The following is a 52,866-nucleotide window of genomic DNA, read 5'->3' on the forward strand; positions in this document are numbered from 1 at the left end:
AAATGCCTTGCGTTTCTCTAGTGGTTGGTTGATGTGTACCCCCACAGTGGACTTTCACCACCTAGATAGTCGCCATGCCTGGCGCACTATAAAAAGACCTATATAATATATATATAGGTCTCGTCTTCAAATACCGCCTTTGAAACGTTCGAGTTGTTGTTTTGTCGGTCGAGTATTAAACACTAAGTTATTTGCCCCTTGGATTGATAAAAGGACTTGTCCTTGACTTAATTGAGGGATTAAATCATATTCACTTTCTTTAATGATGTCACCTAAAGTATTTTTCATTTTTTCATTCACGGACTGATCGAGCCGTAACAGAAATTTGTACTGTGTCAATTCAAAGATCTGTTTCAGTTTTGAAATGACTTGTGAATCATTACCATCCGGCAAAATTTCTTGAGGTGACTGTGTAGCAAATACAATGCCTGCAAAGAACTTTCTCATTTCTCTCTGAAACGTTGTAATATACTCAACTAATCGTGGATTGTTACCGTTTATTACGTTTTGACATTCATCAATCAAAATTAAAAAGCGTTCGATTTCATCGACTGTTATTTCTTGATTATAATATTTCCTATTCATTTTTCGGCCATTAGCGAGTGCCTGTGACCAAAACAAGTTGAGTGCGGTATATAATTGACAGCTTGATACATTTTCGGATAAGTTGACAAGCCCATCAATATTAAAGAAAACAACTTGTTCTTCTTCGATATGGTTGATGGAAGTATGACCATTGAACATTCTGCCGTTTGATGTGATTAAATCTTCAATCAATGTAAGAACTTTCTCTTTCGTTCTTTTTAACTCTCTTGAAGCACTTTTGCCTAATGGCAAACCTTTTAGATAATCTCTAAAATCACTTAATATTGGATACTCGTTTGAATCTAAACCGAGTATATCGTTTTCTTCATCAATCTCTGGATTCCACAAGCCCCAATCGATATAGAAATTTGTGAACCATATTCTCAAGTTATTTTTATCATCCTCTTTCAACTCTGGATTGAGTAATGAAAATTGCATCGTCAACTTTGCAATTTGCTGTTGAAAACTACCTACCTGTGAGGGCGTTAAATCTTTAGCAGACATCGTTGCTGTAGCATAGACTTCAAACATATTGAGTTTGCCATCTGAACCATCCAGTGCAAGGTATTGACCGCCCTGCTCCATAATCATGTCATAAAACTCACCGGATTTATCAAACCCTCGAATGTAGTTCCCTTTCGCAAACTGTTCTTCTGCAATCATTTTGAGTAATGTGGATTTCCCCATTCCCATCGTGCCGAATACAATTGCATTGAAAGACTTCCGAATTTTATCTGAATGAAATATGTCAAATATGACTGGCCCACCAGTTAATGTCTGGCCGAAATAAGCACCTGTTGGGTCTGTGAGTTGTGCATGATCAAAGTAATAGCCACCGCCTAGCGTTCGAGCAGGCATTTGTTGACCAATGCGTTTTACTTTTAATTGTTTTTCTTGCTTTTTAGGTGTCAGGAACAGCGCTTTATAATGATCACTGGATTCAAACAGCATGTTATAAGCACGAAATCCCATCGCATCTAAGTCTTTACGAATAAGTGCAACTTCTCTTTCTAACTCTACTTCAGTTGGTTTTGAAATATACAATCTCACCTGTACTGCTTTTGTGACTTCACCATATCTATTAATATCTTCTGCGACTTCATTTAATGATTGGTATTTATTTATTGCTTCGTTTCTTGAGATAGCACTTGTATTATCTTCCTGTATACGAGAGGACTGTTCTGCAACAGATCGTTTCACATTTTTGAGTACAGCGTTTCTATCCATCGTTTTGACATCCACCATGCCGATGATACCATCTCGATTGATGACCCGTGTCAGCCAATTGTCATGAATGGTTTCTGGAAAATCTGTGATGTACAACATTGCAACATAGCCATCCCCCATCCGAATATTTCTATCTGGGAACTTGATGCCGCCCTGCGGTGCAACGCGTGAAAGAAACCCCAAATCATAGCCCTCTGCTTCATAATGTGCAATGGCTTTCGCTGGATTTGTGCCGAAAAGCGCCATATACTTCATCATCCTTTCATGTGATATTGTTATAATGCTAATAAGTTAAAATGTTATTGTGTTAGCGTGTGGTGTTTTGATTGTTTAAACGGAATATCAACTGTTCTTTTTTCTGAACACTCAATCCTTGAGGTTCTATCATACCGTTGTGCGATCGATACAGCGTTTCAACTAGATTCCGCATGTTCTCCTTCGATTTTGCATTAATGACAAGAAAATGTTCTTGATTCTTCTGCGATGGATCATCTTCGACACGATTTAAGACTAAAAGCTGTTCCATTGCATATTTTCTTTGTTGTGCATTTTTTGCCTGATTCACTTTCTGTGTCCAATATTGTTTCTGCGGAGAATTATCGATATGAAAGAGCGTGGATATAATTTTATAGTCTGAATCCATTAAACGATTAAAATTCGCAAACCGCATCATCAATCTGTTTTTTTCCTCTTGATTGGACAAGTTCAATGCGTGAGTAATCACTTTAAAAATTTGATAGTAGGAATTGTCCGTACCAACAATGAGTGCTGAATCGTCATCTAATATCTCTTTATAAGGCAATATATCTAAAACAGTATGGTCGTACTGTACTGCCTTTCGTTTTTTAGATTTTATTTGTGATTTCTTCTGTTTAACTTTCTTTTCATCAATTAAAGCCATCTTCATCCTCCAATCGCTTTTGATTGTAATAATGTTTATCAATTGCTTTATACTCATTTTTATCCTGATCTTTCAAGACGGTGATTAATACTGCAATAAATCTTCTGTCCGGATTAGTAATCGGCCGATGAATACAGATCACACCGAGAACAAAATGAAATAGCATGACAACAATTGTCAGCAATATGCCTTCAACCTGCATCACATTCGTTACAATGATGCCGACTAACATAAAACCTGCTAGATAAGCTATATCCATCAAAGTGATTGAACCGAAGAATTGCATCGATGCGATCATGTCTTTTGGAATGATATAGACATTTGCACTTTCTTCTTTTTCTTTCGCCACTGTATCGTTCTCCTTTCAAAAAATTAAGAGGACAATACGCCCCCCTTTATTGATTATTATTTCCATCGACTGTTCATTTCTTGTTGTTGACGTTTGAGGTCTGCCATCCGATTGCTGTCTGTATTAAAGTTGGTTTTCATATTCCGTACAATATCTTCTGTTTGAGTGACCTGCCTGTTACCTGATGACTGTTGAGGTGCTTCATTTGTTGAATGATTTTTTACAACCGTTTCTATCGCTGTTCTTTCCTGCGCTGTTAAGTTGTTGTTATTCGAGACCACATTTTCAAGCACCTGCCGATCAGACTGTGAAATATTGTGTGGTGCTTCCATCACTTTTTCAAAGACTTGTCGTTCCTGCGCCCCAATATTAGCAGACTGAGTGACGACATTTTCAATTGATGTCCGATCTTGACCTTCCAGATTAGGGTGATTAGTGAGTACATTTTCTACGACTTGTCTTTGTTCAGTAGTTGCTGATGACGGAGAATGCAATGTATTGATGACCGCATCTGCTTCCTGCGCCCCAATCGCACCAGCATTCATCATTCTGACGACATTCTGTTGAATGTCGGGTGCAGTCATATTGCCTTCATTACTTAAAGTTTGAATCATCTGTTGTGTCATTGGTTCTAAAGAAGCTTGATTGCCGATCACTTGCTCGACGTTTTGTTGACTTTGTGTGTGCTGTCCACCACTCGACACGACATTTTCAACTGCTTGTCGCTCTTGTGCGCCCACATTATTATTTGAAATGATGTTTTCAAGCACTTGTTTCTCACCTTGTGAGATAACGTTTGTATCATTTGAAACCAAGTTCTCAAGCACCTGTTTTTCGCCTTGTGACATGTTCTCACTACCGTTTGAAATAATGTTTTCAAGCACCTGCTTTTCATTCGATGAAATATTTCCGTTATCATTCGAAATGATGTTTTCTAACACGTTCTTATTTTGACTTGCTTGACTGCTGTCACTTGCAATTAAACTTTCAAGCACCTGTTTCTCTCCTTGAGACATATTGCTCGTATCACTCGAAATCAAGTTCTCAAGCACCTGTTTTTCGCCTTGTGACATGTTCTCACTACCGTTTGATATTAAATTCTCAAGCACTTGTTTTTCTTCTGATGAAATATTTGCGTTATCGCTCGAAATGATGTTTTCTAACACGTTCTTGTTTTGGTTTTCTTGACTGCTGTCACTGCCAATCAAGCTTTCAAGCACTTGTTTCTCTCCTTGAGACATATTGTTTGTATCATTTGAAATCAAGTTCTCAAGCACTTGTTTTTCATCGTCGGAGATATTACTACTATCATTGGAAATCAAGTTCTCAAGCACCTGTTTCTCACCTTGAGACATATTGTTTGTATCATTTGAAATCAAGTTCTCAAGCACTTGTTTTTCATCGTCGGAGATATTACTGCTGTCACTCGACACGACATTTTCAAGCACCTGCTTTTCATCTGTACCAATCGCATCACTTGTCGCAATACCGTTGAGTGTTTGCCTTTCATCCGCATCTAGTGAAGCACTGCCCTCATTCATAACTTTTTCTAACACGTTTCTTTCTTTATCATCCAAATCATTGTCTGTGTTCTGTACAATGTTTTCTAATGCCTGCTGTTGTGTGCCACTTGCAGAAGAATCAGCAGAAGATTCATTTGCAGGTGCAGATGAATCATTTGTAGATACAGACGACTGACCATCTGTTTGTTTATCTGTGCTTGTGCTATCTGTATTTGTATTGCCATGATTATTTTTACTATTCATATAACCATTGCTGTTCATCGCATTATTCAAGTCACTATCGATTGAATAAGCATTGCTGTCATTACTGTTTGCACCACTGCCTGAAAGTCGATCTGCCTTGCTTTCTTTATCTTCTTTTTTATCTTGTTGTTGTTGCATCAGTTTATCTTTCTCATTACCGATGTGACTGCGGACACCGCTTGTTGCTTTTGATGCGACTGTGCCTACCGCTAAACCGGCCATCAGCTGTCTATAACCATCTTTGACACCGATATCGATGCCGAGTAATTTTTTCGCTTGATCTGGGCCATCGATGGTTGCCAAACCGAGCGCAAACATGATGATGGTAAATACTATCGGATTCAAATCTAACGTATTTAAATAATTCATCATCAACATGAATAACTTGAATACTAACATCACTAACCCAACGACAGAGAAGTTGATGACAAGGTCTTTGAGTAATTGTTTGGTACGTTGACCTGTGCTTAAATCCGTCGTTGCCACAAATGGTGCAATGATATTTGCGAATGCGATTTCAAAAAACAACCGAATGACTTTGAAACTGGTGAATAACATTACTGCAATTAAGATACCGAGCTGTGCAAACATATTGATGAAATTGCCAGTATATCGATAGTAGTATTCATTTAAAATTGGAATTTCACCGATGATGCTTAACTCAAACGGTTCTATTTCTTCCGTCGTTTCATCCCCCTCATTATCATCGACGATTTTATTTGTGAAAACATCCATTCCATTTATATCTTCGCCACCGTCACTTTCTCCATAATCACGGTCACCGCTGTCATCCGGATTCGGATGCACAACTTCTGTAAAATCAATACTTCGGATATTATTGTCTGTGATTGTATTATTGATATTGTCGTCAGATTCAGTGAAATCATTACGGGCAAGATAAACGACATCACGTGTATTTTTCTGAACAATTTGAGTCGATAAAGCACTAACTTCTATATTATCTTCAACACCTGCACTTTGACTGACTTCAATAAAGTCATCACTCAATTCACCGAGTTGCATCACCATCCACGGCAATAACAAAATAACGGCCACCGCAAGCACGACATTAAGAAGTATATTCGTCTTTTGCACTGTCTTACCGATAATTAATTGAAACGCAATGCCGATGATTGCGACTGTCAAAAACACAAAAGCGAGGGGTGTGAGATATTGGTACAACTCTTGCATCGCTTCACTTTGCATCACACCACCGAACGACAAGACGGAATCGAGTACCCCCTCCATACGGACAGCGATATCATAAAAACCATCAATCAGTATCGACCAGATTAATGGATAGAGTACAAGCCAGATCACGGACATTTGCATGAAGAACTCTTCAAATTCCTGTAGAATTTCTATAACATCCAAAAAATATCACCGCCTTTCGTTTAATGATTTCGAAAATCTTCAACAATCTTTTTATAAATATGGGATTGGTTTGTATTATTCATATGATTTTCAAACGTACTGACTGTGTATGCTTTAAATTCTTCAATTTCTTCTAAACTGAAATTTTCTGCGAGATAGTCTAAGCAGCGTTCATACAAGTTAGATGAAAATTTTTTTGGATTAAGGAACACTTCTTCATTATCAGAATCCAGTTCCTCATTTTCCACTACTGTTTCTTCTTCCTCTGCTTCGCCACTGATGATGCGTTCAACGGATTTTATTATCTGTGCTTTCGCTTTGTCTTTATCATCCATTTTCAAGTTTGCTGAAAAATTGACTAATGAAGCTTCAAAGTCTGCTTTTGTCTCTTTCCGTTTTAACAATTCAAATGCATCATTCCCGCCTGCAATACTTTTGATGTAAGCTTTTAACTGCTCTAATTGTTGGGGTGATAATTGTAGTGTCGCCAAATAGGACTGCTTTTTTTGCTCTAAACGACCTGACCAATCGATCATGATGTCTTTAATCTGCAACATCCGATGATCAGAGGGAATGTCGAAGTCGCTTAATGATTGATTCGTGTCAAAAGTGTCGCCTAAAAACTGATGTGCATATGGCATAGACAAAAGATTTTTATTATATAATGGATAGCTGGTCACTTTATTGCCTTTCAAATCTTTTCTTTTTAAAAACCGTAAGACAACAGTGTCGCCCTCTTTCATTTGTAACAAGTCTTGCGGTAAAATGATGGGTTCACTATCAACTGAATCTGTTAAGGAGATATCGCCCCCCACTTCTTTACCGGAACGGTTCGTGGATTGTACCGTTTTCTTTCCGCATAAAGCTGAAATTTCTTCGGCTGTCTCTTTTTCTGTGGACATGATATACACATGATTTTGACAGTTATTTTTAATCGTGCGAGCCGTATCTTTGCCGTACACTGCATCCAACTGTGAATACCCTTGTACATAGAGTTCCCATAATATATTCCTGCCGAGGGAAACAGTGATGTTTGTATCCATATCGTGTATGGCAGGCAGGTTACCGAATTCGTCCAACCGGAACTTCACTCTTTGATGACACTTATTTCCACGTGTCAACGAAGCACTGCGTGCAAGGTTTGTGTACACTTGTGAAATGAATATTGAAGCAATGGTATTTCGAGAGCTATCATAATCCGGAATGATCATGAAAATGGCAATCGGTTTATTGCTGTAGTACATTTTCGCTTGCTTTAAAAATGGTTCACCTTGAGATTCAACAAATTCCAGTTGACTTTCTTCTTCATAATCCATTTCTTTTGTATATGGATTAATGCCTTTCTCAACCCGATGAAAGATATATGTTGCATATTGTTTATCATTCATATAAATATCAATCATATCGCCATCTTCAAGCTGTTCATCAAAGTTCAGTGATGCAAAACCGAAGGCATCCACTTGAAATGTTTCTTTCACTGGATTGTCACTTTCTGCACGTAAAATAATTTCGCCACGTTTGAAAGCGTAATCCTCTTTAAAGTAAATATACATGCGCTTATTAAATCCTATACGATTGAAATCTATTGAATTTTTTGATGTCATTTTGTCAATTTGTATACGACTGAAAATCTCAAGCTTTCCGGTAGTGACAGCATAAATTGAACTCCGTGTGTTGTTTTTAGAAAATTTTAGCTGTGCAAAAGACGGCTTCGCAATATGATCTGGTGGTAATTTCTCAAAGTATTCATCGAGTGGACTGGTTTCATTACCTTCATCATCTTCTTCAACCTGTCCGAGCTCAAGCAGCATGCGATACACATTGCCCATCGTAATTTTTTCTGGTGTTTTTTCTCTAAAACACTTCTCGACTGTTGCGAGTATCAAAGCATTCGTTAAATTTGCACCAGAAGCATCCCAAAATGGGTCACCTTTGTTACCTTTGCCCATGAAAAGCGAGTTGGTCAGTGTCGAACAATCGGCTTGTGCTTGTGCATAGTCGCCTTTTTCATACGATTGTTTGATGATTTCAAGTGGGTTATAACTCATGCCGTTATCAGGGTCGAGCAGGTTTAACGCATAAACGTCATACCCTCTTTTATTCAACGGCTCAAAACTGCCTGAATACAGCTCCCCTTTTGGGTCACCGTTAAGCATACAAGGCTGTTTTTCGGCTCTGGAATCAAGATCGATGGCAGGAAAAACAGTGGTTTGCCCTTTACCAGAACGGGAAGTACCGATAATGCACGTATTTGATGTTGAATCATCGATAAAATAATGATCGTGGTAATGCGAAACAGGAAACCCACTTTCACCGTCATAAAGTTTATCTTTATGTGGCACTAATCGATACAGTTCCTTCATTTCTTTTAAGCTTGTAAATCGACTATCACCTTTCTGTCCGACATTCATTTTTCTGTAACGCCTGTGTACGCCATATAATTTATATGTGATAACAAGTATGATCACGACGAGTGCAATCAGCAGGAGCATTGTATATTCAGTAATCTGTGTCAGATGTACGGTGGTGAGAATCGTGGACTGCATTTGTTCTGTATTCGCTTGAAATGATTGATTGAAATCAATATTTTGAACTGCTGTAAACGTTGAGGTGAATAAATTAATCAGTGCGTTGACAATGAACATGCCGACAATTGTCATCATTAACCCGACACCGAGTAATAGATACGGATTTGCGACAATTGACCGGATGTTCAACTGCTCTTTCTCTTTTGAATCTTTCTTTTCAACTTGTTTTTTAATATCATAGTTTAGCTTAAACGGAAATGCCCTCAATATTTACACCCCCTTTTGATTAAAAGGCAAAGTCATCATAATCTTTATCTGTCACTCGTTTCTGTTTTACAGTAATAAATTCGTCAATATCTGTGTCTGTTTCAAGAGATTCATGATGCTCAACATCGGTTTCTTTCACTTTGTCTTTTTCGGCAAAACGTTCAATCCGTGCTTTCACACTGTTTTTTGATTCCAGTGATTCGATTGCAGTTGCCGTCAATCGGATGATCGATTGTACTTTATCTAAGATGTTCACTTTTTGCATATCCATTCTGAAATCAATGATTACATGCTGATGTTTTTCTAAGTGTTTATCGATAAATTCTGCTGTTTTAGAGAAAGCTATGAATGGGAAGTGTTGTGTATTGTTTTCATATTCTCCTGTTTCATGATTTTTATACTTCCTCGGTTCGGCTATATTAAAAAGGATGTACGTTGCGTGCTCTGACTTTTTAAGCGCTGTTTTTGAAGCAATAAACCCCTTCATATAGTTATGTTTATTTAGCATGTTCAACAGTCTCCTTTGGGATTTCAAGATTTTTAAAGCACTGGAATATATCAGATTCTTCAACATTTAATTCTGTCTTTGTTGCAACCAATGTTTTGAAAAATTCCTCTCTGACATCACTGTCTGCATCATTCATAGCCGTTTTGATGTTCTCCGTTTGGTTCAAATCAAACCACTTCATTAAGTGTTCAAAGGAAATATCCTGTTTTAAAGCATATCCAATCGATTTTCTGATTAACGTTTCAGTGCCTGTTTTGACTGACTGCCCATTTTTCATGTTTGCTAAAGCATTCAAGTATAAATAAATTGTTTCTACATTTTCTTTCACTGCTTCTGTCATGCGCTCATACGTGTATTCAAATGCATTGTAATAATGTTCATACATCGCTTCATCAAATGTACTGGTATCTGAATTTAAATAATGATTTACACGTGATACATTGCCTGCATCATTCTTTAACAGCGATTCATTGTTAAGAATGATGTCATTGCGCTTGTGATCATCAAAATGTTCTTCAAGTACAATGATTTCATCTCCGACTTGCACCTTTTCTAAAACGATATTTTTCTCTCTTTCACTGACGATGAATTTATACATTTTAGAATCATTTTCGCTTTCTTTTACTTCAACGACAATATGAAAAGTCTGATCACTAGATTCAAACAATGAAGATGCGATGGGTAGGCAATCCACTAACGATGCTTGGTGGATGTACGCTGTATATGCAGTATATTTTGTCATTCTGTGTCCTCCTGATTATTAAAAATGGCATCAATCTGTGCAAGAGTGTTTTCTGCATTTTCAACTTCTTCGTCATCATCACTTTCTTCAATGACTTGCTCAAGCTCTTCTTTGATATTCATATAGTTCTCCACTTCTGCTATCCTTTCTGAATAGTTAGGATCATTCATATATGCACTCACCGCTTGAGCTTGTTGAATGTTTTGTTGACTTAAATATTGATTCGCAACAATCATTAATATATCGTCATCTAATTGTTCTGGATTGCCAATATTCTGATAGGCTCGCATAATCGCCTGTGATTGTCCCTGAATGATGGCCTGATAGAGTTCTGCTGTCGTATTCTCTGGTGATTGTTCAGCTAGATAATTGATTGTCTCTGAATCTCCGTTATCATAAGCTGTTTGCAACAAGTCATCAAAACGGTTTGGATAACGTTCATAAGCTTCAACATATTCTTCTTCATCAATCAGTTCAGCATATGTTGATTCATCATTAAAGAATAATTGAAAAGCAAACATGATAAGAACGAACAAGACGAGTACTGCCCCTGCAACGATACCGCCAATTTTTCTAACACTCATAGGAATCATGCGTTCTGCTTCCCGCTTTTTTGCTTCTGCTGTTTTTTGTTTTGCATCCACTTCAATTGCTTTCAATCGCTGTTCTTCCTGTTGATATGCCATTTCATTTTGCTTTTGTTCTAATTCCTGTGCCTGCAAGCGTTGCGCATTTGCTTCCAGTTCACGTTCTTTTTCTCTTATAGACAAGATATCTGACTGTGCTTTTTCTTTTTCAGCTTCATATTTTGCCTGCGCTAAACCTTCTTCCTGTATCATTTTTTCTTGTTGTTGCTTATTTTCAAGCTCTGTCTGCCACACTTTAATTTTTTCATCAAGCTGTCTGTATGTTTCTTCATCATACTCAAATACTTCATTATTTAATTTCTGAATCTGTGTTTGTTGACCTAAGAGAACATAATTGTAAACATCCGCTTTCACTTTTTCTGTCAGTTCTTTTTTCAAATCTTCTTTCTTTTCTTCAAACTTTTGATTTGCTTTTTCTTTCTCCGCGATGATTTCATTTTGAAAGCGCACTTTATATTCATTTATTTTTTCTTCTTCTTCACTGTTCTGTTGTTCTTCAAAACGATGCAATGCCTGCTTTTGTTGTGCAACAAAATCATCATGTTCAGATTTTTTCTGTTGCTCAATTGTTTGCTTTGTCTTTTCCAATTTTTCATTCATTTTTTCTTTAAAAGGATATATAAATTGTTCAACAAAAGTTTCTCTCGTCTGCTCGTATTCTTCCAGTTTTGCATCGATATCCTGCTCATTTGCAAACAGATAGTTATGATACTTATCGACAAGATCATGATAAATCTCAACTAAAGATTGTTCTTTATAAGATGCTAAACGTGTCTCTCTATCAAATAAAAACGATAACCGTTTATTTTCAACAGGGTCATCGCTTTGCTTGAGAAACAAATCCCTCGATTTCACTTTTGGTAATTTAAAATCAGGAATATCAATGAGATTATCGAAAGAAATATCTTCAAAATATGGACGGGTTTCCGGCTTTTCCTGCGTTTTTTCTTCTACTGCTTCAATTGATTTATCATCTTCTGTGACTTCATTGTTTTCTGTGTCTGCTTCACTGATTTCTCGTTCTTTTTTATCGTCATCATCTGCTTCGATATCTTCTGAAACAGTCTCGTCACTGTTTTTCGATTCACTGTATTCTCTTGTTTCATCCTCTGTTTGTGTATCTGGCACTTCTTCGCTTTTATCAAAGAGTTCTGGTTCTTTATTTTCATCCTCCAAATCCTCAAATAGATTCTCGCTACGTTCTTCCGGTTCTGAAACATCTGTTTTTTTCTTTAAAAATGTATTAACGATTGTTTCTTTTATCCTGAACTTTTTTTGCGGTTTAGAACGACTGCTTTCATTTTGTTCAGACATGATTGTCTTTGACTGCTCAATATTTTTCAAAATTTCTTCTTTATAAGCATCATCGACATTAGAATTATTGAGATATAAATCGGTTTCTACAATTTGATGAAACCGATTTTCTGACACAAATGATTTGTCTGGTTGAACATCATATTCAAACGAACCCAACTCAACTTTTTCTTGTTTTTTTCCATCATCTGTATCAATTATTTCTACCAAATGAAAACGAAGCTTAACAGGGTTCTTATAAGATTTTCGCACTTCATCTTCTATGTGTTTTAAATATTCATCTATGACAGCGATGCTGTGATATTTCTTTGCATTAAGGTTTAAATAGTTAAAATGCCTTCGGTCGGCTTTTGATATTATAAGCAACTTAACTTGATAATTTGACATCATCGCTCTCCTTTCGTTTTAGAAAATAAAAAAAGGTATAAAAAAAAGACAGTGCATGGTTGACTGTCTATCATTTATACCTGACAAATACTTTATTCATTTTAATTTAGAAGCTCGCTTGACTGGCGACCCATGATGCAAGGGCATCTGCGGCAAATATTAAGATCAATCCGACTGCCACACCGATGATCAAACCTTTTGCCATCCGAGGCCCTTGTTGTCCAGCGACCATCCAAACAATGCCTGCAATAACTAGCACTAAAGCGCCGAGGGGCACACCAATTGTCACCAGACCACTAGTAATATTTTCAATGGTACTTGTTGTTTGATTAATAGCTCCAAGCGACATAGATTGTGCATAGTAAGTTAAAAATTGAAACATACTAAAAAGGGGTTGCATTATTGATTACCCCCTAATTTATTTGAGTTACCTGCTGTTTTTTCAGCATCAGAAATAATCATATCTATAACCTTTGATTCGATAAATTGATCTTCCCACTGTCTGTATTCTTTATCTTTCTTCATCAGCATCAGCATATGATTCTCTAATTGTTCTGCTTTCCATTTCTCAAAATCCTTATTGGTTTTTGTTTCAACAATGTCTTTTAATTTTTGTTTTGTCAGTTGCATTCAAATCCACACTCCTTATATATTTGGAACACCGCTATAAATGATAAACAGTTTCTTATTTTTCGAACGCCGTTTTTCTTACCCTCTACTCACGTTTTTAAAAATTTTCTCTCCTTTCATTTTTAAACATGAATCAACAACGAAGTTGCAATAAAATTATTTTGGATAGAAAGATAGAAACCACCTCCTTGAATGTCATTCGGCATTGATTAGGTAACATTGATTCATGAACATCAACGTTTTTAAATATTATATTGTCACACTAAAATAATTTTTTGGCTGTGTAATTATCAAACCTTGTTTTTGAACGATGCTCGTTTCTTCGCATCGACCAGTACCGCTTATTTTAAAATAATTGTGGCAGTATCAAAAACTGTAATGAAAAAAGCAAAGTAACTTTGCTTTGTGTGACTGACATAACATAGCTTTTTAGCTCTTACACGACAAGAATTCACTTGCTTACTACTTCATACGTATGTCTGCGTTTGAGAAGCGTGCGTATCTGTATTCATTTTTCAATGTACAGCCCTATTGTGAAAATGATATTCACAAATCATTGCTACCTAATCTTTAAATTCATTTCTTAACTATTTTTACACGTTTCAAACATTCTTCGTTATGATCTTTCTTGCAGATGACATTTCCCTTTTGATTTTTTGCTCGAATAATTTTGTGATAACAATCTCTGATTTTAACGATGTTATGCTCACTAATATTTTTTAAATTTGATAACTTTCTCGGACGAATAATTGCATAACCTTCACCGAGATTGATGTAGTGTTTTCTGTCTTGTGTCATAAATGAGTATGCTTGCTTTTCAATGTCTTGAAGAGAAAAATATTGATGATGCATTACAACTAACTTAAATCTTTTCGTATCATACGTTTGATTTGTCATAATATGCAACCTCTTTTCTCAAAAAAAATGTGGATTGCACCAACTACTTTTCACAGTTAGTTTGCAACCCACATTTCCTCTTTATATTGAGAGTATGTAAATGTCTAGCTTGATAAGACATCATACATATTATAATATAAATAAGAGGGAGCTCAATTACTAATGTGCTAGTAGTTGATGAAATACCAACAGTTGTTGGCGCAACTGTTGATTCCCTTTATATTCACTTTTTTAGTTTGGCGGAGTGCATCGTTGATGTACTCCGTTCATCGTTTAGTTTACTCTGCTTCAACTAAAAAAATATCATCTTCTTCTGTTGCTGAAGTAAAATCAGCTTCGTAATCCTTACTTAATACATATATATCTTCTTCTTCATTCACTTTGTAATCTCTTAATACTATCCCACTTCCAGTATCTTCGATCAGAAAGCTGTTGTCATTTGAATTACTTAAATCATACGAATTATTCGAAGGGAAATTACCAAAAGTAATCTTTTTCATAGGGTCTTGCCCTTCTACTTCAACAGACTCTTCGCTAATTTGATAAGTTACTGATTCAGGATTATCTTCTCTAACGTACCATGCGACATCGGCTCGTCCATCTTCAAAAAAAGTAATTGAATATTTTCTTTCATTATCGATTTCGATATAGTGGATTTCATCTTGAATACTTTCTATTGCATTAGCATTTGATGTACTACAAGCCGAAAGAAAAATAATTATCGTGGTAGAGAAGAATAGAATGAGCTTTTTACTGATAAAATTCACTCCTTCAATTTGATATTTTTTTAATCTCGAAACTACGGACAGCTTCTTTTTTGATTCTCTGATATTTATTATCAAAAAGTAATTTTAGAATATACCAATAATCTCCATCCTGATCAATCATACGCGCCGTATAAACCTTTCCTCTGTTGTTTGTGACGAGAATAGCATATTGATTATTGTCTATATCACTATTCAGATAATCATAAAACAACAACAACTCATTTTCTGACACAACTCCTACTTCAATTTTTTTTTTAGTCATTGATAACTTCCTCTACAACTATTATAACAAATAAGTAAACTATGTGCAAATAAGTAAATAAGTTGTTTTTAAGAATAAAAGTTACTTAAAATATTTTAACTTACTTATGCAAGATAGTTATGCTTGTTTGTACAAGCATAACAAAGCAGTATAAACCTAGTAAAGAAAATTCTCAAAATTTAATAAACAAATCACAATAACTCTTGTTACTGAACTATCTAGTGATTTTGAATTCTATTGATCCATTCCTGCACTTTCTTATGCTTGCCGAGACTTACTTCGTACATATCCTGTTCAATGATCTCCTGCATACTTTCTTCGGCATATTTTCTAAAATAATTTTGAATTGAACGAGATATATAACGAGACATATGAGCGATTGAGACATTCTCATATTTAGCTTTCTGAATCATTCTGTTTAATATCTGACTAATTTCGAATTCATGAAACTCATAAGTGAAATCCAATCTCTTTTTCATGTCTGCATATTCTCTAGAAACAGCACTTTTCGCTTTGTTCGATATATCCATCAAGAGTTTTGCATCTTGATAATTTAATTGCTTTAATTCCATCTGAAGCTTTTCTGGATATTTGTTAAAAGAAAAATTTTTCTTGTGTTGTTCTTCAGAAGACTGATTAACCTTATTTTGTGAACGGTGATTTGCATTACTTGAATGACTTGTTTGTTTTTCAGAGTTATCGTTCTCTTCCAAGTTATACATGTTATTCAAGTTATAGTAAGTCTTATTATTATTAGTCTTAATAGAATAGTTCTTATTAGATAATGATTTCCACATTTCTTGATGTGTGATAGTCACATTTCTTGATGTGTGATTATCATGATTCCTGAAGTTTGATTCTCTCGCCTCGGTGTCATGATTATCATTAGTCCTTGTCATATCAGTTATTTCAGACGTTTCTTCTGTTAATTTTGGTTCTAACATGTAAATTTTGTTTGGTTTGTTAAACCCTACTCGTTCTTCTTCGAGCAGGCCGAATTGTTTCAGTTCTCTTTTTAATTTTGTCGCTTTTTGGTTCGCACAACCAAGAACATCACATATTTCTGCAATAGTAAAATGAAGATAGATATGTCCGTTTTTATCTATCCAATTATTCTGTTGTGACAAATAAAAACGATCTCTGAATAACGTATATGCTATTTTTGCAGAGTCTGACATCTGTTTTAAACGATCATCTTTAAAAAGAAATTTATAAAGTTTATAAAAGGTTTCTTGATTATATTTTTGTGCTGATATTCTCTGGCTCTCCATGACCTTCACCTCTAATTTATTTGTTTGACGTATATTTTGTCGTATTCAGAAATGCCACCGCGCACAACACTGATCAGATCGTAAGCAACGAGTTCTTTTTTTATTTTTGCAATCTTGTACGTACTGCAATTTAAAATAATCTGCAAGTCTTTGACGGGAGCAATGACATATAAACTGCCCTCGTCATCCACCCAGCCGGCCGTCTCGGATAAGTTCATTGTTTTATCAAGCAATATTGTATAAAGTAAAATGCTGTCACTGTCTAAATCTTTATAATCTTCATCAATAAAAAAAAGTTTAGGCATCAAGTAAAATTCATTAGAAATGTTTTTATATTCCTTGGTCAAAATAATAACCTCCAAAAATAAAAAACTCCTAAAAATCCTTTTATGAAAAGGTTTAGGAGTACACTAATTCATTGTTTATATATTTACATTGCATGCACGATAGTATATAATGCAATTATAAACATTATAATAAATTAGTGAATCTCCTACGGTTTTTCACTATTTTAATTCAAACAGCGCATTCAATGTTAATGATGCGTAAAACGTTGGGGAACGTTTGGATTTCAAGCATTCAACTATTACCAGTAGTTGAGTGCTTATTTTATTTCTTGTGTCAATTATAGCGATTCTTCGTATAATTACAAACAGAAATTTGAAAATCGTTCGACGATTAGTATTTTTCATTGATTAATTCTGAAAGAATATCAACGATACTCCTGCCGGATTTCGCACTTTCAAACTTCAGTTTCTGATGATCGTCTTTATATAAATTAATTGTTTTATACTCTTTGCGACTATTCATAAGTCCAGATATATCTCGCTTATCAGAGATTGGCGTTTTTTCATCAGCATTCATATTTTTATCAAAATTATTTTCAGACATAGTTATTCCTCCAATTAGTGTATAATAGCATTATAACATAATAACAATATAGTATAAATGTGTTATTTATTTTACCCACATTCTTAAGTTAAAGTACACGTTGACTGCGTTCAGACATCTACGAACAGCTTCATCATCCTCTGCAACAAACATATCACTGACAATTTCGTCATAAATCTTTTGTAGCCGTTCATCTAAAATTAAGTCTGCTTTATTTTCAAATAGAAAGTTTAAAATGTATTGTTTCAATTCAAGAAAAGATTCAGTCATTGTCACTTCGTTTGTTTGATCGTCAATGAGCAGGTACATCTTCATCCCTCTTTTCTAATTTTTCTAACACTTCGTTCAAGGCTTCTTGATACATCTTCATTGTTTTCTTATCGTGTGCATAATTTGTCGTGATACCGTAATAACCCCATGTTTTCACTCTTTCACTGGAACGGATGATACTTTTTAAAACATCTTCTTCGAATAGCTCTGCAAAATCCTGCATCACTTTTTTGTCTGTGCTTCCTCTTGTATTGACAAGATATTGAATGACACCGAGCAATTTAAGATTTTCATTATAGCGCTGCATCTCTGACAAATACTTGTAGTATCGTTGTGAAGATATAAAGCTGTCTTGCTCTGTCTTTGCAACAATCAATACATAGTCAGACATTGCAATCGCATTGTTTGTCATGATATCTGTTGATGGTCGTGTGTCAATCAGCACATACTCATATTCTTTTACTATATCTTTCGTGAGCGTGTAGAGTAAATAAAACTGTGCTTGCGCAGGTAGCTTAGCCACATGTTGCGGAAATTTTTCGATCTGCCAGTCACCGACAAGCAGGTCTATGTTGTCATTAATAGTCACTCGTGCATCTGCAATCGTCTGATCTTCAATCGCCTGCATCAATTGTTTTTTTGGTTTCGCTTCTACATTAAATGTTCTTCTGATTTTATCACTCAAATTCATCTGCGGATCAGTATCAATCAGTAATACTTTTTTGTCATGATCTCTATCCAATAAAAAACCGAATATTTCGGTGATTGTACTTTTGCCGACTCCGCCCTTGTAGTTTGAAAAAGATATAATTTTTGTCATAAACATTTTCCCTCCAAATCAGGTTGTGTGAAATAGTAATAGTGCTAAATAGCATATATATTTAATTATATTATAACAATATCACATTTATGTCATTATATAAAGTAACACAATAACATTAATGTGGTAGGATGCCAATGCATTACTGCAATTGGTTTCTTTGTTCTTTGTCAAAGTAAATCGTTTATCCCATCACACTATTTATTTTTTATAAAGTGTATTTCATCTAACATTTTTTGAAATATAATCGGATTTTTTATCTTTTATTTTTTTAAGGGCAGCCTCAATATCGTTTACTGTCTCCAAATTATAATGTACATCAATAATTTCATTCTTTACTTTCAGTTTTAACATCTTCATCACCTTTTTATAATTATTTATAAAACAATGTTCAATTTTTCTAACACTCGATTTTAGCAAGCAGTGAAGGAAGTATGCTGTTGTTTATAATGCACGTACATCAACGAATCGAGCAGATTGTCAACGATACGAAGTACACGCCAGTGCTTGTCGTTGCGATCTTATCGTGAAGTTGATAGTGTCATGTCAGTAAACACAGCATCTCTCACTGCTGTGTGAAAGTGGGGTACACACTTGAACCTCAATCAAGCAATCGAACATCATATACGTGAGATTGCTTCATTTCAGTTGTTTTATTGAAACTGAAAAGAGCCCTAATCATATCGACCAGGGCTTTTATATATGAATTTGAGAGGAGTAGGGGATATATACTAGGCCCACCCTTAACGATATTAACTTTTTATTTCGAAGAATATTTATTTTTAATATAATCAAATGTTCTAATTGGATGCGTAATTTCTTTAATGTATGACAGGCATTCATCAATTGATATATCATAAAATCCACCGTATGCGATGCAGTCTCCTGTTAATTCTTCTTTCTTAAAATCAACGATAATTGTCACTTCTTTTGTAGAGAAGGGGGTTTTTTCTTCCATAATATATATATCATAATCAATTTCTTCCCCCTCAAATACTGTTTGTATTTTTTCTCTGGATATTACTTCAATCATTTTATTCACTCCTAGAATGTTATTTTTTATTATGGGGCAGGGGGCGCCCCCTGCCGTTTTTATATTTCTGGTTCCCAATGTGTGTAGAATATAAATTCACTATAATCTGCTTCTTCGATATCTGTGATAATTGCTTCTGCACAACCTCTGCTACAAAAAGTCGTACTATCTTCCGTCAGATAGCCCTGTTCAAAAAATTCTTTACAGTGTGGGTTTGAGCAGTGTCTAAAGCCATATTTTTTTTCATTCTCAACTAAATCTTCAACTTTACTGTTAATACCGTTTGCAATATCCTCCATGTCCATATTGTCGTGAAACTGTGCAAGCTCTTTAAACAAGTTTTGACTTCTTAATGATAAATCGTCTACCCAAACTTTTTTCATAAAAAATTTCTCCTTGAAATGTGATTTGCATAACTGCTAAAATTTTTTTCCATTGCCTTGATTGCTTTTGAAATTTTTCTAACACTCGCTTTTAGAAGCAGTGAAAGAATTATGCTGTTGTTTACAATGCACGTACATCAACGAATCGAGCAGATTGTCAACGATACGGAGTACACGGCAGTGCTTGTCGTTGCGATCTGATCGTGAAGTTGATAGTGTCATATCAGTAAACACAGCATCTTTCACTGCTGTGTGAAAGTGGGGTACACACTTGAGCCTCAATCAAGCAATCGAACATCATATATGTGAGGTTGCTACCGTGAATGAGTTCATTTGTACTAATGTATTAAGAGATCGTATATTCAAAATAGTTTTAACGTTTTAAACCGATTTGTTATACTTTTATAAATATGGAATATCGATGGAGGAATTTGATGAAATCAACTGGAATTGTACGAAAAGTAGATGAATTAGGGCGGATCGTGATACCGATTGAACTTCGACGCATCCTTAATATCGAAATCAAAGACCCGATTGAAATATTGACGAATGATGATGAAATCATTTTGAAGAAATACAAACCAGAGATGACCTGTATTGTGACAGGAGATGTCTCTCATGAAAATATGCGCTTTGCTGACGGAAACATCGTTCTAAGCAAAGAAGGGGTGCAGATACTATTAGAAGAGATACAATCGAAGAAAGTGGATGGCTGATCTTAACAGATGTTTCTATTTTAAAGTGTTATGGAAACAGGCAACAATAACCACATCAAAAACCCCCAATCTATTCCTATAGATTGGGGGTTCGGTGATGCCATAGAAATCCTTTTTATTAGCTAAATTACACCAGTATAATTAATTTACAATCAAGAACACTATATATTCATTATTTCCTTCATATCGTCAGAAGTAAAATAATCATTAAAAACTGAATGATAATCATATCGTGTGATTGCTTCAAAAATTTTGTGTTTCCTTAAAAACTGCAACAATATAGCTTTGTTATCAATCATATTATTTTGATACAAATTTTTATAAAATTTTAGTTCATAAGAAAGTTCAGATAAATACTCTCTTTTTTCTTCTGCATCAAGTGCCTGTAAGTCACCAACATAATAAATAAAGCCTTTATCTATGCAATAATTTTCAACTTCTCTATCGAGTGCTTCTTTATTAAATAAATATGGATGTTCATTCAAATCATCATTATTTAAACTTTTCATTATATTAGTTATGATTTCTTTCATTTTAAACACCTTTTCCTCTCCTTATTTTTACTAGTGATTCTATATAGTAAGATGATAACACATTTATGCTACTATATAAAATAACATAATAACATTTGTGTTATTTAGCAACATTCTCGGTATGCTGACATCGTGGAAAATTTGAACAACCCATGAATGTATTACCTGCATTGCTGATTCTTTGTGCCAATGTACCTTCACAGGTCGGACACTTCCGCTGTTCCGGTTCAACCGTCTGTCTGACAGTTTTCGCTTCAACAGATGGATTGACTTTGTTGATGAAGTGAATGAGCGTTTTCCGGTCTAACAGCCTGACTTTACATGCCTTTGCTAGTTCCTCTGCGGCAGTAGTGTAGTAACTGTTGGTAATGACAATTGCTTGATCTGCCTTGTAATACGGCATAGCTGAATATATTTCTTGAACAGCACCGATGCTGACTTTATTATTGTAACCGTACCGCTTTGCTTGTATCACAACCTTCTTTTTATCATTCTTCATAATTAAATCAGCACCAAAATCCCGTGTGCCCTTTGTGACATCTGATTTATATCCCAATTCCTTGAACAATGCTTTTAAATACATTTCAAATTGATGGCCGTCCATCTTATCTATTTCATGGATGCCTGCTTTTGCCACTTGCTTTAACATTTTTCTCTCTTTGTATTTTTGATACGGGAAACGGCAAACAGGTAACATCAATATCAGGAGTATTAGAAAAATAATAAAGTAACCATTAATTATGCCCTTTTGTATGTTCTCTAATATTAAAAGGACGATGAAAAAGTAAATGACATACCTGATTATTTGTTTAAGTACCACGTCTTCACTTCTTTCTGTTATTAATAGTTCAATACAGTTTACCTTTCGATACGTGTGTTTTATGAAAACTTCATGGAAAGAATATTGATGGTTATCATATAGAGAGAACCATCAATATTTCTGTATGATTGTATGTTTTGGCCGTCTGTCTGATTATTATGATAACACTAGATTTTATTCACTATGATTTTGTATGCTTTGAGCGATTTCTTTTGGAGGGATACCATTCCAGTAAGTGAAATTAAATGGGTATTTCTTATCCTCAGTTTCAATAAAGCTTACTTTTTTATCGGCAATAAAAGCCATCACATAAACTTGTTTTGGTGTATAGACTTCAAACAAATCCCATGTCTTATCATATTCCACTGTATAACCTTTTTCTTTAATAGCTGTAATAACTTCATTTCTAAACTTACTTTCAAATTGAATTTTCATTATATAGAACTCCTTTTATAAAATTTTTCTAACACTGCTTTTGTGAAGTAGTGAAAGAATAATGTTGTTACAATACACGGCCATCAACGAATCGTGCAGATTGTCAATGATACGTAAGTACACGTTAGTGCTTGTCATTGCGATCTGCACGTGAAGTTGATAGTGTATGGCAGTAACAACGACATCTTTCACTACTTGATGAAAGTGGGGGACACACTTGAACATTAATCAGGCAATAGAACATCATTAACGGAAGATTGCTTTAATCAATTTATATAAATAAAACACAGGAATGCTATTTAACATTCCTGTGTTTTATAAATACTTTGAATTATAGAAAAAATATCTTATATTTTACCTCCAATTATTTACAGTAACCAATTCATCCATTAAATGAATGACCTTTATTCTTTCATAACTTATATCTTCTTCAATTTTATCTAAGTATAAATGATAGCTTATGACAGGCTTATATCTCACTACATCATTGGTAGTTATATCATATATTGATTGTTCTGCCCCTCTAGTAACATAAACATATTCATCATCTACTATCTCTGTGTTATTTAAATCTAACAAAAATTTTGATAATAAATCCGTGTAATCATGAGAAATCCTCATATATTCGCCCCTTATAATATAAAATATGTTTTTAAGAAAGGACTTACCCTTGTAAGTCCTAGTAATCATATAAATGTGTGTTATAGAAGTTTATTTTTGAAATCTTGACGGAAATCTTGTTTTTGTTCATTGTCGTTGGAATAGAATTTTATGCCTAAAAGTCTAACATCTTCATTTTCAGATAGGATTTCGATTTTGTTATCTTCATTTAATGATAGTAGAAAATCTTCTTTCCAACGATCCTCAAGTTGCAAATGGCCACCTTTGGGTTCCAGAAAGACCTGGTAAGTGTAGTCCTCGCCCTGGAGGTAGAGTAGAAAGTCAGGCATGAATCCTCGTGTACCATTGATTTCGACAATCTTCACTTTACGTTCATTTCTGATGAGATAGACTTCTTTATATTTCTCTTTAAGCTCTTCGACATAATCATTAATGAAATCAATGAAGGAACTTTCCAAACTGTTGACAATAGCTCTATCATATACATACCAATGATTGTCCCGCATATTCCTTTTTAGCAGGGTTTCGCTCATATGTGATACTTTGGCATTGACCTTGTTCAGTTCAATATAGTAGTCATTAATCATTTCGGACATGGCCACACCTTCGAATACAGGAGTGCCACGCTCCTTCATATAGTTTGCCTTTATCTTTTTCTCTACATAATCTAGGTATTTCTCTACCATTTTGAGTTTGCTCAATGGACTTAAATGATGCAATTCCAATTCGAGTGGCATGGTCACATGGAACGTTGATCCCCCAAGAAAATCAGAACTCTCAATGAAGTCTTTCATACTCGATAGGGCAGGGATATAGGATTTGAAGTTGCTGAAGTGAAAGAAAGGCTTCCTTTGTATCGCTTTTCGGATATAGATACGATCTACAGGCCAAGTCACTTCATGTGTTTGTCCGACACCTGTCTGTTCCATCCGTTTTCCATAGTGCTGTTCAACGGTGGTTTCCAATGAAATTTCATAATCCGTGGTTACGTTGTAGTGGGAGAGTGTCCGATAGTCATCCGCAGTAGTTTTCTCCAGTTTATTGATATAAATCTTACCATTCTTGAACACTGTACTCTTTTTAAAAGCCGGTTTGAGTTTTGCTTCCAACCGGTCGTATTCATCCTCTTTAACTTGTATGCTTGCAGATTCGAGTGATTTTTCTAAATTTTTAATATAAGCATTTTCATTAATCGTATGATAATGTAAACTTTCAATGACTTTGAGATCCGTTTGTACTAAATCGAATCGTCTTGTATATGAGCGATTTTCTTGGTATTCAAAAGGGTAGTACCGTGCTCCCCGACCAATCAGCTGGGCTTCACTGTCTGTCGTGGTTTTAGTTGGTTTCATACCTTCGCTTATTCTCACAATATCGAATAGATTCAGCACATCCCAACCTTCATTCAGTTTGGCGACGGCAAAGATGGCACGAATCGGATTATTGTCTTCCTCTAATGTATTCAATAACAGGGCATTGTCTTCTGAAAGGAAGGCTTGATCATTGGCATTTAGAATGGTCTCTTCTGTGAAATCCCACTGCAGGTCACGAATGACTTCAGACAGCGGTTGATTGGTATAATACTCGAACATCTTACTCCAGATACTATTCTCATGCTTATAGGTGGCATGGCCAAGACTAATGACACGTGACAAACTGTCTACGTTCAGTCCCTGGACAGTGTTTAATAGCTTTTCATTAGCTGAAAAAGAAATAGCTTTTCTATTAGACTTGAACATAATTATTGGCTTTAATGTGATGTCATTCTCTTGAGCAATGTATTTACGATACTGGCTCAATAGAATGGCGTTCAGCATCTTGTTTTCATCTGATTCATCGGCACGCAAAAGCACCACATTCTTCGAATAACCATCATTCATAAACCGCCTTAGGTCATATTGATAGACAATTTTATCCTTATACTTTTCGAATAGGACATCCTGATTCAAGTTGATGGTTGCGGTATATTCCAATAGTCGATTGACAGGATTGAGTTGAAGCAGGGTGTTGACAGTATTCTCCCACGTTCTTTCTTCATACTCTTTGGTATTCAATTTCCGTTTGTCCCGTCGTGTCCAAGCGTTGATATGATGAGCTTCATCGGCCAATAGGACAAGACGCATATTCTCTAATGATTCATAGGTCAATGCATTTTCTTTCGGTTCCGTCAAATCCATATGGAGCTTTTGAATAGTGGTCAACTTTAAATAGATTGTATTCGAATCGGGGGAAGCCGGGAATACATCGACTACTTGAATGGAAATGCGCTGTCCATCTATCACGATACCTTCTTTTCTAAAGAGATACTTACTGGAACTTTCATTTGTTAGGTTGTCATAGGTTTTTTTAATGATGGCATCACTGTTTACAAAGAAGATGAAATTCTGTTGGTTATGCTCTTTAAATAGATATAAGATGGTGGATGCCAGGACGAGTGTTTTCCCTGATCCCGTGGCCATATGGAACAGTAAATGATTAAATGAAAGATCAGCGTTATCCAACTCTTGTGTGTAGATGAACTGTTTTAATGATTGTGATTGGTATCCCCGCAATGGGTGGCTCAGATTATTTTGAATGTAATCCGGTACCTCAGGTGGTTCTTCGAACAGAGAGTTGAACTGTGCTTCAATTCTTTTATGAAGAATTTCATTACTCACCCTTATCACCTTCTTTTTGATAGAAAGAATAATTAAAGGCTTTTACTGAATCAGGTATATCATACTGGTTGTCTTCGATTTCTGAGTAATTAAGATATAATTGGTTCATATCCAACACTTGGATAAGTACGTCTTTTTGTTCTTCTAAAGATAATGATTTGAAGTTTTCATTTTGTGTTGTGACCTTATCTAAATCCACTTTAAAGTTTAGATAGGCAGAATTTTTAATTCTATCAATGACTTGTTCTAATTCCTCAGAGTTTGAGGATGTTTGAATGTTATAGAGATATTCTTCGTTAAGGCCGTATAATTCTGCATAAACAAAAGAACGTCCACCACGCCATTTCACTTCTTTAGAAATGCCACTTTGCTCTCCTTTAATAACATTTTCTAGTCGTGGAATACTTAGAGTTTTAATATAATCTAATTGTTCTACTCCAATATATTGCCTCTTCATCTTATGGGCTGTAGCAGGAGTTGTAGATGTGCCCATAAAAAAATCCATTACTAAATCATTTTCATTCGTAAACAAAGAAATAAGTCTTTTTATGAGCATCTCAGGCTTCTTACCAAACCTTAAAGAGATATCTTTTCCACCCTCTTTAAATACATTATTAATACCTATGTCGTCCCACATATCACTTATTATATTTGAAGGTCTTCTTACCCCGTTAAAGTCTTTTATTTTCTCCTCGGCGAAAATAAGTTCTCTACCGTTCAACACATATTTATCATCAATAAATAGAAACTGGTTTTTAGGCTCCTTTGGATAATTTTTGCTTCTATTAATCGCAGTTTGAAATATTAATTTAGCATTATCTATTTTGAATTTCTCAGTTTCTAAATCATCTTCAATGTTGATTTTTTTGTTTTTCATAGCTTGGGTTAATGAGATGGATGTCCATTTACTATAATCACTTTCATATCCATTCTTCTCAATGTAATTTTTATATCTATCTAAAGATTCGTCCCATGAAGAAGGTATATATTGAGGGTTTATCTTTATGTCTTTATCTTCTTTAGAATAAATTAAAATATGTTCTTTTACTTTAGGTATTTTCTTTTCTTTATGTGCCATTTTCGGCCCACTCAGATGTGCCATTTTAACGCAAATAGAAGACCTGAAACAACTTCTCCCAAATATTTCATCACACATCACTTTTAGATATCCATATTCTTTATCACTTATTTGTATTGCAATTACTCCATCTGGTCTTAAGAATTTGTGTGCAACTTCTAATCTATTTTTCATGAAAGTCAACCATGTGGAATGATTAAAAGCATCATTATATTTAAACTCATCATCCCCCGTATTATATGGAGGGTCTATGTATATTAACTTTACCTTACCAGAATAACGTTCTTTTAGAGTATGTAAGACTATAAGGTTATTTCCTTTAAGTATGAGATTATCAGTACTTTTGAATTCAGTAATATCATGATTTCCTTCTTCATCATATTTCTTTATATTTGTTAATATTTTTGGAGATTCCATTACATCTATTTCTTCTTTTGCAAGTAAATTATGATAATAAATCTCCTTTTTACCTATATCCTCTTTAGCCATACCACCCTCTAAAACCGAGTCTTTGTGTGGAAAGTCAAGCACTACATCTGTATTGTATCTAAGGTATTTCTCTTCACTTGTTAAACCAACTTCATTTGTATATTTTGTATAGCTGTTATCCCAATAGTTTTTGAATCTCAACATACTGATGAAGTCTTCTATTTTAAAAATTAAACCTGATGGTAGTTGAATTGAATAGGTATCTTTTATAAATTCATTAGATAGAAAGGAGTCTATTATTCTTTCGTCGTATGATCGTATATCCTCAATCAGTTTATTCTTCAGTAGGGTGTCTTCATGCCAGTATTCAGGAAATGCCTTTAAAACTTTGTTTATCTCTTTCTGGAGCTTTGTTTCCATAAAATCATTCCTCTTCAATCTTTTTTTCTATATGACTGTTAACTATATTGTAAATAGTACTTTTTGATACACCAGTCATGCTGATGATTTCATTTATCGTGTACTTCTTACTTTCATACAGAGACATGACTGTTTCTCTTTTATCTTTAGAGACTTTTGGTCTTCCTCCCATTCTACCTCTTGAGCGAGCTGAAGCTAAACCTTTTTTTGTTCTTTCACTCAATAGATTGGCTTCGAGTTCTGCAAAAGCACTCATCATTGTAAAGAACATTTTTCCCATCGCATCTTTTGTGTTGATATTCATATCAATAATTTCCAAATCAATGTCATGTTCTTCAAGGTATTGTGAGAGTTCTATAAGTTGCTTTGTTGTCCTGCCAAGCCGATCCAGTTTTGTTAAAACTAACGTGTCGCCCTCACGCATGTAATCCAAACACTTGTCAAGTTCTGTTCGTTTATGTTTCCGGCCACTGACTTTCTCTGAAAAAATCCGGTCACAGCCATGTCCTTTTAGCATATCTATTTGACTATTTAAGTTCTGATCTTTTGTACTCACTCTAGCATAACCAATTTTACTCATATTGTGCCCTCCTTAAATATTACTTAACGGGGATGATACATATTTTGTTCTCTAGTAAGCATTCAGTAGCTTCTGGTGTCGTCCAAAAACCCAACAAATTTCAATAATATTATACATAGATTATTATACGTGTTTTTGTACTCATAAACTATAGAAAAATAAGTTAAATTCTAATATCTAAAAAGTTCCAATAAACGGTCGTTTTTTAGACTAAAATTCACTACTTAAAAACAGAACGTATGTTTGATGTAATAGCTGTAACGAGTGATATTATGAAATGTACTTATGAAGGCTTTGATTATCGTAATATTCCACAAGCATACTTAGATATTAATATCCCACAAGGACGAGGGATGATAAAATGGGCTCCCTTTAAAACAATGCCTGAACAGTATGAAAAGGTGGCTCATATGATAGATCAACAAGCTAAGAGTAATCCTCCTTCTTTCGATAATGAAACAATCATAATGCTTGAAGAACGACTAAGAATGAATTTAGGAAAGTCTATACTTTTGAGATACTGGAATGACGGCTTGGAAGTCTTTCTTAATTGCAAACTTGAATATATAGATAATCGGACTAGTATAATAATAGTAAGCAAAAATATTGAACTCATTTATATTAAATTTAATCATATTTATGAAATTATATAATAGATTTGTGTTTATAAAAGAAAGGAAGAAATATACATTGGATCATTCACACGTAATAAATTGGACCGAATTGATTTTCACTGGAATATTTACATTGTTAGGTGCTGCAATCGGTGCCACTCTTGCTGGCAGACACGCTATTAATTCTGTAAAAGAACAATTGGTTTATGACCAAAAAACAAGAGAAAATATTAATATTGATGACTCTTTAAAAGTCAGCTATTTGTATCAATCTTATTTGCACTCCGTAATTGCAAGTCTTGAAAATTTAAAACAAGAGTCTGGGGGACAAGATATTTACTCCATACAAGGAGCAATTTTCACAAAACATTTAGAGAAGAAGGTAACACTTGTATCCAAAGATATAACAAAAATAATTAGAGAATTAGAAAGTGTTAATCTTAGTAATATTTCTTATGATTATTATAAAACTTATATAAATAGCCTAGAAGCATTAAGAATAATCGCTATGTTATTAGATAGAGACACCATAGTCGAAGATTCTGGAGAAAAAAAAGGTTATTTTGATTTAGCTGTAGAAAAAATAACTATTGCTGAAACAAAGATAAAAGAAAACAATCAAAATTTAGAAAATGAATTAAAGAATTTAGAAAAGTATTTTGAAGAAATATCTAAAAAATAATAATAAGATTCAAAAAGGATAGTATTAAACTTATTACAGAGACCGTCAAAGGAACAATCTGATCCAATAAACAATCGTTTAATTGATTTATCATCTCATTAAATAATATTTGCACTTTTAGAGTTGTGAACTTAACAGTTCTAAATTATGTCATATGCTACTATGAAGGTAATAGATGTATTTTATTAAAGGTTAGAACGTTAATATAAGAAATTAGGAGGGTTTCCATGTTCCAATCTGGCACAGAGTGGGTAAGAGCAGATTTTCATCTTCATACTAAAGCAGATAAGGAGTTTTCCTATAATGGAGAGCAAGACCGTTTTGTAAGCGATTACATATATAATCTAAAAAAAGAAAATATTAGAGTAGGAGTAATTACAAATCATAATAAGTTTGATTTAAAAGAATACAGAGGTCTAAAGAAAAAAGCGCGGAAAGAGAACATTACTTTATTACCTGGAGTGGAGCTTTCTGTTAAAGAAGGCGCTAATGGTATCCACTGCTTAATAGTCTTTAAAGAAGAAGACTGGATTAAAGGTAACAGTGAATCTGTAAATCAATTTCTTGATGAAGTTTTCAAAGGTATTGAAAATAGGGAGAACGAAAATACACGTTGTAACAAAGATCTAGCTGGAACGGTTGAAACATTGGATTCATATAATAACGACTATTTCATCTTAATGGCTCACATCGAACAAAAAAGTGGTTTTTTTAAAGAATGTAACGGAGGTTTGATAGGTTCTCTCAGCAAGAAAAGGTGGTTTAAGGAAAAAGTTCTCGGTTTTCAAAAGGGTCAAACTAGGGATAAGATGAAGCAGCTTGAAAAATGGATGGGTTATAAATTACCTTACATTGAAGGTTCAGATTGTAAATCCATTGAAGAAATAGGTAAAGGAAAAAAGTCATATATAAAGATTGGGGATGGAACTTTTGACTCTGTCATACTTGCATTAAAGGATTATCAAAACCGAACTTCTCTAACCGAGAACAATTATAATCATGGCCACATAAAGTCTGTCGAATTGATCGGCGGAAAAATGGATAATCAAAAAATTAATTTATCACCAGAGTTAAATAGCTTAATTGGAATTCGAGGTAGTGGTAAGTCAAGTATAATTGAAGCTATTAGATACAGTTTAGATATACGACCGTCTACAGCCGATGAAGATTATAAAACAGAAGTAGTAAAGAACCTTCTTGAATCAGGTGGACAAGTTATTATTGAACTTCAAGATAATCATAAAAAAAATTATAAAATAAAAAGGATATTAGGAGAGTCTCCACATATCCTTGATGAGAACGGTGAGGAGATTGGAGTTACAGTAAATTCTATTCTTCAAACTCCATTATATTTTGGGCAAAAAGATTTATCTTATATGAAAAATGGATTTGAACTAGAATTATTAAATAAATTAGTTGGGAAGAAAATAAAGTTTTTTGAACGAGACTTAAATGACATAAACGATCAATTAGGAAATCAAATTACTCAATTATATCAGTTGAATGATAAGGTTGAAGATTTACCCGATCTTAAGAAAAATTTAACGGATATAAAGCATAAGATAAATATATTTGAGGAAAATGGGTTAACTACAAAGCTCTCTAAACAAGTTAATTTTCAAAAGGACGAAAGGAATATTGAAAATGTCTATAAACTGATTAATAAATTTAAGGAGGATATGGAGCATTTACTGAATTCTCCTGGTCTTATAGAACTCAATGAACTACGTAACCAAGAATCTTCAGAAGTGCCAGAATTGTTTATTAATTTATCAAGAGAAGTATCTTCAGTAATTGCTGTAAAAAAAGAGATTCAAGAAATAATAGATAAGATTGATTCAAGTTCCCAGCAAGTAAAGAAGTATTTAGAAGAGATTCAAGAAATAATAAGCTCACTTGAGGAAGAGTTCGCTGAGATTAAGAGGGAAATTGATATACCAAATTTAAACCCTGATGATTTTGCTAAACTCAAAACCAATGAAGATAATTTAATAAAGGAAATTGATCAAGTCACTACACAAGAAGAAACCAAAGGTGACATTGAATCTAAAATTCGAGCCACGTTAGATAAAAGAAATCAGCTTTTACTACAGGAATTCCAAGTTTATAAAGATGAAATAGAAAAGATTAATTCAAATCAGAACTCATTGGAATTAAATATTGAATTTAAAGGAAATAAAGAATCTTTTCTGGAGAACTTAAGACAATCATTTAGAGGTTCCAATATAAATCAAAGTGCTTATCAATCCATAAGCGAAACTCATTCTGACTTCTCAGCCCTTATAGGTGATGTTTTATTAGAAGATTCTAAAGTAACTTCTTCTCTAGTGACTGAAGCTCAACTGATAAAAGTAAAAGGAATGATCAAGGAAAATTACAATGAACAATTAAAAGTTAGAACTCCTAATAAAATTGAAATAAAATATCATGGAAAACCTATAACTAGACATTCTATCGGGCAAAGAGCATCAGCATTAGTTCTTTTCATTTTGTCTCAAAAAGATAATAACTTGATAATGATAGATCAACCTGAGGACGATCTGGATAATCAAGTTATTTATAACGAAATAATTACAAAAGTAAAAGAAAGAAAACCGGAGGTTCAGTTTATTTTTGCAACACACAATGCAAATATCCCAGTTTTAGGTGACTCGGAGCAAGTAATTGCTGTTTCTTATGATGAAAAAAAACTGAGCACAAAAATTGGCAGTGTTGATAATAAAGATATTCAAAATAAAATTGTTGATATTATGGAAGGTGGACAAGAAGCGTTTAATAAGAGGACTCAAATATATAACTTATGGAAAAATGACTAATCGTCTATTTTTAGTTATCCTTCTACGATAGATAACCTTAATAAATGAGAGAATACAACATAAAGTGTATTAATTCTGATGATGATTCCTATATCAATGTATTTTAAAGTAGACCACAAATAAACAATACTAGAACGTTGATTTCATTGGTTTCACTTTAAGAGATAACTTGCATTAATTTTAAGTTCTATTTTGTATATGATTTAAGAAGAACCAGTAACCTTAGTATAGAGATTACTGGTTTTAAAATTTAATAATTTATTTATTAGCACCTACCGACTAGTTGAATTATGTTAATAATTAAACTATCTTCAAAAAAGTTAAACATTTACAGTAAATAGAAAAGTTATAATAGTTATGTCTCTTATAAAAGGTGTATTTTATACTATTGTTTATGTATATACTATGAGAATGGAGTGTTTATAGAAATGGAATATGGATTTATAGCCAGAGCTTTGCAAGTTATGATAGCTTCTCCAGGAGATGTTGATCAAAAAAGACAATCGGTACGGGAAGAAATTGTTAATTTTAATGGAATGCATTCTGAAAAAGAAAAAATAGTTTTATTACCAGTGGATTGGGAGACTCATTCATACCCTGAAACTGGTGCTGACGCTCAAACGATTTTAAATAAACAAATAGTGAGTAAATGTGATTTATTAGTAGGTATATTTGGAACAAAAGTAGGTACAAAAACTGAGAACGCTTTGAGTGGAACTATTGAAGAAATCAATGAACATATTAATGCTGGTAAGCCTGCTATGATATATTTTTCAACTGAGCTAGTTCCGAGAAATATTGATCAAGATCAATTAAAAAAATTGGAGAATTTCAAAAAAGAATTGCAATTAAATAAGGGAGAGTTTAAAGCTCTATACAAAGACTTTAATTCCACCGATGATTTTAGAAATAAATTTAGAAATGATTTATATCGAATGGTAGTCTTAAGTGAATATTTTAACGAATCTAAGATTTCCAATCTATCTGAGAAGGAGATTATCGAAGAGTTAAAATCTAATAAAGGAGAGAAAGAAGAGAAGGAAATTTCGGAGGAAGCAAAAGAGTTAATAGCAGAGGCCTATAGGACTGATTCTGAAATTCATAATTTTAGTACAAAGGAGGGCCAAATTATTCAAGCAGGTGAGAAAGGTTTTACACCTGTTAACCCTAGGAATGATGCTTATTATGTCGAAGCAATAAATGAGCTAGAGAGTAAGGGATATATAAGATCACTAAATTCTAAAAGACAGGTATTCAAATTAACTAGAGAAGGCTATAAATATGGTGATGAAAACTTTGTGAATTAAACAATTTCTCACTATAGATATTTATGAATAGCCAATTTTGAAAACTCATAAATAGTGAATAAGATTAACTTTAAATACCGTTCGGTAAAGTACATTTTTACGGACGGTTTTCATTTATAACTAGAAAATAATCTTCCGGTCAAATAATTTGTAAATGTGTTTCCCTCTCTTAAATTTATGTTTGATTAAGGTAGACCCTAAATAGACATTATATATATGTATTGATATGCTTAACTGTGACTTTCGATGTTATTTTGCACTGATTTAGGCGATAACTTGCACTATAGTTAAAAAGTCCAGAGCTTATATTTTCAAGAAGACAGCTCGTTTTAAAGTTAGTTATGCAGAATAAAACTTAAAATATATGCAATTTATCTTTAAAAATGACACCATATGAAATGAGTGGTTTTAGAAAAATAATGTATAATTTTCTTCTTGTGAAGAGAGAGAAATATAGAATAAAATTGAGGAGGAGAAAAATATCGCTTATATTAGTTGGTGGATAATCTTTGTCTTAGGTTTGTTGTCTTATTACTGGTTTTTCTTTGTAGAATACGGAGCTATTGTCACCGTAATTGGCACGATTATTTGTGGTTTGATTGGAGTAGTAATAGCCGTTGCGTTAAAAAAACGTAATTTAATCATCTTAAGTGCTTTTCTTTTTCTTAGTCCCTATCTTATCTTCTTGTTCATAGTTTTGTTCTTAAATTAACAAGTGGTGAGTAGAATATTACACATGAAACCTCACCCTCCTAACCCATAACATAGATCAGGGGGTGAATAGTATGATATAAAAAGAATTAATTCAATTCCTTTTTAATTCTATATATCGTCTGACGTGTAATTCCCACTTCCTTTGCTATTTGAGAAATTGCAATGCCTTCCTTTAGTCGAGAGACGATACGATGATACACAAGTCTTTTTTGAGGGTCTTTGGCTGTCGGTGAGTAGAGCGTCGGCCGGCCTTTATACACGCCTTTAGCTGTGACTTTCGATGTTATTTTGCACTGATTTAGGCGATAACTTGCACTATAGTTAAAAAGTCCAGAGCTTATCTTTTCAAGAAGACAGCTCGTTTTAAAGTTAGTTATGCAGAATAAAACTTAAAATATATGCAATTTATCTTTAAAAATGACAGTTTAGGCTACTGCACCTTTAAAGATTGAACTTTAAAGGTGCTTATTTTATATGGGGAGAATCTTTATGTTAAAGTAAAAAATAGAAATAATACAATTGAAAGTAGCGTGGAATTATATGAAAAGTGTGTCTTTGATAGGCTGGTTCGCTCTGCTTAGTGTCGTTTTTTCTATATTTTGTTTTACACTTATTATGACGAGAGGACCGGTTATAACAGGAGGGCCACCTGTAGAAATTTATATTAGTCTGATTTCATTAGCTTTAGCTTTAATACTTTCGATAATTGGTATTATAAAAAAGTCAGAGCCCAATCTTCTTCCTGGGATATCTCTCGTTATAACAATAGCATTCGCTTTCTTTTTTTTATTAATCTATATCGTATCTGGAATGTCTACTGATTATTAAACTTTTGGTGGGAAAAGCAATCCTGAATAAACTAAAAAGCCGGTAGGCAGATACCGTGAGGTATCAAGAAAGCCTACCGACAGCTTTTGGGTTTTTAGGGTTGCCGTTGGTTCACACCAAAAGGAAATTGGAATAAATATTTGTAGTAACTTCAAATTAAATATTATAAAGTTGAAGTAATGGGAATGTTTATCCTTTTTGGAAGAAAGGAAGAGGAATAAAGAATGAATAAGAAGAAAATAACTGGATTTATAGTTATAATTTCTAGCTTACTGGTTGTGTTTTTAGTGTTACTTATAAGTAATCACTTTTTATCAAAAAACCAAGGGGTAGAGTATGTAACGAATAATATTGTTAATGATTTGGATGTACAGAGTATACAAATTTCTGATGAAGATGCGACTATTTTCTTAGACTTATATGATTCAGAAACAAGAAAGAACGTTATAAATTATTTGGAAAGAACATTAACAAATGAAGAATATGAGAAATATGATATAGAGTTTGTTGGTAATAAAATATTGTCTATACCAAAAGAGGCAAAATCTATAAAAGAAAACCTTATTAAAAATTATGATGTTCGAGATATGACAGTAGATTATGAGGAAGAGAATATTTTTATTGATTTAGATGATTTGAAACGAAAAGCTGATGTTATTAGTTATCTTAAAGAATCATTAGCACCTTCTGACTTTGCAACATATGATATCAAGTTTATTTAAATTGTGAGATACAAAAGGGGGTGTAGTTGTGGCTGTTTATCACTTTGGTAGAACTACTTTTGCTAATAATATTTCGATTGGTCAGAATAGAAGATTTACAACCCCACAGAGTGTGTTAATTTCTCCTGATGGTACGGTAAATTTACGTATTGAGGTTATACCGGCAGGGGCAACTAGTGGAGAATCAGTTGCTACAGGTCGGTTTTCATCAGATGTTAACTTCCCGATTAACCATTTAACATCTTCAGGAGGTCAATATACGATTAGGTTAAATAATGCAGGTTTTGGTACAGCAGAATTGAACGGTGGTAGTGTTTATTATTAATTCGCGCCGATTATAAAATTAAGCTGCCCCTGATCAATTTGGGGCAGCTTAACTTTATAATTATGCGAAAGGATTGCAGGGTTGATTTTGAAACCAGACTGATATAGCAATAGCCCATTCGCTTCCTTGAAGTACATAAGGGTTTAAGCATCTTTGTAATTCGAGATCACAACTGCAAGCAAAATATCCTCGACTACCATAACAATTATCATGAGTTTGGCAACATGTATCAACAGAACTTATTGGAGCCCCCGGCCCACTGCACCCAGGACCACACCAATTACCATAAATGCAAGAGGCTTGAGTGGTGAGCTGATAATGTAGAGTTGGCTCGTCTTCGTTGGATTGTAGCATGGCACGAAAGAGAGGAGGGGGTGACGCTCTTGGAGTAGTCTTTAAAACAGTAAAAAAAGAGTGACTTAAGCCACTCTCATTAAATATTACATTCCTATCTCTTTTTACATCATCGAATTGATAATATATCCAATGGCCATAAAAATAAAAAAGCTGAAAAACATAAGAGCATTAAGGAATATCAATAATGTTCTTTTTGACAGGACACCAAAAACTACCCCAATTGGAGAAACAATGAAAGTTAAAAGCCAAAAAGGACTAGAAATTTCAAATAAAATATTGGGAATCCAAACGAGAATGCCTATCAATAAACAGATTAAAGAGATTGTAGTAAACTTATTTTTAATTTTACACATCTCCCCTCATAATTATATTATTATTTAATAACAACCGTTTGTAGCAGATTGTGCTTGAAAATATGCAAAGACAGCATAAGCCATTTGTTTTTCCAAAAATTTCATTTTATAAGTTTGAGCAATTATTCTGGACATTAATCTTTTATCACTACCACAATCGAAATAACCGTAATCTCTATAATCTAAATCATGCTGTTTACATATATTATCAAGCACATCTTTAGTGCCCCCGCCTCCATGTCCAGGGCCGCACCAGTTACCCCAAACAGGTAGCGAAAGCGCCATAACAGTTACTTCTCCAGGCTTCTTATTGTACGCTTGATTTACTTGGTTTATTTTTTGACCAGTTCCAATAATAAATTCGCTTTGTCCATCATCTTTAGCTTCTTCAACATCAAACTTTATTTCCCCATCTTTAGTTCTAGTTATGTATTGTTCCAACACAAGTTGAGTTTCTTCGAAGCTGCTGTTCTCGTCAACTTTTTGGGTTGATGCTTCGGCGCTAGACACTCCACTAACAAGTAAACTGAAAGTCATGAAAATTAAAAACAATTTCTTCACAATATACTCCCCTTTATTTATCACCCAGATTTATAAATTCTAATATATGTAACATAAGAATAAATATAGAATTTACACGTTTACTGTAACACACTTTTTAGAATATAAAATGGGAAAATAATAATATGGAACCTTTAATAATTGTAGAGCAGAAAAACATATTTTTGATCAATACAAAATTGACCGACCTTTATTTTTTGTCGATAAGCGATATATATTACATGCGCAACAGTTAGCTATTAGCGATTAATTGGGGACGCAAGTCATTTATCGCCCTTATATACTTATGGCCCACAAACGTATAAAATGGTGTGACTTTAGGAGCTATTTTGCATCTGTTTTAACTGTTATTTTGCACACTCAATTTAGAAACCCAGCTGTCTTCGTGAAAAGATAAGCTGGGCTTTTTAATTATAGTGCAAGTTATCGCTTGAATCAGGGCAAGATAACACCGAAAGTGACATTATTAAGATTAATTGGTAAGTATATATCGTTAATTTTAGGCAGACCCTAAATATACAATTCAGGCTATTGATTTCATTGGTTTTCGAGTGTGTGATTAGGGTGTATTTTAATGTTCCTTTAAATAGGTATTCCACATAACAGTCGTTAAATGTACATATGTAAATATGTTATATAGCATAAAAACGTATTAACATAATAGTAAAACTGTTACTTAGTACGTCAGGATTTTTTATATTTCAATCTATCCTCTTATAAAGGGAACATACGTTCTGTATAATGAATGTAAGGAGTGATAGCATGAAATGTACTTACGAAGGCTTTGATTACCGGAAGATACCGCAACAGGATTTGAATAGCAATATACCGAAGGGTCGGGGAATGATAAAATGGGCGCCATTTAAAACAATGCCAGAACAATACGAAAGAGTGTCTTATATGATTGAAGAACAAGCGAAGTCTGATCCCCCTACTTTAGATAATGAAACAATAGTAATGCTGGAAGAACAACTTAAAAGAAATATAGGAGAATCTGTACTGTTAAGGTACTGGAATGATGGCTACGAAGTGTTTATTGAATGCAAACTTGAATATATTGATAATCGCACTGGTATAATCATAGTTAGTAAAGAAAAAGAATTACTGCATATAAAATTTGAGCACATATATGAAATTATTTAATTATGTAAAAAGAACTTGCATAAAAGCAAGTTCTTTTCTTTTATTTCAATGAAATTTAAAAGAATCAATTCTGACAGAGCGATTCTAAGGCATTTTCCTAGTTAAAGGTGGACAGTTATACGTTAAAAGCGTTTGTGTGGCTTCATTTTTTGTCAAGTCCAGAATCCTGTGTAATAAGGTATATAGTACCTTATGCGAGTGAGAACACTTTGGGTTTTCCTCCCCCGGCCATGGCCGGGGGAGGAAATTTTCTATTCAGCCTTTGAGGAACTTTCGATTGGTCGCCGTCATCAGTTCATGGTTGTCCACCAGGACCGCACCGATCAAACGCACGGCCGAAGCCGCATTCGGAAAGATGCCAATGACCTTTTCCCGTCGCCGGATCTCTTCATTGATCCGTTCCACACTGTTGGTCGTCTTTAAAGACACATGATGGAGCTGGGGCTCCATCATGAACTGGATCGCATCCTCAAAGCCGGCTTCAAGGATGGCGCATGCCTTTTCATATTTCTGATCACCGGCCACAAATGCCTCGAACTCTGCCTTGCATACTTTGGCGTGCTGCGGCGTTTCGGCATTAAAAATCCGTTTCAACAGACGCCGTTGTTCTGTACTGCCCTTACGGGGCATGGTGCTGGCGATATTTGTGGTGAAGTGGAACGTACAACGCTGCCAGGCCGTACCGACGAATTCTTTGCGGATCGCAGCCCGCAGGCCGGCATGGGCATCCGAGATGATCAGCCTGGGCAGTGTCAGGCCACGGTGGCGCAGATCCTGGAAAAATGCCGTCCATGCCTGTTCTGATTCTTCTTCAGACACCATGAAGCCCAGGATCTCACGGAAGTTCCCTTCGTTGATGCCCTGCGCCACATAGACCGCTTTGGAGACGATACGATGGTCTTCCCGGACTTTGATATACATCGCATCCACATAGAGGTAACGGTAGGTCTTCAGGTTCAGCGGCCGGGTGCGGAAGGCGTCAATCTCCGGGTCCAGGCGTTTCATGATGTCCGAGACGAATGATTTCGATACGCTTTCACCACAAAGGGTCTCCACGATTTTCGTCACTTTGCGGGTCGACACCCCGCTGATCACAGCCTCCGTCAATGACAGGACAAGTGCCTGATCTTTCCGCTGGTACTTCTCGAACAGTTCTGTGGAGAATTCGCCGGAACGCGTGCGCGGCACCCGCAGCCTGAGGCGGCCGATCGGCATGATATAATCCCGCTCGTAGTAGCCGTTGCGCATGTCCTGGCGGTCTTCACTCCGTTCCCGTGCCGCCGCCTAGACATGCGCATCCCGTTCGGCCTCCATATATGCATTGAAGACCGCCACAGCCAACCCTTTCGTGGCAGCGTTGAGGTTACTGCCCAAAATTTGTTCTGTCAATTGATCCATATCTAGGTTAATATTTAATTGAGTCATACTTGTGCCTCCCTGTATCAATGATGGTGTCCCAACTAACATTGTACTACAGAGCACAGGTGTGGCTCTTTATTCTTATTACACAACTATATGGACATAATTTCATTTTTTAAAGAGAACCATCAATTTCGATACCGTCTTTCTGCTTTTTCTTATCTTTTACATTTTTATTATCTGCTTGATATTCATAATCTGCGATTTTATACGCAATTTGTTTTGGAGAAACATTTTGATTATTGTCCTTATCTTGAGACAGTTCATCCATTGCTTTACTATATTTTTCATCATAGTTGATGCTTTTAAAATATTGATCTTTTTCTAATACAATCGGTTGGTATTTCATCTTAATATCATTATCATCAATATTTGTGAGTATGTCATTGAAATCTTTGACATGATCCCACGATTCTAAATCTTTCGGGCTACCCAATTGTTGAAAGTTTTGGTGTCGAGGTGAAGCAACATGATTTTTAACGGTCATACCTGTTTCTCGATGTTCAATTTTTTCATTAATATGTTCTAATATAAAACGTTCTCCTGCTTTATCACTGTCTACCGCAAAAACAACATTTTTAGGTGGTTGCTTCGTTTCTTCATATATCTGTCCGATAGCATTGTAGTAAGTTTCCGGTTTCAATCCGGCCATTGAAACCATTCGAGCATTAGGTGGATTGTACATACTTGTGTAACTCAATAAATCAATGGATGATTCAAATACATATAAATTTTTCGGCTTACCATTTGTAATACTGAAGCCCTGTTTTTCTTCTGAATTTTCTACAATCTGCTTAAAACGTTTTTCAGGATGCGTACCTTGTTTATCCATCCCAACAACCTCTTTATTTTTTGCCCACATAAATACAACATTGTCATTATGGTCTTGCTGTATGAGCTTTTTGTTGATTAAAGTATCAACTAAATCTTCATTAATTCCCCTGTGATCGACCAGGTATTCTTTTGCTTTACTTGTGTCATCAGACAATTCTTTCGGATCAAAGACAAAAGGTTCTTTCTCTTTATTCACATTCACTTCCTTCGTTTTATATTCATCATTTAATGTCAATTCTTTAACAGCATCTCTAAAACTATAATCATGAACACTTCTCAAATAATTAATCGGGTTGCCTTTGATATCTTGTGAGTTCCAGTGGAAAGAGTTTTCTTTTTTATTAATCACAAAACTGTCATGCTCGGCCAGTTTAGCGTATTTATCTGAAACATGAAGCACAACATCCCCCTGATCCTCTATAACATCTACAATATCAACATTCTGCGCTTTTAGAACAAGCTCTTTAGGTACAGGTTTTCTCTCTTTAAATAACTGTCTGATTTCATCTTGAGTATAATCTTTTGCCATTCGATCTTCTCCTTTGTAAAAAAACGAGTAATAGAAAAAGAGAAAGTAGATTAATATCCACTTTCTCAATCATTAAAGTTAAAATTTGAACTGTGTTTTGTATTCTTCATTCATTTCAACAAAAGCATCAAATGATTTTCCTTTTTTAGATTTGAAGCCCTTCACCTTATTTTTTGTCTGTTTATTCGTAATTAATTCTTTTACATGTGTTTGTGACAGTTTTGTTCCGGCCATATTTTCAAATATCACGAAATTGCAATCTGAATGGTTGCAAGGGTAGAACACTGCGCCCTTTTTACTTTTACGCTTTTCCACTCTCCCCTGCGTACATTTTGGACATTCAGCAATACCTTTAACGTGACTGACTGCTTTAATATCGTTCGTGACATTATTTTTTTCTAATTCTTCATCAATTACGCTTGTTTGGTGCTTTAGATACTTTTCGATATTTGCAATAAAAGTCTTAAAATCCATTTTTTCATCAGATATATTTTTTAAAGCTTTCTCCCATTTTGCCGTCATTTCAGCAGAAGCGAGTAAAGTGCCTGTGACTGCGTTACATAGCAATATTCCTTTTTTAGTGATTTCCACTTTATTCTTCTTTACAGTAATATATTCATGTTTTTGTAACTTCTCGATGACATCAGCTCGTGTGGCTTCTGTGCCAATACCTTCAATATCTTTCAAGATGTCCGCATCTTCTTTTTCTTCCACTTGTTTTCCGCAGGTTTTCATTAAGTTAATGAGCTGTCCTTCAGTGTATAATTTAGGAGGTTTCGTAACTCCCTCATATAAATCCGGAAGTGCTTGTACAACGTCTCCTTCTTTTAAATCTGGCAAGGTATTTTGTTCGTCTTTTGTCTCAGCTACATCCTCTTTGAATAGTGATTGCCATCCTAAGTTCACATCAATTTTCCCTTTAGAATGAAATGGGTGCTCTTTAATATTTGTTGTTACCTCTGTTGTTTCATATTCATAATCTTCTAAGAACATTGCGATTGTTGTATTATATATTTCTTTGAATAAATTCGCTTCTGCATCATTCAATTTACTAACTTGTGCCTTTGAGACACCTTTTGTTAATACAACGGCATAGTGTTCTTGTACTTTTGAACCGTCTACAAAGCGTTTTCTAGCTTCTGAATAGCCTATTATGGGTTTCAGGTCATAAATATCAAAATACTGATTTAATCGGTCTTTTATATAATTAAATTCCTGCTCTGTTATAAATCGAGAATCAGTACGGGGGTATGTGACTAGCTTCTTTTCATATAAAGATTGAACCGTCTTTAATGTCTGCTTCGGACTGTATTTCCATTTTTTATTCGCGGTTGTTTGCAATGTACTCAATGAGTGCAATTGTGGTGCAGACTGCTTCTTCCATTCTTTCTCAACGGCTGTTACCTCGCCTTGTCTTTCATCTTTAATTTTAGACAAAAGATCCAATGCAACAGCCCTGTCTTTATCTTTGAATTCCATTTTACCTTTATAATCATGACCGTCTTTAGTGAAAGTGGCATGTATCTCATAAAAAGCTTCTGGTTTGAACTGATCGATTTCTTTCTGGCGCTGAAAAATCATATAAAGCGTAGGTGTTTGTACTCGCCCAATGCCAAAGACATCCCGATTCAAACCGAGTGCTTGAAACTTCAGTGTATATAGTGGACTTAAATTCATGCCGATCAGATAATCTGCGACCATGCGTGCTTTTGCTTCTTGAAACATTAAGACATCTTTTGAATTATCCATCAGGGCATCAAAGCCTTTTCTTACTTCATCCACTTCTAAGGAATTAATCCATAAGCGCTTTATCGGTGTATCTTTAACACCTGCCTGTTGAAGAATGAGATAGAAAATATTTGAACCTTCCCTGTCTACGTCACATCCATTGATAACTAGACTTGCTGACTTCAACATCTGCTTCACGGAATTGAAATGTTGGGTTTTGCCTTTAGAAATTTTGTACTCAAAGCGTTTTGGTAGATATGGCAAATTTTTTAAATCCCATGTGTTGACAGCATCTTGCGTTTCCTGTGGCAATTTTAATTCTACTAAGTGACCAATGCCCCATGTGATAAATGCGCCACTCTTAAAAGTGGCGCAGGGTTCTATCTCAATATGTGTTTTAGTCTTATTTTTTACATTAAAGGCTTCTGCATAGGCTTTCGCCTGTGATGGCTTTTCTGCAACAATTACGGTCGTCAAAATTGGTGTCCTCCTTTATATAAAACTCGTATTAATACTTTTTAATAATTTCAGTTCATTTGTATTAATGCCGACAACATCGATAAACCAAAGAATGTCTATCAATTCATTGTTAGAACGCTTCAATTGATTCTTGTCTAACTTTAAACGGTGATAGGAAATATTTTTAGAACCTTCTTCTTTTTCTATAAACAATAACTCTTTTTGCTGTGTATAATCGGCTATTTTTTCTTCTATCAAAAAATCAATATATGTGCTGTAATCACATAATACATTGAGTAACGTACCAATCACTTTTTTCTCATAACGCTCATTTAAGCCCATAATAATTTCATCCAATATTTCTAGAGGTTTTAATTTAATTCTCATTTCTATAGTATCAGCTTCTAAATCATGAATCTCGTTGTCTCTCAATCGTTGAATATGTCTGTTGATATCAACAGAGAACCAATCATCGTTTAAATGCGATTTAATTTTAACCTGCTTATCTTTATAAGAGTGAAAATGAAATATATAGTCAGTAATTAACATAACCTCATGATCTATTTCGATTAATGGTTCATTAAAACGGTCATTATCAAATATAGTGACTTTATTATCTTGAATTAATACATCTAATTGCTCCATGTGATCACCTCTATAAATGTTATATGATTGTATTACGCTGTCTCGCCTTTTAAAGTTCAATATCCTGCTTTTTATTCTTCTTCTTGATCTCTTTTTCTTTCATCTGTTCAACAAGTTGATTATCTTTGTTCAATCCGAAATCGATAAATTCTTTAATTGTACTTTCCTGATTATTTTGGAACGTTTTATAAGCCTTGTTAAAAGTTCGTTTATCCGTAGTATTGTTATAAAAATCAACAGTGTCGCCGTTCTCAAATTCAATGGCCAAATTATCTGTGTCTTTAAGTACAGTAAATTCTTTAAGACTATCTGATTTCATATTTTGATAATCAAAGCGCATATCTCCGATTTTCAAAGTCTGAATCGTTTCAGAAGCTTTTTCTGACCCTTCCTTTACATTATCATTTTCTTCGTAGATACCTGGTGTTTTTTCAGATTTCATATCAATATCAACATTCCTCTGTTCCTTCTCATGTACTTGTTCATATTCTTTTTCAATCCCATCAATCAGAGATCGAGACGCTTTACTCACTCTTTCGATGGCACTGAAGGTTTCTTTGTCATCCAGTGCGTTTAAATTATCTGTCCAGTTCGCCATATAGTCGATTGATTTTTCTGAAGTGTCTAGGCCAAAGTGTTTATTTGTTACATATGCTGTCATTTCTGCTTCCAGTTCTTTTGTGGGATTGTTTAATGTTGTTTCTTTGTGGAGCAATCCATGAGCTATCTCATGATTTAAGGTACTGATATATTCTCCATCACTTAAATTAGGTCGCATACGGATATCATCTGTAGAAGGATAATATGCACCTTTCGCATTACCGAGCCTTTCAGTGGTTTGTTCATCTTTTAGATGAAATCCCTGCTTTTCTGCGAATGACTTGATTGCTTCTTTTAAATCAGGATATTTCTCTTTCAAGGATTCTTCATCAAACTGAAACGGACGATTCGGAAATATTTTTGGATAATCTTCTGCTTTTGCATCCGTTTGTCCGATATCATAGACATCAGCAAATTTATAATAATGTAATTTTTGTTTAACTTTATATTCACCTGAATCAATCTTTGCCTGCTGTTCTTTTGTCGGCCGATTCAAAGGAATCCACTTATCATCTTTATCAATAGTATATTTTTTAAATATTGGCGCTAGTACCTGTAACGGTTTCTCACCTTCACGGATATTAAAGCCCAATTCTTCAAAATGCTTCTTGCCTGCTACCCCATGTGCACCTTTGTATTGATTATTTAATAGCATTTGATTTCTTGGAGAGTAATCATGCATCTTGGCCATGAAATCTAAATATTCTTTGATACCTTCCTCACTTTTCATATGCCATGCGACATCGCCCATTGCTTTATTAATAGTTTCTTTCATTTCAGCCTGTTTTTGTTTTGCAAACTCTTTTTTACTTAATCGTTTAGCCATTGGCCATCCTCCTTTAATAAAAAAAGAATACCTTAAAAGGTATTCTCTCAAACTAATCATTTAATAACCCATTATGTCGAATTGTTCTAACCTTAATATTAATTTTCTTAAAGGATTGTTTTCGTGTCTAAATCAACTTCGAACGCAACTGCCTCATCTGTATTAACATCCTCTAAGTTTTCTTCATTAACAGGCACTATAATATTTTCATCATTCTTTGGGGAATAAACTGTCAATGTCCTCTGTTCTGCATCCATATCTACCGCTACACAAATATCTGTATTTTGATTTTTCATTCTAAAACCTCCATTTATAATTCATATCCATATTGCTGTCGAGATTTTTCTTGTTCGACACTTTGCTCTAACCGCCTATTATCCATTTCAAGTTGTTGATCTTTATAGCGAGAGTTGAACCCCCTTTCAATCATAAATTGAGTCCGTCTATTAAGAACCGGATTGTACTTCACTCGTCTATATCTAATAGGTGATTTCTGTTGAGCCGGCTCAAACTCTGCCTTGTTTCTAAAAAATTCATTTTCTCTTAACCTACTTTTAAGTCTTTCTTCTTCTTTCAAATTTTTTAATAATGCATTACCCATTCGTTCATCCAGTTCATTCAACTTATTAGTTTTTGTATTCTCATATTTCTTATATTCTTTTGTACCAGTACCGTATAAGCGCTTATTTAATGCTGTTTCCTGATCTAACATTTGATTATATTCTTCATACTGTTTGCTATGATTTCGTTTAATATAATCATGTGTATATTCATCAATCAATGGTTGTAAATGCTTCATTCCCTTTCGATTATATGACCATTTATTACTATTTTCTGGCAACTGTTTTTTAATCTTTTCCAATTTTTCTTTTTGTATTTCCGTTGGTTTTTGAAGAAAATCATTTTTAACTAACTGATCTCTTTGCTTAGTCATGATATCCAAACGATGGTTTCTATCAATCAACTGATTAATGAATTTACTTTTCATATCACTCAATGTTTTATCGGTACGTGCACCTCGTTGTACTCCATCTGATTCTCTTTCAACTTTTTCGTCCATATTAACTGATGCCACATGAATATGAATGTTATCTGTGTTTCTATGAATTGCACCTGTCCAAACTAAATTATTGATCTTGGCTGAACGCTTAAAAGAATTCATTGAATCTCTGGCAGATTGAATTAAGGCTTTAGAATCTAATTCATTTGTACGAGAATTATATAGTCCATACTCCTCTAAAAATGTATTATCAAAAGAGTAAACATCCTGCCATAAAACACGATTATCATTTCTAGCATTATCAAAAGCATTTGCCTTACTCAATATTTCATTCTGTTCTAATTTATCTTTCTTATCATCAAATCCGAAAGCACCTTTCTTACGATCATTCATATAATCAATATAGTTAGCAAAATAATCTGGTGTAGATTCCGATTCATTTAATGCTTCTTTTCTATAAATATAATTGATATAAGAAGAATAATTCTTTCGGGATGCAGTATTGGGTTTAATAAATTGTGCCTTTAGTACAATCGCCGGTTTCATCATTATCCCTCAATTTCTTTGTGGATTAGAAATAACAAAAGAGGTTTACTATCGGTCTGTAAAGTATTATACGTTCAACCAATCGTCATCAATTTTATCTGACTTCTTCTCATTCTCCATAATCAATCCATCATCATTATTCTGTTCCAATGTATCTTCTATATTTTTAGATTGCCCTTTTCTTCTAAAACTATCTCTTTCTCTAATAAGTTTTGTGATTTCTTTTCTGGCTGAAGTGTAGTAATCACTTTCGAATATATCTCGATTCACAATCGCTTTTGGATGCTTTTTAATTTCAAAATCAGCGGTCAGAAGCAAACTGTTTACACTGACACAGTGATCGATATGGTTCATTTTTTTCTTCATCTGTTCGATTTCATTTTTAATTGTGTTCATCTTATCTAACATTTTATATTCAGCAGATTCATGCTCAATCATCTCTGATAAAGCAAATTGTTCTATCGCTTGTACTAATACTTCTTTTTCAGATTTTAATCCTTTTGCTTTTTTGATTGCATGTATTTTAGAGACTGTATCATCTTCCAAATCATATCTTTTTGAAACCATTGTGACCCTCCTTATTCAGATACATCATAATTATCTTCATCAAGATGCAGTTCTTCTTTAGTCAGTAAATCGATGAAGAACCCTCTAAATCTTTTGTTTTCATCAATGAATTGATTGTATGCTTCTGTGTTTGCATCTAAACTAATTTGTGTATTTCTCATTGCTGTTTCAAACTTTGTTATCGAGTTAAATAACAATCTATCTTCAACATATTTTCCTAATACATCTTTAACGAGTTCACTAAAATTCATATCTTTCTCTTTAGCAATTAACTTTAGTTGATATAGAATCTGATCATCAAATTCCTTAATATTTATTTGCGCCATCAAAAATTCTCCTTTTAACACTGTACATTTTCTTGTACAATGGTATTTTTATACTGAAATAAGGCTATTTTTATGTACAATGGTATGTACATAAGCCTTAAAACTGTCTATAAAATAATATTGCCGGCACTGCCGGCATATCAATGGTTTTGAGGATTGATATATTGAAAATATATAAAATCCTCCTTATGCTCTTACTTAAATTAAGGATTTTAAAGATTTGATTCAAGGATAGAAAGTTTTTCTTCACGTTCATCTATTGAATCTTCAACATCTGTAATCTCTTCTTTAAGTGATTCTATCTCTGAATAATGAGAAGAAATGCTTGCTTCTAACTCCATTTGTTCTTCATCTGTCATCATATCCATTTCATCTTCGCTGTCAGATATCTGATCTTCTAAAGTTTCAATTCGTCTATTATAATACTCGATGTCGTTCTCTAAAGAAGCAATTTGTTCATTTACTGTTTCAATTTCAAAAGCATAAGATTGCTGTTCATATTCTTCATCTGATAATGATTGTACACTTGCACTTGTTTCTTCTTCAGCAACAAAAGTATAAAGTGATGTGTCATCTGTGGAACTATCGTTCTCTGAAGAAAAGGCATCTAAGTGGAAATCTAATCTTAACTCAATATGATTATCTGGTAAGTTGTTGACTTCTACAACGAAAAAAGTCGGTGTGATTTGTTTTGCTTCAATGTCTAATTCGAGTAAGTCATTATTGTTCATACGTGCGATGCCACTGACTTCTAAAGTGTCGTTTGCAATGACAGGCGTTGTACCATCTCTATTTTTAATTACAAACTTCGCCACATAAAATTCTTTCTTATCATTATATTCATTTTCAACTAATTGAATTGTATTGCTGTTGAGAGTGAAGTCTTTAAACTTTTCCTCTTCCGGGATACTACTTGCTTCTGTCTGAATATATGTCTTGTATGTGTATAATGAAGCATAAGAAAGTACCACAACCGCGATAAAGATATAAAAGATAATCGATGTATTTCTTTTAAAGTACATCGCAAAATCTGTCATCTTATTTTTGATATGCTCTTTATCCATACGGTTATCACCTGCCTTTACTATTAATATTAATCATATAATTCATCTGCATTCGGATCATTGATCGACACAATTGATGTGATAGTATCGAACTTAACTTCTCCTTCTACTGTATTAATTGTACCTTTCAAAATATAGTTTCCAGAAAAATTTTCGTCGCCTGCTTCGGTATTTGTTTGATACATTGCGATGACTTCAACACTATTATTTGAATACGAATAGTAAGCATCTAATGATGTTATATCCATATCTATTTCAAGTGGTTCAAAGTCTCCTTCTGCATGTTCACCATCCTCCACATCTGAAATATCCTGATCGTCATCTAAAATATAATAGTTTTCTTCCAGATATGTTTGAGCAGAATCGGTTGTCATCTCTTGCAGTTGTTCATTCTTTTCCTCTTGGTCATCATAACTGGTTAATATATCAACAAACTCTGAAACGAATGTGTCATATGATTCGATTTCAGACCTTAATGCTTCACCTGAATTTTCTATACTTGCTGTCTCTTGTGATGTGTTCTGAGTATCTTCTGTGTCTGATGATGTGCCTGCTTCATTGAACGATGGAGAAGAAGCGTCTGCCTCTGTATTCGTTGGTTCTTCTTCCAGTTGTGATTTTAATTCTTCATTTTCATTTTCAAGTTTTTGTGCTGTGGTTCGATTAGATAAGTACATAACAATGATGACGACGACTAATCCAATCATTATAAATCCAACTAAACGTTCTTTATTCATATGCCCCCTCCTTAATCTAATCCATCAACCATATCGTCATAAAATTTAATGGCACTGTCGATATGATAATTCCCGCCTACGAGCATTTCGACATGCAAGTGATCGCCAGTTGACTTGCCGGAGTTACCCGAATGTCCAATCGTTTGTCCTTTTTCTACTTTCATCCCTTCGTCAACCATGACACCATTATCTGCACCTGTCATGTGAAAATAACTTAGTACCACACCTTTATTATTGTCTGGAATAATTCTTATATAGTTTCCTAAATCCATCGATAATGCTTGACTTAGCGGTATACCTCTTGGATTATCCGGAGAGCCTTCACTCAATTCTATAACTGTACCATCGACCATTGAAAAAACGGGTGTACCGATTGGAACACTCCAATCATAACCAGGATGTGGTGAACCAGCAGATGCATCATAGTAACATCCGATATCACATGATAGATCATTTAAAAAAGCGTCTCTGGACAACGGTAATGCCATGTCACCAACAATTTCACCATTCACTTCGCCTTGTGCTGTACCGCCGATATATTGATTTACATTAGAAACATAATTCGAATCGCCATATGACGACCATCCGATTTCTTCGGCCATTAAATCTGAAAAATCTTCTGCAACTTCTTGACTGTACCCACCATTTTCTTGTGCATATGAAATGAATCCCTCACCAAAATTATAGGCTTGCAGTACGATATTTAAGTTTTCATCAGAAGCATTTTCCACACCAACTTCATCTGTTAAATCTTTAAAATATGAAACACCTTGTTCAATTGAATCTTCAGTGCCAATTGAATTGGGCGGTAAACCTAACGATTCACTCGATTGAAATATATCTGGTACTGTGCCCCCTGATTCTTGCGAAGCGACGGCAAGCAAAACTGGCAGGAACGATTCATCTAAGTTTTGTGATTCCATTTCTGCTTCAATATCATCCTCATATTCGAGAACGGCTTGTGGAACAGACATCATTTCAAATGACCCTTGTTGAGATTCTATGTTTTCATTTTCTTCCGCACCAAAAGCAGAAAGCAGTGCAATCAGAACAATAATCACACCGATAATGGCTATAATGATTAATCCTGCTGTTGAAAATAAAATGCCGAGTGTCCATAAAATAATTTTCTTTTTTATCAACCACTTTGCGTATCTGATAGCTATCTTCAGTTTGCTTCACCTCGCTTAATCGAGTAGAGGGAAAATAACGAATTATTTTCGCCCCTCTCACAACACCGTACATACGGATCACGTATACGGCGTTTCAATTTATATTACAGTGTGTACTTTTAGATAGTAGGCTGAGACAGAGGGCAAGCCCCGCTGGCTCAGCCGTTTGTTTGAAATCGCTCTGTTAATGACTTTAGACAGGCCGATGTAGCGGTAACCTTTACGACAATAGGTCAGCCCTTTCGCTTCCTCTCTCGGAATGCCGAGCTGAATGAGCGATTGAATTTGTTTCTTTGCGACTTTCCATTGCTTCCAGATGATGACGCGAATTCTGGCACGTAATTTCGAATCGACCTGCGCCATCTTCTTCTTCATATGTGACAACCTGAAGTAATTGACCCAGCCATAAATCACTTGTTTCAGTTTGAGTATCCGGTAATCTAAAGATACACTCCAACTGCGCTTAGTGAGTTGTTTGAGTCGTCTTTGGAATTTCTGGACGGAATTTTCATGCGGCCTGACTGCGTAGCGGCGGGTTCTGTTATCATAGAAATACCCAAAACCCAGAAATTTCATTGCCTTCGGCCGCACGATACGGCTTTTCTCGCTGTTGACGATGAGTCCGAGTTTACCCTCTATAAATTTTGTCACGGATGCCATCACCCGATGTGCGGCTTTCTCGCTCTTTACAAAGATCAGCGCATCATCCGCATATCGGGTGAAACGGAGCCCCCGTTCTTCCAGCTCTTTGTCCAACTCATTCAACATGATGTTACTCAGGAGTGGACTCAGGTTACCGCCCTGCGGTGTCCCCACTGGTGTATGTTCGTATTTACCCTTGACCATCACACCGCTGACCAGATATTTTCTGATGAGCGAGATGACATCACCATCATCAATGGTGTTCGAGATGATTCTCATGAGTTTATCATGGTGGACCGTGTCGAAGAAGCGTTCAAGGTCGATGTCCACCACCCAGTCGTATCCATCATTGAGAAATTCAAGGCTCTGAATGATGGCCATTTCACAGCTTCTGCCGGGTCTGAATCCATAGCTGAAGTCACTGAACTGTGTCTCAAATATCGGGCTGAGGACTTGATGAATGGCCTGTTGAACGACCCGGTCCACGACTGTTGGTATGCCCAATTTGCGCATTTTGCCATTCTCTTTTGGGATTTCCACTCGTAAGGCAGCTTGTGGCCGGTATTGTCTCGTTCGGATGCGCTGACGCAGTTCATCTTTATTGTCCTTCAGATACTGTTTCAGTGCTTCTATAGTGACGCCATCCACCCCACTTGCACCCTTATTGCGATACACGCGCTTGTAGGCTTGATTCATATTTTGGTTGCTTAAAATTGCTTCTAAAAGTTTCACACTCGTTTCTTCCTTTCCGTTCATGTGACGGTCAGACACTTCACTTTTGAGTAGCCTTTGAGATACGCTCATACTTTCCTCATTAACACATTCTGAAGTATATCTGCCGTGCATTCATGGCGTAGAAACACTATAAATTGTTCCGCCCTTCATGATAAGCATCACTACTATGGCTTCTGCTGACTTCTTGCGGCTAACCGTTTTCGACTGTACGCATTGTACATCCGCAAGACCTCCCAGGGTAAGACGACCATCTTTCCTCTTTTACTCGTCTGATTTACTCGTCAGGGTTACGCACATCGTTTGGACTTTGACTTGTATAGGAGTCTCATCCGCCTAACGCGCCTTAGTATCAGATTTCTATTCGTCGAGCCAAGATTTTGATACACGCTGCCTTCAGCCCTTACCTCACGGTAAATGCCTTGCGTTTCTCTAGTGGTTGGTTGATGTGTACCCCCACAGTGGACTTTCACCACCTAGATAGTCGCCATGCCTGGCGCACTATAAAAA

Annotated in this window: 50 protein-coding genes and 2 pseudogenes; 9 read left to right on the forward strand and 43 right to left on the reverse strand. The window is 34.7% G+C overall.

Annotated elements, in window-relative coordinates:
- Nucleotides 1–126: 126 nt before the first annotated feature.
- The 21 genes from CRN96_RS12675 to CRN96_RS12770 form a co-directional block, all read right to left on the reverse strand.
- Entirely contained in the window at nucleotides 127–2,058 is a 1,932-nt protein-coding gene (locus CRN96_RS12675) for a VirB4 family type IV secretion system protein (protein ID WP_097042809.1), read from the reverse strand.
- A 61-nt stretch (nucleotides 2,059–2,119) separates the two neighbouring features.
- Nucleotides 2,120–2,713: a hypothetical protein gene (locus CRN96_RS12680; RefSeq protein WP_097042811.1), complete on the reverse strand. Its 594-nt coding sequence runs from the start codon at nucleotides 2,711–2,713 to the stop codon at nucleotides 2,120–2,122.
- Nucleotides 2,700–3,062 carry a DUF5592 family protein gene (locus CRN96_RS12685; RefSeq protein ID WP_097042813.1) on the reverse strand — a complete coding sequence of 121 codons (363 nt, stop codon included), beginning with the start codon at nucleotides 3,060–3,062 and terminating at the stop codon, nucleotides 2,700–2,702. Before CRN96_RS12685 ends, CRN96_RS12680 begins: the two co-directional genes overlap by 14 nt.
- 56 nt (nucleotides 3,063–3,118) lie before the next feature.
- Complete coding sequence (locus CRN96_RS12690) at nucleotides 3,119–6,202, reverse strand: pLS20_p028 family conjugation system transmembrane protein (RefSeq protein ID WP_097042815.1); 3,084 nt, start codon at nucleotides 6,200–6,202, stop codon at nucleotides 3,119–3,121.
- Nucleotides 6,203–6,222: 20 nt separating this feature from the next.
- Nucleotides 6,223–8,997 carry a VirD4-like conjugal transfer protein, CD1115 family gene (locus CRN96_RS12695; protein ID WP_097042818.1) on the reverse strand — a complete coding sequence of 925 codons (2,775 nt, stop codon included), beginning with the start codon at nucleotides 8,995–8,997 and terminating at the stop codon, nucleotides 6,223–6,225.
- 19 nt (nucleotides 8,998–9,016) lie between these two features.
- Nucleotides 9,017–9,505: a single-stranded DNA-binding protein gene (locus CRN96_RS12700; RefSeq protein WP_179647234.1), complete on the reverse strand. Its 489-nt coding sequence runs from the start codon at nucleotides 9,503–9,505 to the stop codon at nucleotides 9,017–9,019.
- Entirely contained in the window at nucleotides 9,495–10,247 is a 753-nt protein-coding gene (locus tag CRN96_RS12705) for a hypothetical protein (protein WP_097042821.1), read from the reverse strand. The genes CRN96_RS12700 and CRN96_RS12705 overlap by 11 nt, the downstream gene beginning before the upstream one ends.
- Nucleotides 10,244–12,595, reverse strand: a complete 2,352-nt coding sequence (locus CRN96_RS12710; protein WP_097042823.1) for a hypothetical protein — start codon at nucleotides 12,593–12,595, stop codon at nucleotides 10,244–10,246. Before CRN96_RS12710 ends, CRN96_RS12705 begins: the two co-directional genes overlap by 4 nt.
- 106 nt (nucleotides 12,596–12,701) lie before the next feature.
- Nucleotides 12,702–12,995: a pilin gene (locus tag CRN96_RS12715; protein ID WP_097042825.1), complete on the reverse strand. Its 294-nt coding sequence runs from the start codon at nucleotides 12,993–12,995 to the stop codon at nucleotides 12,702–12,704.
- Nucleotides 12,995–13,225 (reverse strand): hypothetical protein, encoded by a 231-nt coding sequence (locus CRN96_RS12720; protein ID WP_097042827.1) that lies wholly within the window; start codon nucleotides 13,223–13,225, stop codon nucleotides 12,995–12,997. Before CRN96_RS12720 ends, CRN96_RS12715 begins: the two co-directional genes overlap by 1 nt.
- Before the next feature lie 576 nt (nucleotides 13,226–13,801).
- Nucleotides 13,802–14,122 (reverse strand): hypothetical protein, encoded by a 321-nt coding sequence (locus CRN96_RS12725; protein ID WP_097042829.1) that lies wholly within the window; start codon nucleotides 14,120–14,122, stop codon nucleotides 13,802–13,804.
- Nucleotides 14,123–14,400: 278 nt separating this feature from the next.
- Complete coding sequence (locus tag CRN96_RS12730) at nucleotides 14,401–14,889, reverse strand: hypothetical protein (protein WP_097042831.1); 489 nt, start codon at nucleotides 14,887–14,889, stop codon at nucleotides 14,401–14,403.
- Between the two features lie 4 nt (nucleotides 14,890–14,893).
- Nucleotides 14,894–15,151: a hypothetical protein gene (locus CRN96_RS12735; RefSeq protein WP_097042833.1), complete on the reverse strand. Its 258-nt coding sequence runs from the start codon at nucleotides 15,149–15,151 to the stop codon at nucleotides 14,894–14,896.
- A gap of 218 nt (nucleotides 15,152–15,369) precedes the next feature.
- The gene (locus tag CRN96_RS12740; RefSeq protein WP_097042835.1) at nucleotides 15,370–16,422 is read right to left on the reverse strand and encodes a replication initiator protein A; all 1,053 of its coding nucleotides are present in this window, start codon (nucleotides 16,420–16,422) and stop codon (nucleotides 15,370–15,372) included.
- 11 nt (nucleotides 16,423–16,433) lie between these two features.
- On the reverse strand, nucleotides 16,434–16,769 hold the full coding sequence (locus tag CRN96_RS12745) for a replication initiator protein A (protein ID WP_143544322.1): 336 nt from the start codon (nucleotides 16,767–16,769) through the stop codon (nucleotides 16,434–16,436).
- A 331-nt stretch (nucleotides 16,770–17,100) separates the two neighbouring features.
- On the reverse strand, nucleotides 17,101–17,313 hold the full coding sequence (locus CRN96_RS12750; RefSeq protein WP_097042838.1) for a hypothetical protein: 213 nt from the start codon (nucleotides 17,311–17,313) through the stop codon (nucleotides 17,101–17,103).
- Nucleotides 17,314–17,379: 66 nt separating this feature from the next.
- Nucleotides 17,380–17,622, reverse strand: coding sequence for a hypothetical protein (locus CRN96_RS12755; protein ID WP_097042841.1), 243 nt, complete (start codon nucleotides 17,620–17,622; stop codon nucleotides 17,380–17,382).
- The gene (locus CRN96_RS12760; protein ID WP_097042842.1) at nucleotides 17,606–18,403 is read right to left on the reverse strand and encodes a ParA family protein; all 798 of its coding nucleotides are present in this window, start codon (nucleotides 18,401–18,403) and stop codon (nucleotides 17,606–17,608) included. Before CRN96_RS12760 ends, CRN96_RS12755 begins: the two co-directional genes overlap by 17 nt.
- A gap of 222 nt (nucleotides 18,404–18,625) precedes the next feature.
- Nucleotides 18,626–18,757: a hypothetical protein gene (locus tag CRN96_RS13475; protein WP_281254140.1), complete on the reverse strand. Its 132-nt coding sequence runs from the start codon at nucleotides 18,755–18,757 to the stop codon at nucleotides 18,626–18,628.
- Nucleotides 18,758–19,163: 406 nt separating this feature from the next.
- Nucleotides 19,164–19,436, reverse strand: a complete 273-nt coding sequence (locus tag CRN96_RS12765; protein WP_097042844.1) for a hypothetical protein — start codon at nucleotides 19,434–19,436, stop codon at nucleotides 19,164–19,166.
- 59 nt (nucleotides 19,437–19,495) lie between these two features.
- Nucleotides 19,496–19,819, reverse strand: a complete 324-nt coding sequence (locus CRN96_RS12770) for a hypothetical protein (protein WP_097042846.1) — start codon at nucleotides 19,817–19,819, stop codon at nucleotides 19,496–19,498.
- Between the two features lie 434 nt (nucleotides 19,820–20,253).
- Between CRN96_RS12770 and CRN96_RS12775 the strand changes: the two genes are divergently transcribed.
- Complete coding sequence (locus CRN96_RS12775) at nucleotides 20,254–20,535, forward strand: AbrB/MazE/SpoVT family DNA-binding domain-containing protein (RefSeq protein WP_097042848.1); 282 nt, start codon at nucleotides 20,254–20,256, stop codon at nucleotides 20,533–20,535.
- Between the two features lie 161 nt (nucleotides 20,536–20,696).
- On the opposite strand, the gene CRN96_RS12780 is transcribed toward CRN96_RS12775, so the two are convergent.
- The 7 genes from CRN96_RS12780 to CRN96_RS12810 all read right to left on the reverse strand — a co-directional run bounded on the left by CRN96_RS12780 (nucleotide 20,697) and on the right by CRN96_RS12810 (nucleotide 28,108).
- On the reverse strand, nucleotides 20,697–21,077 hold the full coding sequence (locus CRN96_RS12780; RefSeq protein WP_097042850.1) for a hypothetical protein: 381 nt from the start codon (nucleotides 21,075–21,077) through the stop codon (nucleotides 20,697–20,699).
- Nucleotides 21,078–21,168: 91 nt separating this feature from the next.
- Nucleotides 21,169–21,765: a restriction endonuclease gene (locus CRN96_RS12785; RefSeq protein WP_097042901.1), complete on the reverse strand. Its 597-nt coding sequence runs from the start codon at nucleotides 21,763–21,765 to the stop codon at nucleotides 21,169–21,171.
- Nucleotides 21,766–22,062: 297 nt separating this feature from the next.
- Nucleotides 22,063–22,323, reverse strand: coding sequence for a hypothetical protein (locus CRN96_RS12790; RefSeq protein WP_097042852.1), 261 nt, complete (start codon nucleotides 22,321–22,323; stop codon nucleotides 22,063–22,065).
- A gap of 354 nt (nucleotides 22,324–22,677) precedes the next feature.
- The gene (locus CRN96_RS12795) at nucleotides 22,678–22,944 is read right to left on the reverse strand and encodes a hypothetical protein (protein ID WP_097042854.1); all 267 of its coding nucleotides are present in this window, start codon (nucleotides 22,942–22,944) and stop codon (nucleotides 22,678–22,680) included.
- A gap of 80 nt (nucleotides 22,945–23,024) precedes the next feature.
- Nucleotides 23,025–25,601 carry a DEAD/DEAH box helicase family protein gene (locus CRN96_RS12800; RefSeq protein ID WP_097042856.1) on the reverse strand — a complete coding sequence of 859 codons (2,577 nt, stop codon included), beginning with the start codon at nucleotides 25,599–25,601 and terminating at the stop codon, nucleotides 23,025–23,027.
- Nucleotides 25,594–27,528: a site-specific DNA-methyltransferase gene (locus CRN96_RS12805; protein ID WP_097042858.1), complete on the reverse strand. Its 1,935-nt coding sequence runs from the start codon at nucleotides 27,526–27,528 to the stop codon at nucleotides 25,594–25,596. The genes CRN96_RS12800 and CRN96_RS12805 overlap by 8 nt, the downstream gene beginning before the upstream one ends.
- 4 nt (nucleotides 27,529–27,532) lie before the next feature.
- Nucleotides 27,533–28,108 carry a recombinase family protein gene (locus tag CRN96_RS12810; protein ID WP_097042860.1) on the reverse strand — a complete coding sequence of 192 codons (576 nt, stop codon included), beginning with the start codon at nucleotides 28,106–28,108 and terminating at the stop codon, nucleotides 27,533–27,535.
- Between the two features lie 239 nt (nucleotides 28,109–28,347).
- Between CRN96_RS12810 and CRN96_RS12815 the strand changes: the two genes are divergently transcribed.
- The 4 genes from CRN96_RS12815 (at nucleotide 28,348) to CRN96_RS12830 (ending at nucleotide 33,527) form a co-directional block, all read left to right on the forward strand.
- The gene (locus CRN96_RS12815) at nucleotides 28,348–28,761 is read left to right on the forward strand and encodes a YolD-like family protein (RefSeq protein ID WP_143544323.1); all 414 of its coding nucleotides are present in this window, start codon (nucleotides 28,348–28,350) and stop codon (nucleotides 28,759–28,761) included.
- Nucleotides 28,762–28,855: 94 nt separating this feature from the next.
- Complete coding sequence (locus CRN96_RS12820; protein ID WP_179647242.1) at nucleotides 28,856–29,404, forward strand: hypothetical protein; 549 nt, start codon at nucleotides 28,856–28,858, stop codon at nucleotides 29,402–29,404.
- A gap of 227 nt (nucleotides 29,405–29,631) precedes the next feature.
- Nucleotides 29,632–32,220 (forward strand): TrlF family AAA-like ATPase, encoded by a 2,589-nt coding sequence (locus tag CRN96_RS12825; protein ID WP_218839938.1) that lies wholly within the window; start codon nucleotides 29,632–29,634, stop codon nucleotides 32,218–32,220.
- Between the two features lie 428 nt (nucleotides 32,221–32,648).
- Nucleotides 32,649–33,527 carry a DUF4062 domain-containing protein gene (locus CRN96_RS12830; RefSeq protein ID WP_097042866.1) on the forward strand — a complete coding sequence of 293 codons (879 nt, stop codon included), beginning with the start codon at nucleotides 32,649–32,651 and terminating at the stop codon, nucleotides 33,525–33,527.
- Nucleotides 33,528–34,327: 800 nt separating this feature from the next.
- Here the strand turns inward: CRN96_RS12830 and CRN96_RS12835 are convergent.
- Nucleotides 34,328–34,507: pseudogene (locus tag CRN96_RS12835) on the reverse strand (helix-turn-helix domain-containing protein); the annotation flags it as partial.
- A 786-nt stretch (nucleotides 34,508–35,293) separates the two neighbouring features.
- Here CRN96_RS12835 and CRN96_RS12845 point away from each other — a divergent pair.
- The 3 genes from CRN96_RS12845 (at nucleotide 35,294) to CRN96_RS13310 (ending at nucleotide 36,854) form a co-directional block, all read left to right on the forward strand.
- A complete protein-coding gene (locus CRN96_RS12845; protein WP_097042869.1) occupies nucleotides 35,294–35,791 on the forward strand; it encodes a YolC/YozM family protein in 498 nt (165 codons plus the stop codon).
- 28 nt (nucleotides 35,792–35,819) lie between these two features.
- Complete coding sequence (locus tag CRN96_RS13170; RefSeq protein ID WP_143544325.1) at nucleotides 35,820–36,116, forward strand: hypothetical protein; 297 nt, start codon at nucleotides 35,820–35,822, stop codon at nucleotides 36,114–36,116.
- Between the two features lie 486 nt (nucleotides 36,117–36,602).
- Entirely contained in the window at nucleotides 36,603–36,854 is a 252-nt protein-coding gene (locus CRN96_RS13310) for a hypothetical protein (RefSeq protein WP_179647244.1), read from the forward strand.
- Here CRN96_RS13310 and CRN96_RS12860 read toward each other — a convergent pair.
- Entirely contained in the window at nucleotides 36,851–37,387 is a 537-nt protein-coding gene (locus CRN96_RS12860; RefSeq protein WP_097042873.1) for a hypothetical protein, read from the reverse strand. The genes CRN96_RS13310 and CRN96_RS12860 overlap by 4 nt on opposite strands.
- A gap of 762 nt (nucleotides 37,388–38,149) precedes the next feature.
- On the opposite strand from CRN96_RS12860, the gene CRN96_RS12865 reads away from it, so the two are divergent.
- Nucleotides 38,150–38,530, forward strand: a complete 381-nt coding sequence (locus CRN96_RS12865; RefSeq protein WP_179647246.1) for a YolD-like family protein — start codon at nucleotides 38,150–38,152, stop codon at nucleotides 38,528–38,530.
- A 255-nt stretch (nucleotides 38,531–38,785) separates the two neighbouring features.
- On the opposite strand, the pseudogene CRN96_RS12870 reads toward CRN96_RS12865, so the two are convergent.
- The 13 genes and pseudogenes from CRN96_RS12870 to ltrA all read right to left on the reverse strand — a co-directional run bounded on the left by CRN96_RS12870 (nucleotide 38,786) and on the right by ltrA (nucleotide 52,356).
- Nucleotides 38,786–39,955: pseudogene (locus tag CRN96_RS12870) on the reverse strand (IS256 family transposase).
- A 109-nt stretch (nucleotides 39,956–40,064) separates the two neighbouring features.
- Nucleotides 40,065–41,312, reverse strand: a complete 1,248-nt coding sequence (locus tag CRN96_RS12875) for a DUF3991 and TOPRIM domain-containing protein (protein ID WP_097042877.1) — start codon at nucleotides 41,310–41,312, stop codon at nucleotides 40,065–40,067.
- A gap of 78 nt (nucleotides 41,313–41,390) precedes the next feature.
- On the reverse strand, nucleotides 41,391–43,517 hold the full coding sequence (locus tag CRN96_RS12880; RefSeq protein WP_179647247.1) for a type IA DNA topoisomerase: 2,127 nt from the start codon (nucleotides 43,515–43,517) through the stop codon (nucleotides 41,391–41,393).
- A 15-nt stretch (nucleotides 43,518–43,532) separates the two neighbouring features.
- Nucleotides 43,533–44,144, reverse strand: coding sequence for a hypothetical protein (locus CRN96_RS12885; RefSeq protein WP_097042880.1), 612 nt, complete (start codon nucleotides 44,142–44,144; stop codon nucleotides 43,533–43,535).
- Nucleotides 44,145–44,193: 49 nt separating this feature from the next.
- Nucleotides 44,194–45,570 (reverse strand): ArdC-like ssDNA-binding domain-containing protein, encoded by a 1,377-nt coding sequence (locus CRN96_RS12890; RefSeq protein WP_097042883.1) that lies wholly within the window; start codon nucleotides 45,568–45,570, stop codon nucleotides 44,194–44,196.
- Between the two features lie 107 nt (nucleotides 45,571–45,677).
- The gene (locus CRN96_RS12895; protein ID WP_097042885.1) at nucleotides 45,678–45,866 is read right to left on the reverse strand and encodes a hypothetical protein; all 189 of its coding nucleotides are present in this window, start codon (nucleotides 45,864–45,866) and stop codon (nucleotides 45,678–45,680) included.
- A 14-nt stretch (nucleotides 45,867–45,880) separates the two neighbouring features.
- Complete coding sequence (gene mobP2, locus CRN96_RS12900) at nucleotides 45,881–47,116, reverse strand: MobP2 family relaxase (protein WP_097042888.1); 1,236 nt, start codon at nucleotides 47,114–47,116, stop codon at nucleotides 45,881–45,883.
- A 66-nt stretch (nucleotides 47,117–47,182) separates the two neighbouring features.
- Entirely contained in the window at nucleotides 47,183–47,683 is a 501-nt protein-coding gene (locus CRN96_RS12905; RefSeq protein WP_097042890.1) for a hypothetical protein, read from the reverse strand.
- A gap of 11 nt (nucleotides 47,684–47,694) precedes the next feature.
- The gene (locus tag CRN96_RS12910) at nucleotides 47,695–48,009 is read right to left on the reverse strand and encodes a hypothetical protein (RefSeq protein ID WP_097042892.1); all 315 of its coding nucleotides are present in this window, start codon (nucleotides 48,007–48,009) and stop codon (nucleotides 47,695–47,697) included.
- Nucleotides 48,010–48,221: 212 nt separating this feature from the next.
- A complete protein-coding gene (locus CRN96_RS12915; protein ID WP_097042895.1) occupies nucleotides 48,222–49,073 on the reverse strand; it encodes a coiled-coil domain-containing protein in 852 nt (283 codons plus the stop codon).
- Nucleotides 49,074–49,102: 29 nt separating this feature from the next.
- Entirely contained in the window at nucleotides 49,103–49,810 is a 708-nt protein-coding gene (locus tag CRN96_RS12920) for a hypothetical protein (RefSeq protein WP_097042897.1), read from the reverse strand.
- A gap of 11 nt (nucleotides 49,811–49,821) precedes the next feature.
- Complete coding sequence (locus CRN96_RS12925; protein ID WP_097042898.1) at nucleotides 49,822–50,952, reverse strand: lysozyme family protein; 1,131 nt, start codon at nucleotides 50,950–50,952, stop codon at nucleotides 49,822–49,824.
- 129 nt (nucleotides 50,953–51,081) lie between these two features.
- Nucleotides 51,082–52,356 (reverse strand): group II intron reverse transcriptase/maturase, encoded by a 1,275-nt coding sequence (gene ltrA, locus CRN96_RS12930; protein ID WP_097042908.1) that lies wholly within the window; start codon nucleotides 52,354–52,356, stop codon nucleotides 51,082–51,084.
- Nucleotides 52,357–52,866: the final 510 nt, after the last annotated feature.

The organism is Salinicoccus kekensis (assembly GCF_900220995.1).
Classification (GTDB): Bacteria; Bacillota; Bacilli; order Staphylococcales; family Salinicoccaceae; genus Lacicoccus; species Lacicoccus kekensis.

Coding starts and splice junctions, on each gene's coding strand:
- CRN96_RS12675 (WP_097042809.1), bottom strand. CDS start 2,058: ATGGCGCTTTTCGGCACAAATCCAGCGAAAGCCATTGCACATTATGAA.
- CRN96_RS12680 (WP_097042811.1), bottom strand. CDS start 2,713: ATGGCTTTAATTGATGAAAAGAAAGTTAAACAGAAGAAATCACAAATA.
- CRN96_RS12700 (WP_179647234.1), bottom strand. CDS start 9,505: ATGCTAAATAAACATAACTATATGAAGGGGTTTATTGCTTCAAAAACA.
- CRN96_RS12705 (WP_097042821.1), bottom strand. CDS start 10,247: ATGACAAAATATACTGCATATACAGCGTACATCCACCAAGCATCGTTA.
- CRN96_RS12710 (WP_097042823.1), bottom strand. CDS start 12,595: ATGTCAAATTATCAAGTTAAGTTGCTTATAATATCAAAAGCCGACCGA.
- CRN96_RS12715 (WP_097042825.1), bottom strand. CDS start 12,995: ATGCAACCCCTTTTTAGTATGTTTCAATTTTTAACTTACTATGCACAA.
- CRN96_RS12720 (WP_097042827.1), bottom strand. CDS start 13,225: ATGCAACTGACAAAACAAAAATTAAAAGACATTGTTGAAACAAAAACC.
- CRN96_RS12725 (WP_097042829.1), bottom strand. CDS start 14,122: ATGACAAATCAAACGTATGATACGAAAAGATTTAAGTTAGTTGTAATG.
- CRN96_RS12735 (WP_097042833.1), bottom strand. CDS start 15,151: ATGACTAAAAAAAAAATTGAAGTAGGAGTTGTGTCAGAAAATGAGTTG.
- CRN96_RS12740 (WP_097042835.1), bottom strand. CDS start 16,422: ATGGAGAGCCAGAGAATATCAGCACAAAAATATAATCAAGAAACCTTT.
- CRN96_RS12750 (WP_097042838.1), bottom strand. CDS start 17,313: ATGTCTGAAAATAATTTTGATAAAAATATGAATGCTGATGAAAAAACG.
- CRN96_RS12755 (WP_097042841.1), bottom strand. CDS start 17,622: ATGTACCTGCTCATTGACGATCAAACAAACGAAGTGACAATGACTGAA.
- CRN96_RS12760 (WP_097042842.1), bottom strand. CDS start 18,403: ATGACAAAAATTATATCTTTTTCAAACTACAAGGGCGGAGTCGGCAAA.
- CRN96_RS13475 (WP_281254140.1), bottom strand. CDS start 18,757: ATGTTAAAACTGAAAGTAAAGAATGAAATTATTGATGTACATTATAAT.
- CRN96_RS12765 (WP_097042844.1), bottom strand. CDS start 19,436: ATGATTGAAGTAATATCCAGAGAAAAAATACAAACAGTATTTGAGGGG.
- CRN96_RS12770 (WP_097042846.1), bottom strand. CDS start 19,819: ATGAAAAAAGTTTGGGTAGACGATTTATCATTAAGAAGTCAAAACTTG.
- CRN96_RS12775 (WP_097042848.1), top strand. CDS start 20,254: ATGAAATCAACTGGAATTGTACGAAAAGTAGATGAATTAGGGCGGATC.
- CRN96_RS12785 (WP_097042901.1), bottom strand. CDS start 21,765: ATGTTACCTGTTTGCCGTTTCCCGTATCAAAAATACAAAGAGAGAAAA.
- CRN96_RS12790 (WP_097042852.1), bottom strand. CDS start 22,323: ATGAAAATTCAATTTGAAAGTAAGTTTAGAAATGAAGTTATTACAGCT.
- CRN96_RS12795 (WP_097042854.1), bottom strand. CDS start 22,944: ATGAGGATTTCTCATGATTACACGGATTTATTATCAAAATTTTTGTTA.
- CRN96_RS12805 (WP_097042858.1), bottom strand. CDS start 27,528: ATGGAAACAAAGCTCCAGAAAGAGATAAACAAAGTTTTAAAGGCATTT.
- CRN96_RS12810 (WP_097042860.1), bottom strand. CDS start 28,108: ATGAGTAAAATTGGTTATGCTAGAGTGAGTACAAAAGATCAGAACTTA.
- CRN96_RS12815 (WP_143544323.1), top strand. CDS start 28,348: ATGTTTGATGTAATAGCTGTAACGAGTGATATTATGAAATGTACTTAT.
- CRN96_RS12825 (WP_218839938.1), top strand. CDS start 29,632: ATGTTCCAATCTGGCACAGAGTGGGTAAGAGCAGATTTTCATCTTCAT.
- CRN96_RS12830 (WP_097042866.1), top strand. CDS start 32,649: ATGGAATATGGATTTATAGCCAGAGCTTTGCAAGTTATGATAGCTTCT.
- CRN96_RS12845 (WP_097042869.1), top strand. CDS start 35,294: ATGAATAAGAAGAAAATAACTGGATTTATAGTTATAATTTCTAGCTTA.
- CRN96_RS13310 (WP_179647244.1), top strand. CDS start 36,603: ATGGCCATAAAAATAAAAAAGCTGAAAAACATAAGAGCATTAAGGAAT.
- CRN96_RS12865 (WP_179647246.1), top strand. CDS start 38,150: ATGAAATGTACTTACGAAGGCTTTGATTACCGGAAGATACCGCAACAG.
- CRN96_RS12875 (WP_097042877.1), bottom strand. CDS start 41,312: ATGGCAAAAGATTATACTCAAGATGAAATCAGACAGTTATTTAAAGAG.
- CRN96_RS12885 (WP_097042880.1), bottom strand. CDS start 44,144: ATGGAGCAATTAGATGTATTAATTCAAGATAATAAAGTCACTATATTT.
- CRN96_RS12890 (WP_097042883.1), bottom strand. CDS start 45,570: ATGGCTAAACGATTAAGTAAAAAAGAGTTTGCAAAACAAAAACAGGCT.
- CRN96_RS12895 (WP_097042885.1), bottom strand. CDS start 45,866: ATGAAAAATCAAAATACAGATATTTGTGTAGCGGTAGATATGGATGCA.
- mobP2 (WP_097042888.1), bottom strand. CDS start 47,116: ATGAAACCGGCGATTGTACTAAAGGCACAATTTATTAAACCCAATACT.
- CRN96_RS12905 (WP_097042890.1), bottom strand. CDS start 47,683: ATGGTTTCAAAAAGATATGATTTGGAAGATGATACAGTCTCTAAAATA.
- CRN96_RS12910 (WP_097042892.1), bottom strand. CDS start 48,009: ATGGCGCAAATAAATATTAAGGAATTTGATGATCAGATTCTATATCAA.
- CRN96_RS12915 (WP_097042895.1), bottom strand. CDS start 49,073: ATGGATAAAGAGCATATCAAAAATAAGATGACAGATTTTGCGATGTAC.
- CRN96_RS12920 (WP_097042897.1), bottom strand. CDS start 49,810: ATGAATAAAGAACGTTTAGTTGGATTTATAATGATTGGATTAGTCGTC.